Genomic DNA, 57,671 nt, shown 5'->3' with positions numbered 1-57,671 from the left:
ATTAAAGTCATTCACATAAATAATGGAGGAGTTTCAAACGCAAGAAATAATGGAATTACACTTGCACAAGGTGATTTTCTGATGTTTTGTGATAGTGATGACTATGTTGAATTAAATTGGTGTAGCCACCTTTATGATGCCGTTAAACAAGGTAGAAAGGTTTTGCCAGTAAGTGGAATTAGGTTCGTTTATAATTTCAAGGAACAAAAGGAAGAAATCATAAAGTCTTTCTCGAAAAAATTGTCATTTGATAAAAGTAGGTATTTTGAAACATATAAAAAAGGTCTTTCAGCTAGTTTATGTTGCAAAATATATGACAGAAAAATTATAATCGAGAACTCTTTATATTTCGACATTAACGTAAATAGGGGAGAAGATTTACTCTTTAACCTCTCCTATATGAGTTATATGGATTCAATTGTTACAATTCCCACAATTAGCTATAATTACGTCCACTCAAATGTGAACAGTTTAGTAAACGGATATCGTAAAGATTTATCTGATATTAATGTTATGGTCTACTATGCCTGGAGAGAATATTTTAAACAACTTAATGTTGATCAAGAACAAATTGAAGAATTTGCAACTAATTTTTATTTGAACTTTCTATATATGTTTAAAAATACCTTTGATGAACGGAATAGAGATAATTTAATAAAAAAATTAAAATATAACAATCATATTCTAAATTCAAAAGAATTTATAGAGTGTATAGAAATGGCTGATACGTCAAAAGAGGATAATAGATATATTAAGTTATTAAAAACAAATAATTATTATTTAGTTTGGCTTGTAGAACAAGTAATAAAAGTAAAAAAATATATAGTGGGAAACAAGGATTTTTTAAGCAATAGTTACTTTAAGAAGAATTAAATTAGAGTATCAACTACTAGTCGAATTTTTACTGATTTAAAATGTATTATTGTGCAATGTTGAATTCTTAGATAATTGCAGAGAGATTTATTAAATTACGCTGAAATTTTGGTAACAGAGATACAGCCATCTATTAAAGAAACTATGACCAAGAAGTGTAAGGGATTTATTAGTAAAACTTGATAAGGAGTAAAGAAGTATGAAGAAATTTTTATTAAGATTATATTATATATTCCTAGAATTAAAAAAACGTTTTACGATATTACAGAATAACTTTGTTTCCATAATTATGGAACCGCCAATTGTTAAAACAACAGATGAAACATTAGACAAAATAATAAAAGAGAAGTGCTCGGTAAGTCGCTATGGGGATGGGGAATTTAAAATAATGTTTAAGGAACAGCAATTTTTCCAAGAATTTAATAATGATTTGAGGCTGCGTTTAATAGAAATCATAAACTCGCAAAGTAACAACCATATTGTATGTTTACCTAATGTTTTTAATAATGTAGATAGGTTAACAGATAAAGCAAAAAATTACTGGAATAAATTTTTAACTTTATATAGAAGCAGAATTTATCGGAAGTTAGATAAGAAAAAAGTCTATTATGATGCATTGGTGACTCGTTTATATATGGACTATAAAGATAAAAGTAAAGCAGATGAGCGCTTTTTAAAGTTTAAAAGGATCTGGGATGATAGAGAAATTATTCTAGTTGAAGGTGAACAAAGTAGATTAGGCGCAGGTAATAATTTATTTAGTAATGCTAAGTCTTTAAAAAGAATTTTATGTCCAGCAGAAAATGCATTTGCAAAATATGATGGAATTTTAACTGCAGTTAGAAAACACAACACGTCAAAATTAATACTTCTTGCACTTGGACCAACAGCAACAGTATTAGCATATGATCTTTCTAGAATGGGTTATCAAGCAGTTGATATTGGAAATGTAGATATAGAGTATGAATGGTTTTTGAAAAGGGCACAAGTAAAAATTCCTGTGAAAAATAAGTATACTGGTGAAGTTGCCAATGGAACACAAGTTGGAAAATTACAAAATCAAGATTATGAAAATGAAATACAGGTTCAAATACTATAATAAAGGTTTTCTAGTGTGCAGCGATATCGTAAATGAAATAGCCCATACATTAGATTAAAATCTAGATTTAAATAAAGAATTAAGTAGCATAGGCTCTAGCTAATGAAACATTTTATTTTTAAAGCTATCGATTAAACTACTATAGAAAATTAGAAATACAAAATGATGTACTCGGCACAATTAATAAACTATCAGTCATTTAAGCAAGACTTAAGGGAGGGCCAAAGAGTGAGAAACAAGTTAGTTAATACAATAAGGAAGGTTAAGTTCCGATGTTCCCAGTATAGAGATGACAAGTATTATGGGAGCATTATTTATAAAATGGAAAAGAACATTGAGATATTTAAGTTGAAATCAAACAAAAACACACCTTATTTAAATAAACCTGGCATTACGTTTTCCTTTGATGATAGTTTTAGGGTCAACCAATGGCACAAATATGGAAAAGAATTATTTGGGTATTATGATGTCAAAGCAACTTTTAATATTAATGCATTCCATCATTTTGAAGGCCAAAGAGAGCATTCTCAAGACGAAATTGACATGCTGCTAGATTTGCAAGCAAATGGCCATGAGATAGCCCATCATGGATATAAGCATCAGAGCGCTGTTAATTATTCTAATGAAAATGGATTATCTAGATGGATCGAAGATGAGATAATACCTTTGTTCAGTTGGATGGAAAACCAATCGCATTCAAAAACGAAAGAAAAATTTAAAAAACCGGTAACTTACGCATTTCCTTACACTCATTATAATGAATGGAATATTAAAGAATTAGTGCCAAACTATTTTAAAGTCGTTAGAGGAGATTTAGCCGAAAATAACTTAATTTCATTTAATCATACTGGATTTGCACCCTCAATAAGTATAGATAGTAAGTTACTTACTGATGTGAAGTATATAAAAAAAATAATGAGACTGGCAAAGAAAACAGGTAATAATTTAATCTTTATGTGTCACTCGCTAATTCCTGAAGAAATTAACTGGAATGATTTTCGATGGGGTGAAGATTCGAGAAAAGCCGGAGAATGGAGAATATCACCAAATACCATTCAGGAAATTATTCTTGAAGCAAAAAAGTTGAATTTAGAATTTTATACTACTGCTGAAATTGCTGGTGTTGCTACCTTTATTGACAAAAACCTTGAAAGAAGCATTAGACAATATATTTCTAACCCAGAAGATTCTAGGATTTCAATTTTAGAATTAATAAATATAAAGGAATTAGATTTAAGTGGTGAAAATATTTCCAATTTAGATGGGATACAATATTTTATAAATTTAGAGAAGATAAATTTAAAAAATAATAATATTTCAGATTTTCGGCTTTTAAAGAAGCTTCACAAATTGAAGGATTTGGATATTAGTAATAATAATCCATTAAATAATAGTAAAGGTAATCTGATTAATGCATTTTAATAAGGAAACATAGGGAAAATTATTAAAGTAGGGGAAATGGCGGAGTGTTCAAATTTTTAAAAAAACAGGTGAAAAACATCTATAATTATACAAATTTATTAGTTTTTTATAATATTAATCTTTTTTCAAAAATTAATATTCCAATTAACAAAAATAATTACAAAATATACAAATTGAAAAATAAGTATAAGGGCAAGCGCTGCTTTATAATTGGTAATGGGCCAAGTTTGAACAAAGAGGACTTAGAAAAATTGAAAGATGAATTTACATTTGCTTCTAATAAGATATATAAAATTTTTAATCAAACTAGTTGGAGACCAACTTTTTATATGGTGGTAGATTCAATAGTGCTAGAGGAAAATGTAAAAGAAATCAATGAAGTTGAAGCAAACACAACATTTACATTAAAGTGCTATAAACACTTATTTAATGCAGATTTATATTTCAATAATAACCTAAATAAAAACAAACTTGGTACATTTTCAACTAATGTTATGGAATCTTTATACTCATCAGGGACTGTCTCATATCATTTACTTCAAATTGCTCATTATATGGGGTTTTCAGAAGTTTATTTACTTGGGCATGATTACAATTTCAAAGGTGCAGTATCGAAAACAAAAGACCTATCATTCCTTAAAAAAGATGAGAATTCCAAAATTTATTTTAGTGAAAATTACATTAGAGCAGATGAAAGAAAAGCAGGTCAGGCACCTGAAGAAATGTATTGTGGAATGGAAAAAGCAAAATTTGTTTATGAAAAGTCAGGAAGGAAAATTTATAACGCAACACGGGTTTCTTATCTGGACGTGTTTAAATTTAGAAATTTTGATGATTTATTTAGAGAAAGTAATAAAGAAAATGATCAAAAGATAACAGAAAATGAACATATTATTCAGGAAATATAAAACACCTACGTAATTTACACTGTAACCTTACAAAGGTGTTTTTGTATATTAAAAAACGTATCAATCCACTACTACAAATTTATTAAGGGTAAAATGATAAAAGGTAGGATAGTAGCTATGGAATATAAAATTAGCATAATAGTTCCCATTTATAATGTAGAAAAATATTTAGTTAAATGTATAGAATCAATTTTGAATCAATCCTTTAAAGCATTTGAATTAATTTTAGTTAACGACGGTTCTCCTGATAGATGTGGAGAAATATGTGAAGAATATTCAAAAATAGATAAAAGAATTAAAGTAATTCATAAGGAAAATGGAGGACTTTCGTCTGCGAGGAATGCTGGAATCAGCAAAGCTACGGGTGAGTTTATTGCTTTTGTAGATAGTGATGATTATCTTCATACTAAAATGTATGAATTGTTATATGAAAAAGTAATAGATACTTCAGCTGATATAGTTATATGTGATTATTTTATCGTCAATGAAAATGAAAAATTTGAGACAGTAAGTGTTAATGTTGATGTTGAAACCCAGGAATTCACAAATATTGATGCACTAAAGGAATTATATAGTAAAAATAGTGAAAAATTCGTTGTGGCGTGGAATAAACTTTACAGAAGATGTTTGTTCGATGAACTGCGATATGACCATGGGAGAATACATGAAGATGAGTTTATAGCTCATAAATTATTATATAAAAGTTCAAAGGTAACATATTTGCCAATAAAGCTTTATTTTTATCTTCAAACAAGTAAAAGTATTACGAGATCGCCATTTAATATAAAAAGATTAGATGCTGTCTACGCTTTAAAAGATAGAGCAAACTTTTTTAAAGATATTAATCAAAAAAATCTCCAGTATAAAGCAGAGGTTCAATACATTCAAACTCTTTTTTGGGGTTATAAAAAAGTAAAATTAAATAATATTATTGCAGATAATGAGATTACGAAATTAAGAAAAGATTTTTTTAAGAGTTTAAGATCGCTGATTTATAATCCTTATTATAATAAAAAAGAAAAGGTAATATGGATTTTGTTTATTATTAACCCGATATTTTATGAATGGTATTTTAAGTTAAAAGACCTTTTATTACAAATCCAGATTTAATGTTTAAATAGGGGTACTCTTGTAATACTGAATTTAAGACAGGTAAATAATTTATTAAATTGGTAGGAAAAAATTATTATTTTAGGAGACTAGAATAAAAATGCAAATGAATGAGTTAAAAGAAGATCTACTTAAAATTAATAGTGTAATTCCGAAAGGGTCCAAGGTATATTATTTTGATTATCCTATTCATAATAATGTTGGTGATATGCTTATTTGGAAGGGAACAGAAAAATTTTTAAGAGAAAGTAATATTCGCGTAATAAAAAGATTTAGTTATCATTTAGTAGAATACTTACTAGGAAAAGGTGAACTTCAAATACCTATTGACGTAATAATATTGTGTCACGGGGGAGGTAATTTTGGAGACTTGTATAGAGTTCATCAAAAATTAAGGAAATTATTAGTTGAAAATTTCCCGAATCACAAGATTGTTATTCTACCCCAATCGATATTTTATAATAATAACCATGAAATGCTAAATGATTTTAGAGTATTTAGTAGACATAAAAATTTACATCTCTATACCCGGGATGAGAAAAGCTATCTATTAGCTACTAAATATCTAAAAAATGTTTACTTAAGTCAAGATATGGCTCATGCATTGTATCCTATTTTAATTAAATGCGAGAAAGAATCAGATATTTTATATTTTCTTAGAAAAGATAAAGAGAAGACTGAAATAGATACAGGTAAATATCAATTAGAAGACTCAAGTGAATTTGATTGGGACATGTTATATTCTCGACTTGATCTAAAATTGATGAGGCTATTTTATAGGGCTCATAATTCTTATAAAGTCTATAAGTATATTACTACAAAGGTATTGTCTAAACTATATTACTTATACTCTAGTTATATAATTCGTAAAGCAATAAAATTATTTAGTAAATATGAAATTATTATGACTTCGCGTTTACATGGACATATTTTAGCATGCTTAATGGAAAAGAAAAATATAGTATTAGATAATTCCTATGGTAAAAACTCCAGTTATTATAACTGCTGGACATTTAAAGTGAAATATTCAGAATTACTAAAGGAGCAATAAAATAATAATATTTTTATGTGTTTACTAACAGAATCAATTATAATTAATTCTCTAAGAATATTGTCAAATCTTTCGAAAAAGAGTATTGACTTCATTTCCTTGAGATAATATTATAATTTTATAACCACGTTCTTTATAAAGAACTTTTAAGTAAATTTTTACTTTAGATTAATACTTTTTTATCGATAAAAGAGAGGTATTGAAATATGTATTTATCTCTCAATTTATTTTGGATTAAACGTTCTTTTTAGTGAACGATTAAACATGCGATTTTTCGATTGGTAGAGTGGAGAAAAGATGAGGTGTTCGAAGAGATATAACTGAAGCTACATCTTTGGTTTCAGGTTAGGGAGAGATTGGGATGAAAATTCTTGTGTTAGCTAACTTCGGAATGGGATTGTATAACTTTAGAAAAGAATTGTTAGAAGAGTTAATCCAAGAAAATAACGAAGTATATATTTCATTACCAAATGATGAATATGTACCAAAACTAAAAAATCTAGGATGTAAGTACGTAAAGACACAACTGGATAGACGTGGAACCAATCCAATTAAAGATTTAAATCTTTTGTTTAATTACATAAAAATAATCAAACAAATTAAACCAGAAGTTGTTTTGACTTATACCATTAAGCCGAATGTTTATGGCGGACTTGCATGTAGGATCACAAAAATTCCATACATTACAAACATAACTGGGCTAGGTACATCCGTTGAAAATAAAGGTGTCATTCAAAAAATTACATTAATGCTTAATAAAGTAGGATTGAAAAAAGCATCATGCTTATTTTTCCAAAATGAAACGAATCTAAGGTTCTTTCTGGATCAAAACATTGTAATGAGCAAAACTAGATTAATTCCCGGTTCTGGTGTGAATTTAAACCACCAAACTTTTGAAGAATACCCTGAAGATGATGGAAAAAACAAATTCCTCTTTATCGGTAGAATGATGAAATCAAAGGGGATAGAAGAGCTTCTGCAAGCGGTCAAAATTGTCAAAGAACAATATCCAAATACACAATTTGATTTAATTGGTCATTGTGAAGAAGATTACCAACAACAATTAACTGAACTAGATCAATTAGGAATGATTAATTATCACGGCCAACAGAATGATGTTCATTCGTTTATTGAGAAATCTCACGCAACTATTCTTCCCTCCTACCATGAAGGAACAGCTAATGTACTGCTTGAATCTGCCTCTTCCGGACGGCCGGTTTTAGCTTCTAGAGTACCCGGTTGTAAAGAAACTTTTGATGAAGATGTAAGTGGTTTTGGTTTTGAGGTTAAGAGTGTTGAGAGTTTAGTAGAATCGATCATTAAATTCATAAAGCTACCGTATGAACAAAAGAAAGCAATGGGAATGGCTGGGCGTAAAAAAATGGAGAAAGAATATGATAGAAGAATTGTGATAAATGCATATATGGATGAGATTAAAAATTTATAAGGAGAAATGGTATGAACTTATATGAAAAGATTGTTAAAAGAGAAGAAAAAGTATCATTAATCGGACTTGGTTATGTGGGTATGCCTATTGCTGTTTCTTTTGCAAAGAAAGTGGATGTCATTGGTTTTGATGTGAATATGGAAAAGATTGAGCTTTATAAAAATGGAATCGACCCTACGAAAGAAGTAGGGAATGAAATAATTAAAAGCACAACTGTTGATTTCACGTCTGATGAAAAAAGACTAAGAGAAGCGAAATTCCATATTGTTGCCGTACCTACCCCTGTTAAAGAAGACCGAACTCCAGACTTAACTCCTATTGAATCAGCCACCCGTACTCTTGGTAGAAACTTAACCAAAGGCTCCATTGTCGTCTTTGAATCCACTGTCTACCCTGGTGTAACAGAGGAGTTCTGTGTTCCCATTTTAGAAAAAGAATCTGGTTTAAAGTGTGGAGCAGACTTTAAAGTTGGATATTCTCCTGAAAGAATAAATCCTGGTGATCAAGAACATAGACTAGAAACAATCATTAAAGTGGTTTCTGGAATGGATAAAGAAACATTAGAGATTATCGCAAAAGTGTATGAACTGGTTGTTGATGTAGGGGTTTATAAAGCCGAAAGCATTAAAGTGGCAGAAGCTGCTAAGGTAATTGAAAATTCTCAACGAGACATTAATATCGCTTTTATGAATGAACTTTCTATCATATTTAATAAACTGGGCATTGATACAAAATCAGTATTAGAGGCGGCAGGAACGAAGTGGAACTTTCTTAAGTTCTCTCCTGGCTTGGTAGGTGGCCATTGTATCGGTGTTGATCCCTACTATCTTACATACAAGGCGGAACAAATGGGCTACTTTTCTCAAATTATTCTTTCAGGAAGAAAAATCAATGATGATATGGGTAAGTATGTAGCTGAATGTACTGTAAAGAAAATGATCAAAGCAAAAAAACAAATAAATGGCTCAAGAGTAGCAATCTTTGGTGTGACCTTCAAAGAAAACTGCCCGGATGTTCGGAACACAAAAGTTGTCGATGTAATCAAAGAATTAGAGGAGTACGGAGTAGAAGTAAAAGTTGTTGATCCTCTAGCGGATAAAGATGACCTTTGGAATGAATATAGAATTAATCCGTGTTCTGTTGAAGAAATAAAAGAAATGGATGCTGTTATCTTTGCCGTAGCCCATGATGAGTTTAAAACTATTTGTTTAGAAGATGTGAAAAAGATGTATAGATTATCAAGTCAAATGTATATCCATTCTGAAGCTATGAATGAAGTAGCTGCTGCATCTGAGTTTGATACAGAAGCTGAAAGGAATAACCATGTATTAATAGATATTAAGGGAGTATTTAATCGAACAGAAGCTGAGAATTCAGGCTTCTTGTATTGGAGGCTTTAACATGGGATATGAAACTATCAGATTTCCAGAGGGTTCTACCTTTTTAGTGACGGGATCAGCAGGATTTATTGGATCAAATTTGGTTGAAGCCATCTTGAAGTTAGGTTATCAAGTTAGAGGTCTTGATAATTTTTCGACAGGAAAAAAAGAAAATGTAGAACCATTTTTAGAAAATCCTAACTATGAATTTATTGAAGGAGATATTCGTGACTTGGATACTTGTATGAAAGCTTGTGAAGGTGTGGATTATGTCCTTCATCAAGCCGCATGGGGAAGTGTTCCAAGAAGTATAGAGATGCCATTATTATATGAAGAAATTAACATAAAAGGCACGTTACATATGATGGAGGCAGCTAGACAGAATGGTGTGAAGAAATTTGTTTACGCCTCAAGTTCATCCGTCTATGGTGATGAGCCTACTCTGCCAAAAAAAGAAGGCGGAGAGGGCAATGTGTTATCCCCTTACGCACTTACCAAAATGGTAGACGAGGAATATGGGAAGCTCTATACAAAGCTATACGGACTAGATACCTATGGTTTACGGTATTTCAATGTATTTGGCCGAAGACAGGACCCTAATGGAGTCTATGCAGCAGTTATTCCAAAATTTATTCAACTATTATTGAATAATGAAAGGCCAACGATTAATGGTGATGGAAAGCAGAGTAGAGATTTTACCTATATTGAAAATGTAATTGAGGCCAATTTGAAAGCCTGTAATGCAAGTAGTGAAGCTGCAGGTCAAGCCTATAATATTGCTTACGGTGGAAGAGAGTTCTTGATAGATATCTATAATCACTTGTTGAATGCATTAGGAAAAGATATTCAACCAGTTTTTGGGCTGGAGCGAAAAGGAGATATTAAGCATAGCAATGCCGATATTTCGAAAGCACAACAAATGCTGGGATTTGATCCAGAATGGAGTTTTGAGCGAGGTATCGATGCGGCAATAGAATGGTATAAAGAGAATTTGGGATACTTAGAACCGGTGTAAGTTCCAGGAGGGTAGGAAATGAGTAAACCTATTAGAGTTTTACACGTTGTCGTAAATATGAACAGAGGCGGTGCTGAGACACTCCTAATGAACCTATATCGAAATGTGGACCGTTCCAAGGTTCAATTCGATTTTTTGACGTGTAAAGAAGGGGTTTTTGATCAAGAAATTAAAGAACTTGGAGGAACCATCCATCGAATTCCATATATTAATGAAGTAGGGCATTTTGGTTACATTAAAGCCCTAAATAATTTCTTCTCTACCCATAATGACTATACAATTGTTCATTCTCATTTAAATAGGATGAGTGGATTAGTAGTTAGAGCTGCGAAGAAATTTGGAATACGATATTGTATTTCTCACAGTCATAATACTGGTGGGGAAGGGGGAGTTTTAACCAAGGCATATAAATGGTATTCAGGGTTATTTATACCCTCCCATTCTGATTATACTTTTGCCTGTTCCGAAGCTGCTGCTAAGTGGTTGTTTGGCAGTAAATCAAATCAAGCAAAATTACTTAATAATGGAATCGAACCAGAAATGTTTACTTATTCTCCAGATATTAGAATGAGGAAAAGGAAGGAATTAGGGATTGATGATCAAATAGTTTTCGGTCATGTTGGTAGATTTACAAAACAAAAGAATCATAAGTTCTTAGTTGAGATATTTGCTGAATTTGTTAAAAGAAAGCCCAATTCTATCTTATTATTATGTGGTGACGGTGTACTACGGAATGATATTGAAAAAAGAGTCGGCGAACTTAATATACAAGGTAAGGTAAAGTTTCTAGGTGTTAGAAGTGATATTAATCAACTACTACAAGCTTTTGACCTATTTTTATTTCCTTCCCTGCATGAAGGTTTACCAGTAACGCTCATAGAAGCACAAGCAGCTGGAGTCCCTTGTTTAATATCAGATGAGATCACAGATGAGGTTGACTTAGGTTTAGGTTTAATAAAATTTTTAAATCTCTCAAGTATAGATCTTTGGGCTGTTGAACTAGAAAAAATGACCGTGGAAAAAATACAACGTCATACCTCTAAATTAAACATGCTAAGAGACAGAGGGTATGATATTAAGAATACGGCAACATGGCTTCAAGACTTTTATCTATCGAATGCGAGGTGATATTTCTTGCCAATATTGACTGTTTTTACTCCGACCTACAATAGGGCTTATACCCTCCACAAATGTTATGAAAGTCTTAAAAGACAATCAAGTAAGGAATTTATTTGGTTAATTATTGATGATGGATCTTCTGATAATACAGAGGATTTAGTTAAAGGGTGGATGGAAGAAAATATTATTTCGATTCAATATTATCGACAGGAAAATCAAGGGATGCATGGAGCACACAATACAGCATATAACTTAATTGATACGGAATTAAATGTTTGTATCGATAGTGATGATTACATGCCTTATGATGCTGTTGAAAAAATTGTTTCTTTTTGGAAAGAAAATGGTAGCAATGAAATAGGTGGTATTATTGGGCTTGATTGTAATAATAAAGGGAAAGTTATTGGGACAGAACTTCCAAGTAATATTAAAACCTCCACATTGTTTAACCTATATAATAAATATGGTGTTAAGGGTGATAAGAAACTAGTCTATCGGACGGAATTGACAAGGAAATATCCGTACCCTGTTTATCAAAATGAAAAGTTAGTTCCTCTCTCCTATAAATATTACATGCTAGATCAGGAATATGAAATGCTTTTAATGAATGAAGCACTCTGTTGTGTGGAGTATCTACCGGATGGATCATCAATGAATATATTAAAACAATATAAACACAGTCCAAAAGGCTTCAGATTTTATCGAATGGAAATGATGAAATTACCAAACACACCTTTTCTATTTAGACTTAAGCAGGCAATACATTATGTATCTTGCAGTATCTTTGCAGGAAGTAAAGATGTTTTAAGACAGTCCCCCAAAAAGTTGCTGACACTTATTGCGTTACCATTTGGAATTGCACTAAATAAATATATTGTATCTAAGGCTGAAGAAAAATTATAAATTTTTTGTCGAATAAATGTTCTTTTTAAAGAACGTAATGTGATTTATAATTCTATGGTAGAGATGTAATTTTCAATTCTTAATTAAAAATTCAAGATACAATAAATTTTTTTACTCTGTCCGTTCATTATAATGAACTTTTAGTGAGCAAAGGAGGTGAGCAAATGATTGCTGAAAGGGTTTATACAAAGCCAACTATTTTAAGCCATCAACAAATCCAGTTTGAAACAAGACATAGCTGGAATCCTGGAAAAGGAAAAAATCCAGATTCAGATGGAAATGGTGGAATACACTTTCCGAATGACCCAAATCCTAATCCAACCCCATGTGGAGCAGGTACCCCAGGACAAGGCAATGGTAATGGAAATGGAAACAGTGGTGGAATTGGCCAGTGTAATCCAAATGTGAATCCTTAGTTTCAATGGAATGGGAAGGTCAATAGGATAATACATACATTCTAGTACTTCCCTTCCAGCTATTATGTTTTCTCCCATAGGAGGCCAATATGAATAAATTACTAACAAAAATTGGTGAACATTATGTTCAAATTTTCTGCGAATCAGATACCCTGTATAAATCTATTGAAAAAAATCTTTATCGCAATTTGGGGTTGAAAAATACTAAGCCTAATCTTACCATAAAAATAGATCATGGCTATGGGGTCCCCTTTTTGAACTATGAGGTAGCGATCACGAATTTAGGTGATAAAATTACCTATCGCAGAGACGATTACCAAATAGAAGTTGATTCAGAATACAAGTCTGCAACTATATCAGTTTATGATGAGTTGGCCTTAAAACATGCATTAACAAACTTATATAGCTCTTTCATTGTTCATCATAATTGGGGATTGCTGCTTCATTCCTCTTGCGCGATAGAAAATGGAAAGGCACATATTTTTGCTGGGCAGTCTGGCGCAGGTAAATCTACCGCTGCTAAGCTTTCATTTCCTCGTTGTCTTCTATCAGATGAGGCAACACTTTTAAAAATCACCTCTAATGGTGTTACCGTATATAATTCACCATTCCGAAGCGAACTGGAAGCAGATCCGTTTGAAGGTTCGGTAGAGCTAGCAAGTATTCAACTTCTACACCAAGCACTCCAGAATAATAGACTTAAATCTACTAAATCCGATGCACTCCTTCATTTAATGGACAAAGTATTTTTCTGGCCAAGGAACCGGGAAGAAACCAAATCAATCTTAAAACTTATGACCATGCTAGTCATGCAGGTACCAGTCTATGACCTCTATTTTCAAAAAAATAATACCTTTTGGGAGTTAATATCATGAATCAGTATATTCAAAAAGAAAATTGTGAGGCAACAGAGCTTGATGGAGAATGGATTATTCTAAATGCCAATCAATGTACAATCACGAAATTGAATGATGTTGGCGGGCACTGCTGGTCATTGTTAACGGAAGCACAGAATGCGGAAACTCTGACAAAATCTTTGTTGGAAAGGTTCTCTGCAATTGAGGATACACACCAGGTAAGGAAGGATATTGATGAGTTTTTAAACAATCTGGTTCAATATGGATTGATCGACCATGTTGATTGACGAACCTATCTTTAAATTACTTAAAATAGCCATCAACAAGGACGGTTGGCTGGAACTCCCTGCGTTTGGGAATAGTATGTATCCTTATATCCAATCGGACGATGTGTGCAGATTTTCACCTTGTGACCCTTCACTATTAAAAAAAGGTGATGTTGTTTTAGTCCAATTACAAACTGGTCAATTGATTGCTCACCGTCTAGTAAAGAAACAAATAGTTAATTACCAACACGTTTTTATTTTAAAAGGGGACACAAACCTTGGGTTCGACAAGCCCATTGAAGAAGGACAGATTCTTGGGAAATTGGTAGGTGTAAAAAAACAACACATACATCTATCCCCAGAACACTTAATTGTGCGCCTTTGGGGAGGGATGATTCTCACCTTTCCAGTCTTATCCGGCATTTTGCGAAAGTATTTGAATAGAAAGTTAAAATTACAATTTAAATAAACTAATGGAGTGTCCATACCATGAAAGAACAGCTTAACTCGCTAATTAAACAATATTTTACGATGACAGATATTAAACGGGCTTATTCTTTTGTGTTGCCTTTTATCTTCAAGAGATGGAAGGCTTATTTGATGATTCTTCTTTTATTAGGAGTAGATATTTACTTAACTATTGCTTTCGCGAAATATTATGGTGATATCACGGATGCAGCTATACATGGAGGGTATGAGGAGATTTTATCCTTTATTCCATATGGGGCATTTCTTATTATTGTGAGTATTGCCTCGAATGTTTCTTATACATTTTTTAATTTAATTGCAACAAATGCAGTGAAGATGGATCTTAAAAACTATCTATTTGATCATATTCTAAGGCTGCCAACGGGAGTGACAGCAAATTACCGTTCCGGTGAATTAATGTCCCATTTTTCCAATGATATTCATGGTGTGGATGGAATGATTGGGAGCAGTCTTCTAAGTCTTATCAGACTACCAATCATCTATATTGTCGTCTTTATCTATTTAATGAATATTAATTTAACACTATGCTTGGTAAGTTTAATCATTGCTCCGATTGCTGCGCTATCGGGTATTGTATTTGGTTTATTCCTGAGGAAAAATGGCAGATTAATTCACAGATTAATAGGCAATATTAATAGTATATTAAATGAGACCTTTCACGGTTTCCAAGTCATTCGTTCATTTACACTTGAAAAATTTCAGTACAACAAATTTAGTAGGCAAAATCAAGAACTTTATCAATTAGAAATGGAAAATGCCAAGCTTCAAAATTGGTATCGTACGGGTGAACAAATTATTGGGTATATCACCTTTATTATGAATCTATCTATTGGTGCTTTATTTGTTTCAAAAGGCAGTTTAACAGTGGGTGCTTTGTTAACTTTTCTTAATCTTGTTACACATTTATTCTATCCAATTACGGGAATGGCCAATGTTTGGGCGGGCTTTCAACGCTCGATTGCCGCCCTTGAAAGGGTACTAAATGTTCTTGAAAAACCAGCAGACAGTACAGAACTTCCTTCCTTCTCTCCAAACACCGGAGTAAATGGTGCCATCGAATTCCAAGATGTTACCTTCAGCTATGTGAAAAATAAACCTGTATTTGAACAATTTCATCTCGAAATCCCTGAGGGGAAGGTAGTAGCTTTAGTCGGTCCAAGCGGTGCAGGAAAAAGTACGTTGTTTAATCTTCTTCAAGGATTTTATAGACCTCAGTCTGGTGACATCCGAATAGCAGGAAAATCAATTCAAGAGTTTTCAGCTTCGGAATTAAGAAGCTCGATTGCATTGGTTCCTCAAGAGACGTTTCTTTTTTCGGGAACGGTGAAAGAAAATTTACTAATTGCCCGTCCTAACATCACCGAAAAAGAAATGGTTGAAGCCACCATTCGAGCGGAAATCCATGATTTCATCCTATCACTGCCAAAGGGTTACGATACGGAAATTGGTGAAAACGGAGTTAAGTTATCCGGGGGGCAAAAGCAACGTGTGGCGATTGCTAGAGCTATATTAAAAGATGCGCCAATTCTGTTATTGGATGAAGCCACGTCTGCCTTGGATGGAGAAACCGAGTATTACGTAAAAGAGGCATTGGAGGAATTAATGAAAGGCCGGACTACGATTATCATTGCCCATCGTTTGTCCACCATCCAACATGCAGATGTAATTTATGTTATGGACAAAGGGAAAATTGTTCAGCAGGGAACGCATAAGGAACTAATAAAGCAAATTGGTTTATATCGAAATCTGAATGAAACATCCTTTGGCGTAAAAAATGATAGGGAATTACCTTTGACTGCAAAATCGTAAACAGGGGTGAGGGTCATGAGTATAGAAATGGTCAAGTTAATCTATGATCAAAACACTGTATTGCCACAGGATGACAAATTCTATCAACGTGCCCTCCAGGATATAAAAGAGGATGGAATTTCCTCTCAAGTTTTCTTTTTATTAAAACAGCAAGGAAGGCTTAATCAAACTCCTTCTTTTTTTCAGGACCGCTTAAAAGATAGCTACGATAAAGGGCTTTTTCAAAACCTTTTGATAAAAAATCAAACGGATACAATTCTAAAAAGTTTTGAAGCCACGGGAATAGATGTGATCGCACTTAAAGGAGTTTATTTTGCTGAAAGATATTTTGGGCATATTGGAGCAAGGGCCACATCTGATATCGACTTATTAATTCAATTTCAGGAACTGGATAAAGCAATTGAGATCATAAAGTCACTAGGATTTATGGTTGAAGAAGAGATGATACCTGGGCATTTTCATTGCAGTTTTAGTAAGAATTTACCTGGGTCCACCATGCCATTAGTGGTGGAATTACATTGGAATATTGTGAAGGAAAATACTTCACAGTTTAATATTAATGACCTATGGGGGCAGGCTGAACGATTTTGCAACTATCAGCATATTAAGGAGCTTTCACCTACCCACTTGTTTTATATGATTTGCCTACATGGTTGGCGTCATAATCTAGAATCTATGAAATACTTTTTGGACATTATTCAATTGATTCATACTTTAGGTAATGAAATAGATTATGATGATCTTTTAAAACTTGCTGCCTCGCATAAAACATTACGTCGACTTAAAAGAACCTTGTCGATTGTTTATAATCAATTTCCTCATTTATGTAAAGTTAAAAGGTTGCCTTTTGAAGTGAAAACTACAAGATGGGAATATCAACGGGGAAACGATCTAAAACAATATGCAGACTTTATCGATTATCAGTTTTTCAGTTATGATACAGTCAAGCATAGTATAATCGAGCTCTATTATTGGATCTGGCCTTCGAAATATGACCTGTCAGCTCAAATTGGTGAGGAAAAATACGGGGGTTCTATCTTTAAAATGTATATGTCTTTATATAAAAAGAGAATCACTAGTATGATAAAGGTATTTTTACCTCATTAAACAAAAAATCCTGAAGCACTTAGGCTTTCAGGATTTTTATTATGAACAATACCGAAAAAATACCTAATGAATCAATAGCAAGATCGTAAAATCGGCCATCCCTGCCGAAAAATAATTGGACAAATTCAGTTATAAAAGCAAAAACAAATGAGATTCCAATAGCATATTTGTGACTTTTAATTAAATTAAATAAAAGGAAATCTAACACCGCAAAACCAACGAAATGTCCTAACTTCACTTTAATAAATTCAGGATGAAACGCCGTAAAATCATTAAAGTAAAAAAAAGATAAAAAGTCTGGATTTGATACCCATTTAAATCCGAATGTATGTAAATACATCAATTTCTCTATGCTTTCCGTCCACGTATTTAATAATAAAAATAGTCCCCAAAAAATGATAGATAAAACAAGTATTACGGTTTTTCTTTTAACCCTAGTCTCTATTTGTCGTTGAACCATGAACCTTACTCCTATCTTACATCATTCTTAATTCGATTATAAAAGACAAAACTTGAAAATTTTGTCAATCGAAGTTGTCGAATAAAAGAAAGGAACTAGTTCAACAGTTATTCCTAATAAAACTACCTCACATGCAAAAACTTCACACAAACCGGATAAGGCACCACAATATCAGACTGAATTAACGTTAGTTTTCCAGTTCCCTCATCCCGTGAATAAAGCACAAGATTCCCCGACTCCTGATTAGAAGCCACAATAAACTTCTCACTAGGATCTAATGCAAAATCCCTCGGCCAATCCCCTTCAGAGGAGACATGTTCAACAAAGCTTAACTCTCCAGATTCTGGATTCACACGGAAAACAGCGATACTGTTATGTCCGCGATTCCCCGCATAAACAAAACGTCCATCAGATGAAATATGAATTGCACTGCCCTGATTATTTTCAGTAAAGTCTTCAGGAAGCGTCGAGATATACTGCTTTTCTGTAAAGTGGCCATTTTCCTCATGATAAGTTAACACAATGACTTCAGAACTAAACTCTGTCATCACATAGGCAATTTTTCCATTCGGATGAAACACTAAATGCCTTGGACCGCTTCCAGCCTTTACTGGCAACAGTTTCACTTTCGTCAGCGTTCCGTCACTGTTAACCGCATAGGTGATTAAGGCATCGATTCCTAATTCCACTACTGCAAGATACTTTTCATCAGGTGTAAGTCCTGCATAATGGGTATGCGGCTTTTCCTGTCTTGGATCAGGGCCAGAACCTTCATGAAGCATAATAGAAGCAGCTGGTAAAATCGAACCATCCTCTTTGGTTAGTAAATGAGATTCTACCAAACCTTTATGGTAGTTAGCACCAAACACATATCGATTTTGGCTGTCTACACTAACATGACAAGGAGATGCCCCAACAGCAAGCTCTCTATTAATGGCAGTTAAGTTGCCATCTTCATCAATAGAAAAAGCAGCAAGACCGCCGTTTTCTCCTTCTTTGACAACCGAATATAGGTACCGGTTATCTTTGCTAATGTTTACATATGTAGGATTTTCTAACTCTGCCGCAATCTTAACATTCTCTATCTTTGCATCTCCCGTATTTAAGGTAAAGGAATAGATTCCTTTACTATCTCCTTTTGTATAGGTTCCGATATATCCCATATAATGATTCGTATTTGTCATTTTCTTTGCTCCTTAAGTAAAAAAATTAGTATCCTCTATTATAATATCCTATAATTATTTATAAACTATTTTCTCATATATTTCATAAAAGGAGATTGAATATGGCTTCTAAAAAGAAGAGTACGAAAAACGAAACTAAATCATCCTCTAAGTTTGTCTTTTGGGTGGTAGGAATTATTGCGGCCTTTGTTCTAGGATTTATTTTTTTGGGGAATCACTCCAAACAAGAAGAGTCAAAAACAAAGGAAGCGATTGATTATAGCAATCAGCCGTTTCTTGGAGACAAGTCTGCCCCTGTGTCTATTATTGAATTTGGCGATTACAAATGCCCAAATTGTAAGAACTTTACCGAGCAGGTTGTTCCGATTATTCAAAAGGAGCTTGTTGATAACGGAAAAGCTAAATTCTATTTCATGAATGATTCTTTCATTAATGTTGATTCCAAACGTTCGGCTAAATTTGCTGAATCAGTTTATCAAGAGCTTGGTAACGATAAGTTTTGGGAATTTCATGATCTTCTTTATAAAAAGCAGCCGGCTGAGCCTGAAAAAGAAAAAATGGATATTTTCACTGAAACCTTTTTAACTGATACTTTAAAAGAAGTGGCTGACAGCAATGAAGTAGATAAAGTGGTTAAAAACTTCCGTGACAAGAAATCAAAAGAGGCATGGGACAAGGATATGAGTTACGCAGAAAAACTAGGCGTAACGGGAACTCCGACTATTTTCGTTAATGGGAAGCTGTTTGAAGGTCAAACCATCGATGATTTAATTAAAATGGTAGAGGACGCCGCTAAGGAGAAATAAAATGAATAAATCATTATTACTTTCTTGGATTGCTGCTCTCATCGCTACACTTGGCAGCTTATATTTTAGTGAAGTGATGCACTACATTCCATGTACCCTTTGCTGGTATCAAAGAATTTTCATGTACCCATTAGCCATTATTTTAGGTATGGCAGTTTATCGTAACGATTTAAGAATTCATAAATATGTTTTGCCATTGTCGATCATTGGCATGTTGATTTCGGGCTATCATACACTGTTACAAAAGATTCCTTATTTACAGCAGTTTGAAATGTGTACTTCGGGTGTGCCTTGCGCGAGAGATTACATTAATTGGCTTGGTTTTATTACGATTCCTTTATTAGCCTTTATTGCGTTTACTATTATTACTGTAAGTTTAGTGGTCCTTGCGCGCCGCCATAAAGAGTAGTGTAATCAATTAAAGAAAAGAGCGGTAAAACCGCTTGGTTTTACCGCTCTTTCTGTTTATTAGGTGCAGTTGAAATCATTAGTATAGATAAGATGCACCAACAATAATTAATAAGATGAACAATACAACAATTAAAGCAAAGCTGTTGTTATTGTGTCTGCCGTCTGACATAGAAAATCACCTCCCATACTAAACTAATACAATGTATGCAGGTGTTGTTCATAGTGAAAGGGACAAACGTTGATGAAAAAAGTAAAAAGGCTGAGAACAAAGTGTTTTCTACACTTGGACCAGCCTTTTAATGTTATTGCATTGCATCATAAACCATCTTCGTATGTTTGTTCACACCATACCAGCCCCAGGTTGTCGTATGTCCTTCGCCAGTTTGTGAATTATCGACAACAAACTCATAGACGTGGATAATGTAATCACCGTTATCAGCATCGTGATCATAGACTACCTTAACATTTTGATCAGAAGAAAGGTTAAGATGCTGTTTCACTAAATCCTCTGCTTGTGCATGTGTAAGTGGTTGGTTAGCTTCTTCCTGTTCTTGCTTTGCTTTTGCTTCTTTATCTTCTTTTTCTTTCTGTTTTGCTTCCTCTAGTTTCTGCTTTTCTTCGTCCGCTGCCTTTTTCTTGTTAGCAGCCTCAATCATAAGTTCCGAAGCATCTTTGGTGATTTTTTCAATAGAAGGGATATCGGTAAATTGAATGGTTTCTGATACTTCTTTAAAGACGTCTAATGCCTGGTCATACTGATTTTGCTCGATTAAGGCTTTACCTTTAATGATTCGTTCCTTCATTGAATCCGAAAGTTCTTTTGCCTCTGCGATTTCTTTAATGAGTGCATTGGCTTGTTTGCTAATTAACTTTTTCGTTTCTTTCTTACTTAATAGTTTTTTTAACGTGTAAGTGGCAGTATCAAAATCACCTTTATGATAGAGAGTGACACTTTCCTGCATGATTTCAGCGGCATGAAGATAATTCTTTGCCTCATTTGTTTCTTTTTCTTCTAATGCATTTTCGAATTTGTCTTTCGCTTCAGTATAGTTCTCTTTCTCCAGTGCAGCCTTTCCAGCATCCAAACTTTCGGTATAGGCTTTTGGCGTGCAGGCAGAAAGAATAAATACGGCTAGTAATAAAAAAATCCATTTTTTCATGGTTATTCCCCCAATTGCCATTCTAATATCTTGTATTAAATTGTACAGTTTCCGACAGAATCTGACAACAAGGGAAGGCAATATGAGAAAAAGGACACCTGATAGGCGTCCTTTTTATTAGCTATATTGTGGTCGTAGTTTTGTTCGTTTATTAACGTGCTGCTCTGCACTAAGTGCGGCAATGGCGCCATCTGCCGCGGAAATAACGGCTTGTTTAATTGGCGTTCTACGAGCGTCTCCGCCGGCAAACACGCCATCAATATTAGTCCGAAGATTTTCATCTACTACTACATAACCTTCTTCGTCCCGCATTACGGCTCCGTTTAAGAAGTCTGTTCCGGGCTTCATTCCACCTAAGTATAAGAAAATACCGTCAACAGCCCAAACTTGTTCTTCTTTTTTATCAGTAAGAATAACAATTTTCTCCACACTATCTGTGCCTAGAATTTCACGGACTCGATGACGTCTAAAGATTTCAACCTTAGGATTGGCTTCTAATGAAGAAAGATCTGCGTCACCTTTTAACTGTTCGGTCGGAATTAGTAATTTCACTTCTTTGCAATACTTAGCTAGTGTTTCAGCCTCATGAATGGCTTCATCATTATCCCCGACAACAGCAACTACTTGGTCCTGATAGAAGGCCGCGTCACAGGTTGAGCAGTAACTTACACCACGTCCAGTAAATTCTTCTTCCCCTTTAATTTTACTGGATGGGGCTTTTGCACCGACAGCAATAAAGACACTTTTCGCCTGAATGGTTCCTTCGGCAATTTCAATCTTCTTGATTTCATCGGAAAAATCAACAGAAAGTACGGTGGAGCGAACAAATTCTGCCCCGAAATCCTTTGCTTGGGCCTGCATTCTCGTAAGGAGCTCAAGACCTGTTACTTCTTCACGAACACCAGGATAGTTAGCAATTTTATGTGTAATAGCTAGTGTACCTGCTTTTGGGGCCTTATCGATAACAAGCGTTTTTAATTTCCCACGGGCTGCGTAAACAGCTGCTGAGGCACCTGCAGGTCCACCGCCTATTGTAACGAAATCATACACTTCATCAAGCACTCTTTGATTAACTGGTTGAAAAATGTTGTCTGTCGTCTCTTCTGGTGCTTCCGCTAGAGTAGGGGGTGTCACACTCGCAGGTGTAGTTTCTGAAAGACCGAGAAGCTTATTGAATTTTTTCTCTTGAAAACCTAAGACTAGCTTTCCATTAATAAGGGTTGCTGGGGTTCCAAAGATTTTACGTTCCTTTAATTGATCAAAATATTCTTTATGTATAGAGGCATTTCGCTCTTCAAAGTCAATTCCGTGTTCCTTAAGGAAAGCTTTAACCTTTTCACAATATGGGCAGCCTGTACTACTGTAGACAATTACTTCTAGTTTCTCCATGTTTCTACCTCCCAGTAGGATTTATCTAATTATTATAATAATATTAATACTAAATAAAAGTCAAACCTTTTTAATAATTATTATAATTTAAAGAAGAAGGATGACTCCAATGGTTAATGAGTCATCCTCTTTTGATCTATTTATTAAACTTTCTTACCAAGATAGGCATTTAACATCCAAATGTGTTTTTCTAAACCAGAATGAATCGCTAGTAGCATATCTCCTGTTGTTTCATCATCTAATTCCTCTGCAGTACTCATACCTTCTTTTAATTCACCTGTGATGATGGAGAAATCATTTATTATAGACTGAACCATATCAGATGCAGATTCTTTACCAGATGCTTCTTCAATAGAAGATAGTTCTAAACATTCCTTCATCGTTGCAACGGGATTGCCTCCAACTGCAAGTAATCGTTCAGCTAACTCATCCACATGTAATCCAGCCTCATTATAGAACTCTTCGAATTTAGCATGTAAGGTGAAGAAATTTTCGCCCTTCACATACCAATGGTAGTTGTGTAACTTGATATACAAGACAGACCAATTGGCAATTTGTTTGTTGAGTACGTCAACTAATTGATTTTTCATTTTCAAAGCCTCCCGATTATTTTGTCTCTTTTATCTTACCCATGTTTTGGATGACAACTTACATGAAAATAAGGATTTTTGTTGTCAATATCGTGAAAACTAGGTCTTTTTGGCTCCCTTTCTATGTTACATAGCTGATACAAATTGTAATAAGGCAACCAAAACTATCTAATAAAACCATTTTTAGGATAAAAAGTAGAAGTGGTTTAAAATTCCATTTAGTAGAGAAATAGCATGAGGATGGGCGCGGTTTTAGTAGTTTACTAGTTACCATTTTTTGGACGATGAATTAGTATGTTACAACTGATAGCCTTATGAGTAGAGAAACGACAGACAAAACACGGGAGGTACTAACACATGAAAAAACTTAAAAAACTTGTTATTGCAACGGGATTAATTTTATCCATGTCAGCCTTTACGTTAACTGAAAAGTCAGAAGCGGCAACGACTACTCATAAAATTCAATCCGGTGAAACCTATTGGAACATAGCAAAAGGCTTTGGTGTGCCAATCAATACATTACTGGCGACAAATCATTCGAAACCACTTTATACTGGTCAAAACATGTTAATTCCTAACTCGCCAATTACACCAGCAGAGAAAGAATTGATGGCACGTTTAGTTCGGGCAGAGGCTGTAGGGGAACCATATGCAGGGAAGGTTGCAGTCGCAACTGTTATCTTAAATAGAGTGAAGAGCCCTGATTTCCCTTCAACTGTGAAAAGCGTCATCTATCAAATTTCAAATGGCCATTATGCATTCACACCTGTCGCAAACGGTCAAATTAATCAACCAGCGGATAATGCTTCAAAGAGAGCCGTAAATGAAGCGATCGCATTCATGGGAAAAGGGAATGGATCTTTATTCTTCTATAATCCTAAAACTTCTACCAGTTCTTGGATTACATCACGCCAAGTGACTGTGACAATCGGTAACCACCGCTTCGCGAGATAATAGTTGTCCTAAAAAGCTAGCCTAATTGGTTAGCTTTTTTTATTATGTGCAAAATTAAACCGTCTTATTTTTAACAAACCCTTTAAGTAATTAGGATTGCTGTGTTACGATAGCGTATAAAAGCATAATTAGAAGTGAGGGAAGGGAAATTGATTAAAACGATTTTGTTTGACGTGGATGGTGTCTTGTTAAGTGAAGAACACTATTTTGATGCTTCGGCATTGACGGTTTGGGAGATGTTAATTAGTAATAAATACTTAGGGCTGTCTCCGGACAAGTTTAAAACAGACTATACGGCAGAGGAAATGAAGGGAATAAGAGAGCATGTTTTTATAAACGACCAAGTCCTTAAGTTGATGAAATCACGCGGCCTAAACGCGAACTGGGACATGATCTATCTATCATTCAGCCATCAACTAATCCATCTGTTATCACAAATAAAAGAGTATGAATTTGAAAAAATTAACAAATGGTGTCAGGCACCCATTAATCGTGAAACGTTGCTTGAGATTGGAAGGGTTCTTGGGAATTATCCTGTAAAGATGGATTTTTCTTTGTTTGTGAAGGAGTTTGAGCAATCTGAGGCAACGAAGCAGGAATTACTTGGATATTTAAATGAGTTAGCCTATGAGAAGTTGGGAGTGGAAACGTCCATTTTTCTAAAAGGGGAGCTGTGGTCTGTCTGTGAACATGTTTCCCAGGAATGGTATGTAGGGGATGAGCATGTCTTAGCTTCTACTGGTAGACCATCTGTGCAAAAAGGTAAACATGGCTTCCTTGCCAATGAAACAACATTAGCTCCTCAGGAAGAAATTAGTGAACTGTTCGAATTCCTAACTAACTCTGGATATACGATTGGTATAGGAACAGGGAGACCGGAATTAGAAACGATTCAGCCTTTTCACCATTTACATTGGTTACGGCATTTTGATGAAAAACGGATAGTAACCGCTGATGACGTGTTAAAGGCAGAGCAAGAGCTTCCAAACAGTGAATCCTTGTCAAAACCCCATCCATATACGTATATCATGGGGCTTAAAGGGAAAGACACATCTGTGTCAGATTGTTTAAACACTGCATTGCCTATTGAAAAAGGAGGAGAGATCTTAGTTGTCGGAGATTCCTTGGCAGATTTGCTTGCTGCTAGACAATTGGGATGCCAATTTGCTGCGGTATTGACTGGTTTATCAGGTAAAGACGCAAGAAGTGAATTCGAAAAACATGAAGCGGACTATATTTTAGATTCTGTATTAGATATTAAGGGGATTTTATAATCAATAAGGCTATTTTCGTTAAAAATGCCGTTTTCCCATTGCTAAAAAAGCCAAACTATCTATAAAAATAAACTTATGAGCGGATTTACTTGGTTTATGAGCGAATTTTACTTATTTATGAGCGAATCTTACAATTTAATGAGCGAATCTTGCCTTTTATGAGCGAATCAAAGCAACCAACAAATAATTAGAAAAAAATCAATAAAAAGAGGGATTGCACCGATACGCAATCCCTCTTTCTATGCAAACCTAAATGCTCTCTACCTTCTCAGGCTCCAACCGCCCAGGCTCAAACGAATCTACCGTACTCAACTCCAGGACTTGAGCTTCATTTAATCCATCAATCATTTTTAGTACGCGGATCACATTTGGACTTAAAGTTTTATCAAGAGTTAACACCATGATTGCCTCTCCGCCTACTTCCGTCCGGCCAACCTGCATCGTACCAATATTGATGCTGTGATCGCCCAACAATGAACCCACTTTTCCAATCATACCTGGTACGTCGCGATGCTTAATATATAACAAGTACTTCTCTGGTTTCACATCGATCCGGTATTGGTTAATTTTCAAAATCCTCGCGCCATATCCATTTAAGACCGTTGCTCCAATCTTCGCGGTCTGATTACCCTGTGATACGCTTAGCTCCATATAATTTGCAAAGCCCTTATTGGTTGCGTTTTTTACCACATTATGAGATACACCTTGCTCCTTCAAAAGGTGAAGCGCATTTATCAAATTGACGGAATCACTTAAATGATAGGATAATACACCTTTTAATAAAGTACGAGTTAATAACTCTGTATCTTCGTTTACTAAATCACCATAATAATTGATTTCTATTTTGGTCGGAGCTTGCTTGTTTAATAATTGAATGACAAGCTGCCCCATTTGATCGCCAAGAAGTAAATAGGGCTGCAATTTTGCCTGTGTTTCCCCAGACATTTGCGGCATATTAACCGCATGTTGAATCGACTGTGTCTCAAAGATTTCGATAATTTCCGCGCTTACCTCTTGGGCTACCTTTTCCTGTGCCTCGACAGTTGAGGCACCGAGATGCGGCGTCACAATAATATTTGGATTTTCTAGTAATTCTGGGTCTGCAACTGGCTCTTTTTCAAACACATCAAGGGCTGCACCTGCAACATGTCCGGATTGCACGGCCCTTACCAGTGCTTTTTCATCAATAATGCCTCCGCGAGCACAGTTAACAAAGCGGACACCTTTTTTTGTTTTGCTTAAGTACTCATCGTTTATTAGTCCTCTTGTATCGTTAGTTAGAGGGGTATGGATGGTAATAAAATCTGATTCCTGTGCAATTAAATCAAGGCTTGCCTTCGTCATTCCTAGTTTTTGGGCCCGTTCCTCTGTCAAATAAGGGTCAAACCCTAAAATGTTCATTCCAAAGCTTTTGGCTCGTTTTGCAACCTCGGTACCAATCTTGCCCATTCCAATGACACCAAGTGTTTTCTTATAAAGCTCCACCCCTTTAAAGGAGTTTCGGTCCCATTCGCCATTTGATGTTTTTTTGTGGGCTTGGGGAATTTGTCGCGCTAAGGAAAGCATCATTGCTAAGGTATGTTCTGTTGCTGCAATTGTATTGGCGCCAGGGGCATTAATGACAATAATTCCTTTACGAGTAGCTGCATTCACATCAATATTATCAACGCCAACTCCTGCTCTTGCGATGACTCGTAATCGGCCGGCCACTTCTAGAAGCTCCCCAGTTACTTTTGTTTGGCTTCTCACAATGAGTGCGTCGTAATTCCCAATAATGGTCTTTAACTCTTCAACAGGAAGAGTGGGTTGCCGGTCGACAACGAAATTAGGATGGTCCAATAAGCTTTTTAATCCTGTATTGCTAATTCCATCGGTTACAAGTACTTTGTACATTTTCCTCCAAGCCTCCTCAATTTTTGCTTTCTAATAGTCTCTGTTAAACGGCCTGTTGATTTCCGCTCCAGGCGCTTCGCTTTCCGTGGGTGTTTCGGCGAGCCTCCTCGGCGCTTGCGCCTGCGGGGTCTCCCCTGAACAATACTCCCACAGGAGTCTTCGCGCCTTCCGCTACAATCAACAGGGTGTAAAAATCAACAATGTTCTTTAAAACAGCTTTCTAATAAAAAACGTCCCTCATAACAGACAGATTTGTCTTGTTATGAGGGACGTAAGGTCACGTGGTGCCACCCTCTTTTGCTGCACAACAGAAGTGCAGCCTCAAGAAATTAACGGTTTCTACCGGGCGAGCCTACTAAAAGTCTTCAGCAGCCAGTTCAGAAGGGCTAGGCATGTTAAGAAACAGCACCGGTTCGCAGCAACCACCGGCTCTCTGAAGCTTTTTCTTAATGCCGTCTTCATCAATACTTTTATTAACTATAAAAAAACTAATTTGCTCGAAAGTTCAAAATTCAATTGAATATAGGGACTATTCTACAACCATACCTTCAGGATTGTAAAGGGATAAAGCGGAAAAAATTTTAACTTTTTAGATGAGGAAATTCACCATAAAAAAGTTATTCAATAACGGCGCGGTAGTAAGCGATTACATATATTTTTACCTAAATAAATATATTGTAAAAAAATTCAGACAGTCATATAATGTCTACAACAGAAAAACATTTGTGCGTGATATACGGACACATGTATGGGAGGCGAACACATGAAAGCAATCTCTATTGGATTATTAGGATTAGGAACAGTTGGTTCAGGTGTAGTCAAAATCATTAAAAATCATCAGGATAAATTAATCCACCAAGTGGGGTGTCCGGTAGTCATCAAAAAAATTCTTGTACAAGACCTACATAAAAGTAGACCTGTAGAGGTAGAAGCTCAAATGTTAACGTCAAGCGCTGATGATATTCTTTTCGACAATGACATTGATGTTGTCATTGAAGTGATGGGTGGAGTACAAGATACAAAGGACTATTTGATCACGGCTCTTCGCCAAGGAAAACATGTGGTTACAGCGAATAAAGATTTAATGGCCTTGCATGGTTCAGAGCTGTTAACCGTTGCCTCGGAACATGGCTGTGATTTGTTTTATGAAGCAAGTGTGGCGGGAGGCATTCCTATTTTAAGAGGCTTGGTCGACGGTCTGGCATCTGATCGGATTACACAAATGATGGGTATCGTGAATGGTACCACTAACTATATTTTAACAAAAATGAGCAATGAAGGCCGCTCCTATGACGAAGTTCTTAAAGAAGCCCAGGAGCTGGGATTTGCAGAGACCGACCCAACCTCAGATGTAGAAGGGTTAGATGCCGCACGAAAAATGACCATCTTAGCGACACTAGGATTCTCTATGCATATCGATTTGGATGATGTAAAAGTAAGTGGCATTTCTAATGTAACAGAAGAGGACTTACGATACGGAAAACAATTAGGCTATACAATGAAACTAATTGGCTTCGCTCACCGTGAAGGAGAAAAAGTAGAAGTAAGTGTGGCACCGACTTTCTTATCAGATAATCATCCACTTGCTTCTGTTCAAAATGAATACAACGCGGTTTATGTCTATGGTGAAGCAGTGGGTGAAACGATGTTTTATGGACCAGGGGCAGGGAGTTTACCAACCGCAACTGCCGTTGTTTCTGATCTTGTAGGTGTGATTAAAAATTTAAGACTGGGTGTAAATGGCCGAAGTGCGGTTACACCGCAGTACCCTAAGCGATTAAAAGAAGATGAAGAGAAATTCTCTAAGTATTTCCTGAGAATACATGTCCAGGATGAGGTAGGGGTGTTTGCTGATATTACCTCCATTTTTGCAAAATACGGGGTTAGCTTTGAAAAAATCCTTCAATTGCCGATTAAGAAGAATGAAACATCAGAAATTGTTTTAGTAACACATCGAGCATCTGTAACAGATTACGATAAAATTCTACTAGAATTATATGATTTAACAGCAGTTAAAGAAATAAAAAGTGCATATAGGGTTGTGAGGAAATCATTATGAGATGGCCAGGACTATTAGAAGCATATAAAGAATTTTTACCAATCAATAACGAGACTCCTAAACTAACATTAAATGAAGGAAATACGCCTTTAATCAAGCTTGAACGGCTTTCAAAGGAGTGGGATGTGGACCTTTATGTAAAGATGGAGGGTGCAAACCCTACTGGTTCATTTAAAGACAGAGGAATGGTGATGGCTGTGGCCAAAGCCGTAGAGGAAGGAAGTAAGACAGTTATCTGCGCTTCTACAGGTAACACCTCTGCTGCTGCAGCAGCATACGCAGCTCGAGCGGGATTAAAGTGTATTATTGTTATTCCAGAAGGGAAGATTGCCTTAGGCAAGCTTGCTCAGGCGATGATGTATGGAGCTGAGATCATTTCTATTGAGGGGAATTTTGATCAGGCATTGCAAATGGTTCGAAATATTAGCGAAGAAGAGCCAATTACACTTGTGAATTCCGTTAATCCCTTCAGATTGGAAGGGCAAAAAACAGCTGCATTTGAGGTTTGTGAGCAGTTAGGAGAAGCGCCAGACATTTTGGCCATCCCAGTCGGAAACGCAGGAAACATTAGTGCCTATTGGAAAGGATTTAAAGAATTTGCTGATAAGAGGAGAACCGGGTTGCCGAGAATGTTTGGCTATGAAGCAGCAGGAGCAGCTGCTCTTGTGCATAACCGAGTATTTGAAAATCCAGAAACAATTGCAACGGCCATTCGAATTGGGAATCCCGCTAGCTGGGATTTAGCTGTTTCTGCTGTTCAGGAGTCAGATGGTCAGTTTGATGAAGTAACAGACGAAGAGATTATTGCTGCCTATAAAAAACTAGCCTCATCGGAAGGGGTCTTTGCTGAACCTGCATCGTGTGCCTCCATTGCTGGCATCTACAAAAGTATCCAACAGGGAAAAGTAGAAAAAGGGGCAAAAATTGTGGCTGTCCTCACTGGAAATGGGCTAAAAGATCCAGATACAGCTATTGGCAGCAGTCTGGTTAAACCAGTTCAGTTGCCAAATGATGAAGAGGCGGTAAAAGGTCATATCAAAGGTGTTGTCCAACGTGACTCTAAATGATCGGCTAATCATTAAAGTACCAGCAAGTTCAGCTAATCTCGGACCAGGATTTGATTCAATTGGTCTAGCTCTTAATTTGTATTTGACCTTAGAAGTTGAGAAGCATGACAAATGGGAATGCCGATCTCAATGTGAGGAATTGAAGGATTTACCAACAGATGAAAGTCATTTCATTTGCCAAGTTGCGATCCAGACAGCAGCTCACTATGGCATAAAACTATCCCCACGTAAAATTAGTGTGGATAGTGAGATTCCTTTAGCACGTGGACTTGGGTCTAGTGCCGCAGCCATTGTGGCCGGTATTGAGCTTGCTGATTCAGTAGGAAACCTGGGCTTGTCTAAGCAAGAGAAGCTTCTCCTTGCTACTAAATGGGAGGGTCATCCTGATAATGTGGGCGCATCTCTTTTTGGAGGACTTGTCATTGGTTGTTATGGCCAAGATGAAGTAGATATGCTCTCCTTTACAGAGCTTCCTTTTGAAATGGTAGCCCTGATTCCACAAGACATATTACTGACTAAAGAATCTCGAGAAGTTCTGCCGACAACCTATTCTCAAGGAGAGGCAATCCAAGCCTCTTCTACAGCCAATCTATTAGTTGCAGCTTTATTAAGCCAAAATTGGTCATTAGCGGGAAAAATGATGGAGAAGGACTTGTTTCATCAGCCTTACCGTAAACCGCTTATTCATGCCTATCATGAAATGGAACAACTGGCCAAATCTAGTGGAGCCTTTGGGGTAGCACTAAGCGGTGCTGGACCAACGGTTATTTGTTTTATCGAAAAAGGAAAAGGGAAGCAGCTTATGCATACAATGCAAGCTGAATTTCCTGAAATGAACGCAAAGCTGTTGTCTATCAGCAATACAGGAAGTAGTATATGTACCGCAGAAGAATTTGTTCAGTAGAAAGAAAGGAGGCAGCCACGGCTGCCTCATTTTTTATCATTCATGTATTTCTCAAAATCCTCTTTACTCAATGGCTTACTAAATAAATATCCTTGCATTTGCACGCAGTTTTTCGAAAGTAAAAACTCCTTTTGAAAGTCTTTTTCTACTCCTTCAGCGATGACATTCAGATGAAGGCTGCGAGCAAAATTAATGATGGCCTCAGGAATCTCAGTATTTCTATATTCTTCATCGATATTCTGAATAAACGATTTATCAATCTTCAAGGAATCGATTGGTAAGTCTTTCAAATAACTTAAGGAAGAGTAACCAGTACCAAAATCATCAATTGAAATAGAAATTCCCATATTTTGAAGAGTTTGCAGTGAATGAACAATTTCAGTTGATTTATTCAGGAGTATGCTTTCTGTTATCTCTATTTCAAAATTCCTTGGATCTAATTTGTTTTCAGAAAGAATCTCTTGAACCCTTTTCACCATGTTGTCTGGCTCTTGGAATTGACGTGCAGAAAAGTTTACAGAAATCGATAGAGGATGTGGAAAGTTCTTGTTCCAGCTGCTGACCTGTTGACAAGCTGTCTTCATGACGAACTCCCACAAAGGTTGGATCAAACCCGTATCCTCCGCAATCGGAATAAATTCATCAGGTGACACGAATCCAAATTCTTCATCGTTCCATCTGACCAATGCCTCAGCACCAAAGATTGTACCAAAGTCAGCATTGATTTTAGGCTGGTAATACACTTCAATTTCTTCATTCTCAATAGCTTTACGTAAACGGGCTTCTAACCTTGGCCTTTTTACATTGGATTTATTTATTTTTTCCGAGTAAACCACTACTTTATTGCCGCCCATCTTTTTAGCTGCATACATAGCCAAATCCGCAAAAATAACAAGTGCGTCTATTTCTTTTGATTGGTCAGGATATAAGCTAACTCCACAACTGGCACCAAGGTAAATTTCACTGCCATCAAGAGAATATGATTTTTTAAGGTTGCTGACAATTTTTTCAGCAACATTCTTCGTTTTGGAGAGATCAAAGTCCACTAGAAAAATAATAAATTCATCTCCGCCTTGTCTTGTAATGATAATGGTGTCATCTTCTGGGAGACAATTCTTAATACGATTAGCAACGGTTTTCAATATTTCATCTCCTTTGCTATGCCCAAAGGAGTCATTGACTTGTTTAAACCGATCCAAGTCGATGAATAAAACAGATATTTTTTCACCCGTTTTATTAGCACGGTTAATAAAAGGGGTTAATTTTTCAAGGACATATCTTCTGTTTAATAAGCCTGTTAAAGGATCATGGTAGGCCTGGTATTCAATGAGTTCTTTACTTTGATGTAAGTCTTTAACATAGCTCTGCAAATGTTTAGAAAGAGAATTCACATTTTCAGTAAGTAATCCTAACTCATCTTTTCGATTTAAGTGGATGTTTTTTTCGTAATTTCCTTGGGCGATATCATTGACCTGGTCAACGATATATCCAATTGGCTGTGTAATGGAACGAGAAAAGATAAAGCTAATAATTAATACAATAATCATAAAGGCAATAGACAGAAGGACATGGACCATTAACTCATGACGAAGCTCCTGCTCGATCAAGCCATAATTATAAACAAGACCAATCACATAGGCTTGGTCATTTTTAGGAAAAACAGGCACAAAGGTCTTCATGATACTTTTTCCATTCAAACAAACCTTATATGATTGTAATTCTTTCGTTTTTATCGCTTTTTTTACAAATTTTGTATCATCTTTCACATTGCGGTATTTGTAGGAGCCATACCAGATGGGTCTAGCGGAAATTCGTATATAACTATTTCCGTTTAGATGAACCACTTCACTTTTTTTACCAAAGTTTTTAGGATTGATGACGGATAGCTCTAAAACTCCCCGTTCTTTAATGAAACCTTTGATTACCTTCCCGGGTCCGAATCGTTCCTCGTATTCTAACACTTCATTGTCTCTAAAATAAGGGTTAATGATGTAATTGGTAGACCCATCAAAATAGTAGCCCCATTTATCGATATGTTCGGGATCGGAGGACGCAATTTCTATTGGACCAGACCAATAATCCGGTAAGGTTAACCCTTTACCAACGGAAACAGGAGTTATAGCGAACAATTGTTGATAGGCATCATACCAATAGCCCCAGTCCTTAGTAGACATGTTAATTTCTTCAGGGTCGGAGGATTTTATACCGATTATGTCATCTGGCGTTTTGGCTAATAAAGTAATATGTGAAACTCCTACCTCTTTTGCTAATGATGTTAACTGTTCATTGCTTATGTCTTGGTAGTTTGGGGGGAGCTTTTGTTTGATTGCTAGTGAAGCTATTCTAAGGTCTCTACCTAAAATATCCTCTACATAAAGCGAACCTTCCTTTGTTTTTTCTACTTGGAAGGAGACCTCTTTAATGATCATTTCGATTTCTTTCTCGTTATAATTGAGTAACTGACTCTTAGAACGTACATAATGAAAGGTATTATTGCTTAGTAAAATCAAGAAAACTAAAAGGCAAAAAAGTAGCGGAATCTTTTTCTTAATGGACAATATTAAACACTCCAATTAACTGAGGGGATAACCCTCTATTATCTCTTTAGTTTTTTCAAGCAAGCCCTATATTATTACTTGAAATTTCCGTATATCATATGGGAATAAGCTTAATTTTTGGCTTTGTTAAACATGTCTGTTGATTTGCGCTCCAGACGCTTCGCTTTCCGTGGGTGTTTCGGCGAGCCTCCTCGGCGCTTGCGCCTGCGGGGTCTCCCCTGAACCATACTCCCACAGGAGTCTTCGCGTCTTCCGCTCCAATCAAAAGGGTATAAAAATCAACAATGTTCATTAACACAGCCAAGTTTATAAAAGAAGGGATGGTAGACAAATGGATTTTATAAATAAGGTAGTTGTAATCACAGGTGCGGCAAATGGAATTGGACGTGGCGTGGCATCCGCCTTTGCTGAAAAAGGGGCAAACGTAGTTATAGCGGATGTAGACTCTGAGTCGGGGAACATGGCCGCTCTCGAACTAAGAAACAGTGGGGCAGAAGTTCAATTTGTTAAAACAGATGTAAAATCGGTAAAGGACATTATTCACCTATTTGAAACGACCAAAAATACATATGGAACCATTGATATATTAATTAATAATGCCGGGAAGAGTGTGTTTAAATCCCCCTATGAGTTATCTATAGAAGAGTGGGACGATATCATCAATACCAATCTGCGAAGTGTTTTCCTTTGCTCGAGGGAGGCGGCTAAGTATATGAGAGAGAACGAAGGAGGGGGAGCCATTGTTAACATTGCTTCCACCAGAGCGCTTATGTCAGAACCAAATTCAGAAGCATACGCGGCAACAAAAGGTGGGATTACTGCAATAACCCATGCAATGGCTGCTTCATTTAGTAACGATAGAATTACAGTTAATGCCATTTCTCCAGGCTGGATTCATACAGGAGACGAGTCAGAACTATCGGAACTCGATCATGAGCAGCATCTTTCTAAACGAGTAGGCAAACCTAGCGATATCGCACGTGCCTGTCTCTATTTAACAGATTGTGAAAATGATTTTATTACGGGTATTAATTTAGTCGTAGATGGCGGAATGACTCGGAAAATGATTTACACTGAATAAATTCACTTGGATTTCAGCTCCTTATTTGTTTCTCCATACTCGTACACTTATGAGTCACAATATGGTAAAATAGTGTAAAAATTGTGAAAAAGAGAGGAGGTCTCATAAATTGAAGCTGCCAATCATTGAAACAAAACTACGAATCCCTGCAGTGAAGGATGAGTTTATTAGAAGAGCAAAACTAACACAGAAAATGAAGAAGATTCCTGACTACCCTTTGACCATCATTCATTCGGGTGCAGGTTTTGGAAAAAGTACGGCGCTTGCTTTATTTATGAGGGGCGAAGCCATACAAGGGTGTTGGTACTCCATCTCGCCAATGGATGACGACATCCTGCCATTCCTTTCCTATGTCATCCATTCCATTCGCCGCGTTGTCCCTGAATTCGGAATGGAGCTATCGAATTATATTGATACGATGGACCGTTATATTCGGGCAGAAGAACTCAGTGTATTGTGTTCACTTTTTATAAATGAAGTCCTTTCCATTCCAACTGAATTAACATTAATCTTAGATGACTTTCATCAAATAGAACATTCCTATACGATTAATAGCTGGATAGAGAAACTGCTTGAACACATACCTTCCAATTTACATATTGTTATTTCCAGCCGAAGTAGACCAGGATGGAAGCATTTGACGAAAATGAAGGTATGTGGGCAATTACTAGAAATCACGAAGGAAGATCTAGTCCTTACCCTTGACGAAATGGAACTGCTATTAACCGACCTTTATAGATTAGATATTGAGGCAAGCCATTTACAAACGATTTATCAGATGACAGAGGGATGGGTGATTGCTTTATGCATGATTGCACAGCAAATTCCTCTTACACAAGATATTTCGGATCTTTTTGAACACTCCTCACATTCACTTCCAGATTTATTCCAATACTTAGTGATGGAAGTCTTCTCAAAACAGCCTCCAATCATCCAACAGTTTTTAGAGCAGACCTCGATCTTTGATGAAATAGAGGAAGAAATTTGTGATGAGGTGATTGGGCTTCAAGCCGCCTCTGGAATGCTAGAGCAATTAAAAGAAAGAAATTTATTTATACAAAAGGTAGGGTTGAGCCATTACCGGTATCATGCGCTTTTTAAAGAATTCTTAGAAGAGTCCTTCCAAAGAAACAATCCAACTAATTATGCTATTCTTCACGAAAGAGCCGCTCGTTTTTATGAAAAACGAGAATTATGGGAGGAAGCCCTTCACCACTATAAAAAAATTAACCACTATAAAGCGATTGCTTCTATTCTCCAGGAGAATGGTTTAAGAATGCTTGAAAGTGGCAAACTAGATAGCTTATTTGATCAGCTAACAATGGTTCCAGAAGTGGAAATGCAAGCCTATTATCTCCTTTGGTTTCTAAAAGCAGAGGTGTATCGTTACCGATCCCAGTACCAAGAGGCTGAGGAGTGCTACACCAAAACCTTCTCCGGTGCTGAGAAAAAGCAGGATTATTTGGGCATGAGCAGGGCGTTAGAAGGAAAAGCCAAAATCTATTTAGATACGATACAACCGCAGCTCGCAGAAAAAATTTTATATGAATCAATTACTTATCGAGAGAAATCTAGGAGTTCAGCGGAGGAAAAAGGGAAACTCTATCACTTACTTTCTGAAAATCTATTAAACTCAGGTAAATCGTCTGAAGCAGAAAAATGGATAAAAAAGACGAAGGAATCGATGCTGGACAGCTTGGATGGAAATTTAGAAGCTAGATTATATCTACGAACCGGTCGTTTTGACCAAGCGAAGAAAGCGCTTTATTTTAAAAAAGGAGAGCTGAAAGGGACAAATGGTGCCTCCTTGCCGCAAGCCCACCGTGAAACCGATTTATTACTTTCCCTCATAGAAGCCTTTACAGGAGAAGGGATAAAGGCGAAGGAGCTAGCCCAAGCGGGAATTCAGCAAGGTATAAATCTAAATGCGCCATTTGTTGAAGCCTGTGGCTGGATTCGTATGGGGCATGCCGTGCAAGTGTTAAATAAATATGATTTAAATCTAGCAGAAACCTGTTACCAAACGGCATTAGATATTATGAAGCAGCTTAATGTGGATCGCGGTAAAGCGGAGCCACTTATGGGTCTCTGTATTTTGTATGGAACAAGAGGTGAGCTGGAACGGGCTTTGGAGGCAGGGGAAAAAGCCCTTCAGGAAACGGAAAAGGTTCATGATGTATGGCTGTCAGCACTTATTACTTTGTGTATGGGTATTACCTGTATTTATAATGATTGTTTGCCGAAGGCGCATCACTATCTAGAAAAAACCCAGTCATTATTTTTACTGTGTGAGGATTATTTTGGACTGATGCTAAGTCATTTCTGGATGTCTCATGTTTATTATGTACAAAAAAGTACGGAAGGTTTTAGGAAGAGCATGACTGATTTTCTAAATATTGTGCAGAGTAACGATTATGAATTTTTCCTTCATAAAAGATCGGTCTTTAGCCCGAGGGATCTACAAGTATTTGTTCCCTTATTATTAGAGGCGATAAAAGAAGAAATTCATCAATCATATGTTTCGAAAATTCTTCAGAATATGGGTGTAGCCATAATCGACTCACATCCTGGGTATTCACTTAGAGTTCAGACACTGGGTCAATTTAAGATTTGGCTTGGTGAGAAGGAGGTAGCTGACAAGGATTGGCCCAGAGAAAAAGCGAAAGAATTGTTTCAGTTACTTATTACAGTAAGTGAACCCATGGCGAAGGATGAAATAATCCAGGTGCTTTGGCCTTACCATGATAAAAAAAGTGCGGACCGCGATTTTAAAGTGGCGTTGAACAGTCTTCACCATGTATTAGAACCATCAAGAAAAGCAAGGGCTGCTCCTTTTTTTATCATAAGAGAAGGGATGTTTTATGGGTTAAACCCGCAGGCGGTCATCGAATTGGATACGACTGATTTCCAGTCCTGGATTCAGGATGGATTAAATGAGACTAATTTTGATAAGGTTGTTTATTTTTTAGATAAGGGCTTAACCCATTATCAAGGAGAATATTTACCTGATCGACGCTATGAAGATTGGTGTATTAGTAAAAGAGAAAGTATGCTCGTTTATTTTTTACGAGGGGCTGAAAAAATGGCCCAGTTAATGGTCCGAAGAGAAAACTATGATACGGCCATTTACTGGTGTGAAAAAATTTTAGAGCGTGACCGAACCTGGGAAGAAGCATATCGTTTACTGATGTATTGTTATTATCGAAAAAACAATCGTCCACAAGCGATGAAGTGGTATAAAAAATGCACAGAAGTGTTGGAGGAGGAGCTGGGGGTTTCACCATTAGAACCAACCAAGCACATGTACGAAATGATAATTGAATCACAAACCATCATCAATCCAATTGAGCAGCCCTAATATATAGGGCTGTTCTTTTTTTGTCTAGCTGCAGCGCCTAGCCCCTCGGGTCAAATAACCTTCGGCAATAAAAGTCAAAGTGCGGACTTTTCTTGCCGAAGAACATTTGCCTGTCGGGGCTGACCAAGGCGCTTCCGCTTTTCGATTTTGTAACTTCCATGTAACTCCTTTTTTCTATCATAAAATCAAAGCTTTGCCAGGTTGTGAATAACTATTTTAAGGGGGAAAAAGAGTGAAGGGGTACAAAGGAAACTGGGCCTTATTAGGATTACTTATTTTTATGGTGGTATTTGCCAGTGCGTGCAGCTCTGACAAGTCATCATCTGAGCCAAATGACAAGGGTGGAGAAAAGACGGAAAGTAAAGAACCAATTAAGATTGGGGTTCTTGCCTCTAAGACAGGTGCGTTAGAAGCATACGGAAAACAAACACTGCGTGGTTTTGAGCTAGGGCTTGATTATGCAACGGAAGGAAAAATGGAGGTTGCTGGTCGAAAAATCGAATTCATTGTTGAGGACACAGAAACGAAACCTGAAGTTGCAGTTCAAAAAGCAACAAAACTATTAGAGGAAGATAAGGTAGATTTCCTTGTCGGATCCTCAAGTTCAGCAGATACGTTAGCTGTGCTCCCGTTAGCAGAGGAATATCAAAAAGTAATGGTTGTTGAACCAGCTGCGGCTGATAGTATTACAGGTTCAGAGTTTAATAAGTATATATTCCATTCCGCACGTAACTCCTCTCAAGATGCTGTTGCCGGTGCAGCAGCTATTGCAAAGAAGGGTGTAAAAATTGCTACACTTGCTCCTGATTATGCGTTTGGTCGTGATGGAGTGGCTGCCTTTAAAGAAGCAGCGAAAAAGCTTGGTGCAGAGATTGTGAAGGAAGAGTATGCAGATCCTGCTGCTACAGACTTCACTTCTAACATACAAAAAATTGTTGACGCAAAACCAGATTACCTATTTGTTGTATGGGCTGGCGCCAACTCACCGTGGAAGCAAATTGCCGATATGAAGGTTCAAGAAAAAGGAATCAAGATTTCTACTGGCGCACCTGATATTGCTGCCTTATCAACAATGGAACCACTCATTGGTATGGAAGGTTTCACTGTTTATTACCATGATCTTCCGAAAAATAAAATCAATGATTGGCTCGTTTCTGAACATAAGAAGAGATTTAACGGAGATGTTCCGGACCTATTTACACCTGGTGGGATGAGTGCTGCCATCTCCATCGTGGAGGCATTGAAGAAAACAAATGGGGAAGCAGATTCTGATAAGTTGATTCAAACGATGGAAGGTATGAGCTTTGACACTCCGAAAGGCAAAATGACTTACCGTAAAGAGGATCACCAGGCGCTGCAAACCTTGTACGCCATTAAATTAGAAAAGAAAGATGGCGTTTCATATCCTGTGCCAGTATTAATCAGGGAATTATCTCCTGAGGAAACAGCACCGCCAATTCGTAACAAGTAATTAACGAACAAGAGGAAGCGAATCTGCTCCATTAATAAAAACACGAGGGTCTGACCGAATTTATCGCCGGTCACCCTCTTCCTTATTTTTAGCAAATAGAGGTGGTGAAACAGGATGGCAACTCTTTTAGAAACAAGTGATTTATCCATACGCTTTGGCGGTCATACAGCTGTCGATTCCGTTAGTATTAGCATCCCAGAAAAGCACTTTAAATCCATCATTGGTCCCAATGGGGCAGGAAAAACAACATTTTTTAATCTACTTAGCGGCCAGTTAACTTCCACAAAGGGAAAAATCCTCTTCCGCGGAAAAGACATTACACGTTACTCCCCGACAAATCGGACGAGAGCTGGGATTGGTCGTTCCTTCCAAATTACCAATGTATTTCCGAGCCTAACTGTCTTAGAGAATGTCCGATTAGCCGTTCAATCCCAGGCGGGAATTCGGTATCAAATGGTGTTTCATTATAAAAAGTATCGAGCCTTCGAAGAACGGGCATTAGAGTGGCTAAAGCTCGTGCTTTTGGAAGATAAAAAGGATTCATTAGCTAGTAATCTTGCACATGGTGAAAAACGGAAACTAGAAATTGCCATGTTGCTGGCTCTTGAAACGGAGGTCCTCTTATTAGATGAACCTACAGCAGGGATGTCTCTCGAAGAAGTTCCAGCCATATTAGAAGTGATCAAACGAATTAAGGAACAAGGGAACCGAACCATCATCTTGATTGAGCACAAAATGGATATGATTCTCGATTTATCTGATTCGGTCATGGTCCTATTTAATGGCAGACTCCTTGCTGACGGAACCCCTGAAGAAATCATGAAAAACGATACAGTGCAGTCTGCATATTTAGGAGGTCAATTTGATGAACGACCTATTGAAGCTTAATGGAGTGGAAACGTTTATCGGACAATACCACATTCTCCAAGGAGTTTCCTTAGAGGTAAAAAAAGGCGAAGTGACAGTGCTTCTAGGGAGAAATGGTGCGGGGAAAACAACTACATTACGAACAATCATGGGCCTCAATCCAGCATCAAAGGGGAGCATTGTTTTTAATGGTGAACCCATTCAGACCCTGCCAACCTATACGATAGCCCAAAAGGGAATCGGCTATGTGCCTGAGGACCAGGGAATATTTGCTGGTTTAACCGTTGAAGAAAACATGAAGGTAGCCATTCAGAAAGAGAACGAGGAAACATCAAAACGGATGGACTATATTTTAAACCTGTTTCCTGACTTAAAGAAATTCTGGAAAAAACCAGGTGGGTTACTTAGTGGAGGGCAAAAGCAAATGTTGTCTATTGCTAGAGCGTATGTGAATGAAAACGAGCTCTTATTAATTGATGAACCGAGCAAGGGCTTAGCGCCAATCGTAGTAGAAAAAGTGATGGAGTCCATTTTACAAATGAAGGAACAAACCACCATTGTATTAGTAGAACAAAATTTTATGATGGCTAGTACCATTGGTGATTGTTTTTACATTATTGATGATGGTAGGTCTGTTAGCCATGGCAATATGAAGCAATTAAAGGAAGATGAAGAGATGAAACGGAAGTACTTAGGAATTGCCTAAGGAAGGAGGAAGTTCTTCGTGGACTTATTCATGAATTTAGCCCTGAATGGTTTGGCCACAGGGATGCTGATTTTTTTATTAGCAGCAGGTTTAACCTTAATCTTTGGTTTAATGGATGTTCTAAATTTTGCACATGGCGGATTATTTGCCTGGGGCGCATATAGTGGTCTTTGGATTTATTCCCAAACAGGCAGCTTTCTCATTGGAATCCTGGGTGCAATTGTTACTGGATTTTTGCTAGGAATAATAATAGAAAAGTGGATTATCAAGCCAGTTTACGGAAATCATGTGCAGCAAATCTTGATTACGTTAGGTCTCATGCTTGTATTGTCTGAGATGTTGAAGGTCATTTGGGGGCCGAATCAACTAACAGCTTCACCTCCTGATTATTTGAAGGGTAGCTGGGAGCTTGGCGGCGTCATTATTATCAAATATCGAGTATTTATTATTTTAGTAGGCTTTCTTATTTTTGCCGGAGTGCAATATTTGCTCAAGAAAACCAAAATCGGTCTGGTTGTCAGGGCAGGTGTCATGAATAAAGAAATGGTTCAAGCACTTGGGATTAACATTCAAAGGGTGTTTATGTTTGTTTTCATGATTGGAGCTGGGATGGCGGCACTTGGAGGTGTCTTGCTTGGACCTTACTCTGGGGTCATTCATGCAGGTATGGGGATGGAGTTTGCTATTTTAGCCTTCATCGTTGTCGTGATTGGAGGAATGGGCAATTTTAAAGGCTCCGTTTTAGCCGCAATTTTAGTTGGGCTCTCTGGATCTTTTATGGCTTATTATGTTCCGGATCTTTCCCTCGCTGTTAATATGCTCCTCATGGCGATTGTGTTAATTATTCGGCCTCAGGGTCTATTCGGGGCAAAGGGGTGAATACATTGAGGTTTATGCAGGGAAATAGGATGACAGCCATCGTGTTAATCGTTGCGGCTTTTCTTCTCCTCTTACCGTTTGTTTATGAATCTAGAAACTTATTTATCTTATTAACACAGGTGTTTGTTTTTTCTATTTTTGCGATGAGTTATGACCTATTACTAGGTTTTACGGGAATTGTCTCTTTTGGTCATGCCATGTTTTTTGGAATTGGCGCCTATTCAATGGGGATTTTTATGAAGAGGTTTGAGCCAACCATGTCCTACTTCTTTATGGCAGTTTTGACGACGATTGCCCTTACAGCTGTTGTTAGTTTCGTTGTTGGATTACTCACGCTTCGATTGAAAAGTCATTTTTATGCCATGCTAACTCTTTCATTATCTGGACTTTTTCTCGTGTTAGCAGAAAAATGGCGGACCATGACGTATGGGAATGATGGTTTTACTTTTCGAGTACCAGAACCGTTTATTGACCGGACTCATTTTTACCTTCTTTGTCTTTTTGTCATGGTGGCCGTGTTTTTGATCCTTAAACGCTTTACCAACTCTCCGCTTGGTCGGGTGCTTCAGGCCATTCGCGAAAATGAACAACGGACAGAATCGCTTGGCTTCAATGTCTTGCATTATAAAATTGCAGCGAGTATCGTTTCTGGGGTTTTAGCAGGAATAGCGGGTATTTTATATGCGATTTCACTTCGATTTGTGAATACAAGCGTATTTTCAATGGATATAACTCTAGATGCTTTATTAATGACGATTATTGGTGGAGTTGGAACATTAGTCGGAGCAATCATCGGAGCTGGATTAATAGAATTTGCTCATGATTGGCTGACCGAACTTGCAAAAGAGCATTGGATATTTGAACGGTGGATTATCTTTTTCGGGATTATTTATATTTTAGTCGTTATGTTCTTCCCGCGAGGAATTGTGGGTACGTTAAGTACAATTTCATGGAAACGTAAAAAACACCCTTCCGTAAAAAAAGAACAAAAAATGGTGGGGTAGAAGGAGGACCTAGTGGAAATCAATCAAATAGCTTCCTTCGTCGTTCGTTTTCAACTGGCCACTGTCGAGAAGGACACTGGAAGGAAACATTGGAGAATTAAAGTGACGCATGTTCAGGAGGATAGGGAAACGTTGTTTGAGTCAATTGAAGAAGCCATGGAATTTATGCAGGAAATGGCGGAAGAAGCTTAGATGAGTAGGTGATGGGGTTGCAGATAGGAATACTAAGTACAGGGATATATTTACCAGAGAAATTTATGACGGGAAAAGAGATTGCCGAATTGGCAGGTATCCCTGAAGGTATTGTCGAAGAGAAAATGGGAATTAAGAAAAAGCATATTCCAGGTCCATCTGATCATACGTGTGAGATGGGGATTATTGCTGCTAAACAAGCAATTGCAAAGGCAGGCATCGATCCATTAGAGATTGATCTAGTTATCTATATTGGCGAGGAACATAAGGAATACCCTCTCTGGACAGCAGGAATTAAACTCCAGGAAGAAGTCGGTGCTTTTCATGCTTGGGCCTTTGATGTGGCCTTAAGATGCGGGACGACTGTGATGGCGTTGAAAGTAGCTAAAAGTATGATGCTCGCTGACCCGGACATTCGAACCGTTTTGCTGGCAGGAGGGTATCGGAACGTTGATTTCATTGATTACGAGAATCCAAGAACCCGTTTCATGTATAATCTCGGGGCAGGAGGAGGAGCTATTCTTCTTAAGAAAGACCACAACGAAAACCTGGTATTAGACACCCAAATGATTACTGACGGTTCTTTTTCGGAGGATGTCGTGGTTGTTGCTGGTGGAACGAAGAACCCCATTTCAAAAGCGGCAATTGACCAACGTCTGAATATGCTTGATGTTCTTGACCCAGAAGGGATGAAGCAGCGTTTAGAACAGAAGTCGATGGATAATTTTTTAAAGGTCATCCGTGAATCGGTCCGGAAAAGCGGCTTTAGTGAGAAGGATATTGATTATTTAGCTATTCTCCACATGAAGAAATCCGCCCATGAATATGTATTAAGAGAATTAGGTTTGTCCAACGAACAGTCTATTTATCTAGAAAACTATGGGCATATTGGTCAAATTGATCAAATTCTATCACTGGAATTAGCCTTAGAGTCCAAAAAGGTAAAGGATGGCGATGTAGTCGTCTTCGTTAGTGCTGGAATTGGGTACGCCTGGGGAGCAACAACAATTAAATGGGGAAAGGGTGATTAGTATGGTAAATGTAACAATGAAAGAAGTACTACTGCCAAATGGAGAAACACTTGCGTACAGAGAAAGAGAAGGCGGGGAGAAAAAGCTTTTATTAATCCACGGAAACATGACTTCCTCCAAGCATTGGGATCTTGTATATGAAAATATCAATCCAAAGTATACAGTCTATGCAGTTGATTTACGCGGGTTCGGAAACTCGACGTATAACCATTTAGTCATGTCTATTAAAGATTTTTCAGATGATGTGAAGCTGTTTGTTGATGCACTTGGCTTAAGGGACTTTGCTATTGCTGGATGGTCAACCGGTGGTGCTGTAGGGATGCAGTTTGCTGCTGATTATCCAGGCTATTGTAACAAACTGATTTTACTTGCTTCTGCATCCACAAGAGGCTATCCGTACGATGGAAAAATAAAGGATGAAGATGAGTTGCGGAGATTGACCATGCATGAAGAAATGAAGCGCGATCTCGTTCGCACCATTCCTATTCAAACAGCATATGACACCAATAACAATGAACTGCTAAAGTTGATATGGAATTCAGTTATTTATACCCATAATCAACCGGAGCCTGAACGTTATGATGAATATGTTCAAGATATGCGAACGCAGCGAAATCTCCCTGAGGTGTATTATGCCTTAAATAACTTTAATATGAGCCATCATTTTAATGGCCTGGTTGAGGGCAATGGGAAAGTAGATGACATCGATGTACCTGTATTGGTTCTTTACGGAGAGCGGGATATGGTGGTTGTACAAGAAATGACAAACGAGCTTATCGAGGACTTGGGAGATAAAGCAACCGTCATAGAATTAAAGAATTGCGGTCACTCGGCATTAGTAGATGATCTGCCGCAATTGTTGCATGCAATGGAACAATTTTTAGATAGTGAGGTTAAGGTATGAGATTACAGGATAAAGTGGCCATTATCACAGGGGCTGCTGCTGGAATTGGATTAACGGCAACAGAAGTTTTTGCGCGTGAAGGTGCCAAAGTGGCCATGGCAGATTATAATGTGGAACAAGGAGTAGAGCAGGCAAGTCTGTTAAGGGAAAAAGGCTATGAGGTGACATTTTTTCAAGTCAATGTAGCGGACCGTGTCAGTGTAGATTCAATGGTTGAAAAGGTACGTGAGGTATATGGAAACATCGATATCCTGATTAATAATGCGGGGATCACAAGAGATGCCATGCTGTCAAAGTTGAAAGTGGAAGATTTTCAACAGGTAATCGATGTCAACTTGACAGGTGTATTTCATTGTACACAAGCCGTCTTACCATCCATGGTTGAAAAGGGAAGAGGTAGAATTATCAACACTTCATCTGTATCAGGAATTTACGGAAATGTCGGTCAGACGAATTATGCGGCCACGAAAGCCGGCGTGGTTGGAATGACGAAATCGTGGGCAAAGGAGCTTGGAAGAAAAGGAATCAATGTCAATGCGGTTGCCCCAGGCTTTATAGAAACAGGCATGACGGCAAAGGTTCCAGAAAAAGTATTAAATCAAATGAAGCAAATGGTGCCGCTGGCCAGACTAGGCAAGCCGGAGGATATTGCAAATGCTTATCTTTTCTTGGCTTCAGATGAATCCAATTATGTAAATGGAACCGTTCTTCACGTAGACGGCGGAATAATGATGTGAGTGGAAAAAGCGACCTTGAGGGGTCGTTTTTTTTATAAATGGAACATGTAACTCACCAGTAACTAATTAAAAGTAAAATGGTTCCATCTAGTAGTGAAGGAGCGATTGTTTGGTGAGGTGGGAACTGGATTGGCTGGATAATAGAGCTAGATTATCGCCAAAAAAAATAGCGGTTATCGATGAAAATACAAATAAGACGTGGACATATAAAGAATTAAATAACCGTGCTGCATCTGTGGCTAGCTGGCTTAAGGGACGCGGCGTTAAACAAGGAGACCGCATTGCATTGCTCTCTCCCAATCATATTAGTTGCTTTGATTTATTATTTGCCTGCAGTAAAATCGGTGCTATATTCGTCCCACTTAACTGGCGTTTATCGATACATGAGATACGAGAAATCGTAAAAGATTGCAGCCCAGTTTTAATAGGAATTCATCTGCAATTTGAAACTCTCAGTGACCAATTTACGGACATAGGTTCAAGCTGCTTTAGTGTTGGAGAGGCGAGTTATGAGACGATCGCCTCCTTTCCAAAGTGTGAAAATTTTACCCAAGATATATTTGAAACTAATCCGTTAGCGATGATTTATACAGGGGGGACAACCGGAAAGCCAAAAGGTGTGGTACTTAGCCATCAATCCATCCTGTGGAATGCGATGAACACAATTATCAGCTGGAGCCTAACAGGGGAAGATGTAACAATAAACTATTTACCTATGTTTCATACCGGCGGATTAAATGCTTTAAGCATTCCAATCCTTATGATTGGAGGAACAGTGGTAATAGGAGATCAGTTTTATGCCCCAAAAACTATTGAGTCCATCAATCATTATCGCTGCACCATAATACTCTTGGTGCCAACAATGTATCATATGCTTATCCAAACTGACGAATTTCAGACTACTGATTTTCCGACAATGAAGATCTTTTTATCTGGTGCTGCACCATGTCCCTTACAAATATACGACGCCTTTCAAAAAAAGAAGCTGGCTTTTAAAGAGGGATACGGCTTAACGGAAGCAGGGCCGAATAATTTTTATATTAGTCCGCAAGATGCCCAAGTCAAACGTGGTTCAGTGGGTAAGCCGATGGTGTTTAACTCGATCAAACTAATGAAAGTAGATGGTCAAGAAGCAGGTGCTAACGAAGTTGGTGAGCTTTGTATTAAGGGGAAGCATGCTTTTTCGTATTATTGGAATCACGAACAGGCCACCGAGGAAACATTAAGAAATGGATGGGTTCATACTGGGGACTTGGCAAAAAAAGATGAGGAGGGTTTCTTTTATATCGTTGGGCGGAAAAAGGATATGATTATTACCGGTGGCGAGAATGTGTACCCTCTTGAAATTGAGCACTGGCTCGCTGAGCATCCTGGGATTGATGAAGTAGCAGTAATAGGTTTGCCGGATGAAAAGTGGGGAGAAATGGTAGCTGCATTTATTATACTTAAAGATTCTTTCGAATTAAATGTGGAAGAGTTGAGAGAATATTGTGAAGTTAAACTAGGTCGGTATAAACTTCCTAAGAAATTCATTCTTTTACATGAGCTCCCTAAAACACATGTTGGAAAGATTGATAAAAAGAAATTAAAAGAAATAAGTCAGATTAGGTAAAGGAGAACAAATTGTTCTCCTTTTTTAATGCTGGGCAAGATTTATCGCTGCTTCTGCTGCAGTTAAATCGACCTTGAGTTGTTCACTTAATTCATGTGGATGGTAATATCCATTAGCAACCATATAATTGCTAATTGTTTCATGTGTAGCAATCGCTGCTCGTAATTGTACTCTTAAAGCAGTTCTTAGTTCTGGAGTAGCTGCTTCTGTAATCGCAGCAGCATAATTCCTTACTCCCGATTTAGCCGAAATCAAGAAATCAGTTGCAATCACCTGATCTGTCATTCCGCCCATTCCAGTCATGTTTTGTAAAAACTGATTCATCATTGTTCACCCCGATTCGTTAAAAACTGCTGTAATTGTTGAATGTGCCCAGTTCCACTTGTTACATCCGCTGAGAGTATAGCTCTAAGTTCTTCATCTTGTGCTAATGCACTCATTGTAGTTGCTTTTGTTAAGCAAAGGTTTTTAAAAGTTAATAATTCATGAACTTCAAGTGTTTCGTGCAGCCCTAAATACTTAGTCATTCATCTCACCCCATTATTATGCATTTTTTGCTTTCTTATATTTTCAATGAACAGAACTTATTATTCATTTATCTTGAGGAAAAATATTAATAGGTAAATCGATAAGCTTGCATAAATGGAAAAAGTAATGGGGGAAAATACCTCTGTTATTAATTGGAGGTGAAGGTATGGAAAAGGAAACCTTAGCTTTACATGAGACGTTAGAAACCCATGAAATCATCAACTTTAAAACCGTATGTTTGCTTAGATCGAAATTAATGCAAGGAATATGTTTCAACAATGAGTTAAAGCAGCTGATGGAAAAAGATGTACAACAATCCATTCAAGATATTAACGAACTTCTGCCCTTTTATAAACAGAGTCAAATACTACATTAATTGGAGGTGGAATCATGGAAGATTATTTAGACCCGAGGAATGCTGAGGGAATGCCAAATCTAGCAGATTCAGCTTTTGCACTTGATTTTTTATTATCTGTAAAAAATGGAATCCGAAATTATGGTTTTGCGATTACAGAAACAGCAAATCCACAGCTGAGAAGTATTTTGGTTAAACAAATGGAAGCCGCAATCGATTTACATGGTGAAATATCCGATCTGATGATGAAAAATAAATGGCTTCATCCATATGATTTTAAAGAACAGTTTCCAATCGATATAAAAGGTGCTGAAACAGCTGTCCAAATTGCTCAATTAAATCTTTATCCGATTGATACGGATCGAGGCGGAATGTTTGCAACGCCAAATAAATAAAAGGAGGGATATTGTTAAATGAAAGCCGTTACGTACCAAGGAATTAAAAATGTAGAAGTCACAGAGGTAGAAGATCCCTCTATTAAAAAACCAGATGATATCATTATCAAAGTTACAACCTCCGCCATTTGTGGGTCTGACCTGCATCTATTACATGGAATGATTCCAAATATGCCAACAGACTTTGTTATTGGGCATGAACCAATGGGAGTGGTGGAAGAGGTAGGACCAGAAGTAACAAAAGTAAAAAAAGGGGATCGCGTGATTATTCCGTTTAATGTCGCATGCGGTCATTGCTGGTTTTGTGAGCATGATTTGACAAGTCAGTGTGATAACTCAAATGAAAATGGGGAAATGGGCGCGTATTTTGGATACTCGGATACAACGGGTGGAATCCCTGGCGGTCAAGCAGAATATCTACGTGTTCCATACGGTAATTTTACTCCTTTTAAAATCCCGGAAAACTGTGAAGTGGATGACGAAAAATTGGTGACTTTAGCGGATGCCTGTTCTACTGCATACTGGAGTGTTGACCATGCAGGGGTTAAACCTGGGGATACTGTCATTGTACTGGGATGTGGCCCTGTTGGTTTACTAGCACAGAAGTTTGCCTGGTATAAAGGAGCTAAAAGGGTTATCGCAGTGGATTACATCGATTATCGTTTAGAGCATGCAAAGAGAACTAATAAGGTTGAAACGGTGAATTTTGAACAACATGATAATACTGGTGAATACTTACGTGAAATTACAAATGGCGGTGCAGATATCGTTATCGATTGCTCAGGCATGAGCGGAAAAATGTCTCCGATGGAATTTCTTGCATCAGGCTTAAAGCTTCATGGCGGAGCAATGGGCGGTATCGTTATCGCTTCCCAAGCCGTACGTAAAGGTGGTACCGTTCAAGTAACAGGTGTTTATGGCGGCCGTTATAATGGGTTTCCACTTGGTGATTTTATGAACCGTAATATTGATATTAAAATGGGACAAGCTCCTGTTATTCCCTATATGCCGTTTTTATATGATTTAATTGCCAAAGGTGAAGTAGACCCAGGAGATGTAGTTACGCATGTTTTACCGCTAGCTCAAGCAAAACATGGTTACGAAGTATTCGATACGAGAACAGATGGCTGTATCAAAGTGGTGTTAAAACCACATTAAGCATGAAAAAAATGATTTCACAAAGAGGGATGGATACCATCCTTTTTTTCGTGAAATCATTCGCTGTTATAGATAGTATTATTGTTTAACAAGGGATACATTTTTGCCTCTAAACCAAATCCATTACGCCTTCAATAAATAAATTTGATAGAAGCGATTGTGTTTTATTTACGTTGTAGACAAGATAAAAATACCTTTCATCATCGAAACCAAATAATTCATGCATCTTCAGCATGTTTTTACCGGAATATTCCCGTGCGACTATTTCTGACGTCACCGAAATACCTACATTTTGGATGACAAATTGTAAAAGGCTCTGCCCGTCTTCTATATAGGCAACAACATTTATCTGGTCCTTTGCTATTTTATTTTTTTTCAAGAATCTTTCGAGGATGGCATTCGTTCCTGAATATGAATTACGCATCACAAAAGGGTAATGTAAAATATCCTGAATGTTAACTGGACCATTTATATCCATTTCATTCGAGGTAACTAGGACTAACTTCTCCTTTAATAACGGAATATAGCGAAGCTTATCATCCTCATATTTCTCCCCTAAAACACCGAAATCAACTGATCCGTTCAGTACCTTTTCAGCCACGTTTTTTGAAGATGATTGATGGATATGAAAGTAGACCTCTGGATAGTTCTGCCTAAATTGCTTCACCATTTTTGGAATCACAAATTGCCCGGGTACAGAACTAACAGCCATTCGAATCATCCCTCGAAGATCAGTCATCCCCTGTTTCAAATCAAGTAGAGCTTGGTCTTTTAATAATAACAATTTACGTGCCCATTGATACAACCGTTCCCCATTTGGAGTTAGGATACTTTCCCTGCCAACGCGATCAAAAAGCTTGATACCAATCGTCCTTTCTAACGATTGGATATGAGAGCTCACTGTTGATTGACTTAAGAAAATATCTTCAGCTGCTTTTGAGAAGCTTTTATGTTCAACTACCTTTGTAAATACGTATAACTGGTGTAAATCCAAGAATTATCACCCCAGACTTTTCGATTAATAGTAATAGATAAAGTAGATAATTTGAATAGTTTATTTTATCATAAAATAGATGATTGAATTTAAAAAGTTCAAAAAACGTCCATTGTTAAATTTGAATTCAAATTAGTATCATAGAATTATAAGAAATGTTTGATATTTTAAATATCTAGGAGGGGCAACAGATGGCAAAAGCGATTCAGGAATATTCCTTGGCAGATCTGATGACGAGGATAGAAGAAATATTCAATGAAAATCCAGGACCTATTAAAGGCTTTAACGCCGTGGTTCAGTATGACGTCTACGACCAGGAACCCGCAACCTACCAGCATTTTTTTCATGATGGAAAATTAACGATTAAGCAAGGTGCAGAAGCAGTTCCTACTGTAACGATGGCGCTGTCATATGATAATTTCAAGAAATTCCTCCTAGGTAAACAAAGTGGTACCATGGCATTACTCACTGGTAAGGTAAAAGCAAAAGGTGACTTAAGCACCGGATTTAAAATTGAGAGCATCCTCCGTAAATATAACATTAAAGAACCGTTATAATGCAGAAGACTGCTGAGTAAACCTCAGCAGTCTTTTATTAAACAAGTATGGTTGCATTTTCAGCGGCCAAACATTGGTCCAAGATCCAGGACCACTTCCCATGACCTGACTTTGCATTAATATGGCCCATGTTTGGGAATGTAATAGAAGGCACCCCCATATTCAAATACCTTTCCCTATGCTGCTGATGGCAGTACGGGTCATTTGATGAATGAACAAAAAGGGTTTCTTCACCATTTCTTGATAGATTCCTCTTCTCTAAGGGTACTGGATAAAAAGATGTCGCTTCCTTAAGGACAATTTCTGGAGAAGGAGGAGCAACTAGAATGACTCGTTTAGCTATTCGCTTATTATTTAGTGCAGAGTAATGCATCCAAAGTAAACAACCTAAGCTGTGTGTAACAACGATCAATTGCTGATTTTTAGGAATTGTCTGGATTGCTGCAGTCAATTCTTTCAGCCACACTTCTTTGTTGGGTGAGTCAAACTCAGTAAATGTTGGATAACAAACGTGATAATTTTTTTGTCTCAACTCCTGTGCAAGCCAGGTTTGCCAGTGATCTGGTCCGCTTCCCCCTAATCCATGAACAATTAAAAAACTGTATTGGCTCAAATAATCCCTCTTCTCTTTGTTTACTATTCCGATGAAATAAGTTGGTATTAACAGAATTATAATCTTTTCGGTAGAAAAAGGCAACGGAAGTCAAAGCAAATAATTATTGGCAGTTTCAAACAAAAAAAGTATATTTGCAATTCAAACGATAAACAATCAATATTAATAGGTAGTTATGAAGAAAGTAGGGGTATTTTTGACAGATTTTTTATCATTGGGTATTTCCCCATCGTTAGTAGAACAACTTCGCGGCATAGGTATTGCAAAACCCACACCCATTCAAGAACAAGCGATTCCTTTTGTAATGAAGGGCAGTGATATTATCGCTCAAGCACAAACAGGGACTGGAAAGACGTTTGCGTTTATCCTGCCAATACTTGAAAAGATTAATATTGATGCAACACATATTCAAGCGCTGATCGTGACTCCTACAAGGGAGTTGGCCTTGCAAATCACAGAAGAAGTGGAAAAATTGATTGCTGATAAGACGGATGTAAATGTATTAGCCGTCTATGGTGGCCAGGACGTAGCAAAACAGTTAAAAAAATTAAAGAGAAACCCACAAATTGTGGTTGGAACACCTGGCCGGCTATTGGATCATATTAGAAGAGAAACGATTAGATTATCAGAAATCTCCTATCTTATTTTAGATGAAGCAGATCAAATGCTGCATATCGGATTCTTAGGAGAAGTAGAGGATATTATCAGGGAAACGCCTCAGACAAGGCAGACTATGTTGTTTTCGGCCACCATTCCTCCGGAAATCCGCAAGTTAGCCAAAAAACATATGCGAGAACCTGAATACATCCAAGTGGAAAAAACACAGGGACCTGCTGAAAGTGTGAAACAGATCGCTATTCATACAACCGATCGGGCAAAACAAGGCACACTTATTCAATTAGTTGAAACCTATCGGCCTTTTTTAGCGGTAATTTTTTGCCGAACGAAACGAAGAGTCAGTAAGCTTTATGATGTCTTAAAAGCTCACGGTTTTTCATGTGATGAGCTGCATGGGGACTTATCACAAGCAAAAAGGGAACAAGTAATGAAGAGATTTAGAGAGGCTGAGATTCAGCTATTAATTGCAACGGATGTCGCATCAAGAGGATTGGATGTAGAAGGAGTTACTCATGTATTCAATTATGATATTCCTCAGGATACTGAAAGCTACATTCATCGGATAGGACGAACAGGCAGAGCAGGAATGACGGGTTTGGCCATTACCTTTTACACCTCAGACGACCGTCCTGCTCTCGAATTAATTGAAGATGAGCTAAACATTACGATTCCAAAACAAAACATAGGAAACACAAATAGTACAGAAGAGAGTCAGAAGGATACTAGAAAACCCCGCCCGGCTGGCCAAAAAGAAAGACGTGGAGGAAGAAAAGAAAACTCTCCAGAGCGCGGGAGACAGGATAGACCGATCAAGGGAAAAAGAACCAGTACACCTTCCAAAGGATTTAAGTCCGAAAGAAATGGAACAAAAAGTGGTTCGCCAAGAAATAAGGGTACAAAAACGGGATCAACAAGAAATAAACAGCGATAAATGATAGCTTTAAAAAGCAAAAGGGACTGAAATAAAATTTCAGCCCCTTTCTTTTTTATATGCCTGCTTTCATACCTGTATTTGATTTAACTAATACTTCTTCATATTTCTTCACATCTGCCTTTTGGTTCGAGAAGATCGTTCCAAGATAACCTGCAAGGAAGCCAAGCGGAATCGAAAGGATTCCCGGTGTAGTATAAGGGAAGAGAGGGTTACCAACAAAAATAGCTTTTCCTACTTCAGGACTGAACACATTCGGACTAATAATCACCAGCCCAATTGCTGAAATCAGTCCAACCACCATTGCCCAAATTGCACCAGATGTATTAAATCGCTTCCAGTAAATAGTGTAGATAATGACTGGAAGGTTTGCACTGGCTGCAACGGCAAAGGCGAGTGAAACTAAGAAAGCCACATTAAGAGTTTGGGCCCCTAAAGCAAGAATAATAGAAATGACGGAAACACCAATAGCAGCCCAACGTGCCATGCTAACTTGCTGTTTCTCTGTTGCTTTACCCTTTTTCAGAATTTCATTGTAAAAATCATGGGCAAATGCAGAGGCTGCTGTTAGAACGAGCCCAGCCACAACTGCTAGGATGGTAGCAAATGCTACGGCAGAGATAAACGCAAACAACATATTGCCACCTAAGGCCTGGGCCAAAAGAGGAGCAGCCATATTACCTGCAGGATTCGCGGCCACAATTTTACTTGTACCAACAAAGGCGGCTGCACCAAAACCAAGGAAAATTGTCATAACATAAAAGATACCAATAATCCAAGTAGCGTAAACGACAGAACTGCGGGCAGTCTTTGCATCCTTAACTGTGAAAAAGCGGACTAATATATGAGGGAGACCGGCAGTACCGAGAACAAGTCCCATGTTTAAGGAAATTGTATCAAGCCCAATTTTATACTTTACGCCAGGATTTAGGAAGGTTTCCTTTAAGGGTGTGGCGGTTTTCATCTGAGCAAACATATCTGTAATACTGTAGTTAAACTTAGCAAAAACAATAATAGAAATGACGAAGGTCCCACCCATTAATAGAACTGCTTTAATGATTTGCACCCAGCTTGTTGCGTGCATGCCTCCAAAAATAACATACACTGTCATTAACACACCAACAATTAATACAGAAGTTGTGTATTCTAAGCCTAATAATAATTTAATGAGTGCACCCGCTCCGACTAGCTGAGCGATCATATAAAAAATGGAAATTGTAACGGTGTTCATGGCAGCAAATCCACGTACTTTCTTCGCATCAAAGCGGGAGGCAATCATATCTGCAAAGGTATATTTTCCAAGGTTTCGCATGGGTTCGGCTACGATATACAGAACCACTAGGTAAGCAACAAGGAAACCAATACTATAAAAGAATCCATCAAAACCTGTTAAGGCTACTGCACCAGCTATCCCAAGAAAGGATGCGGCAGACATATAATCACCAGCAATGGCGAGTCCATTTTGCCAACCTGTCAACCCTCCACCAGCAGTATAAAATTCACTAGCATTCTTCGTCCGTTTCGAAGCGTAATAGGTAATGATTAAAGTGACAAAAACAATACAAAGAAACATCGTAAAAGCAGCTGTATTCATTAGCTTTTTCCTCCTTCATCAACCACTTGAGCAGCTAACTCATCAAATCTTGCTGCCTTTTTCGAGTAGAGCATGCACAAAACCCATGTCATTACGAATTGTAAGAAAGCAAAAACCCATGCCCAAGTGATACTTCCAATAAACTTGTGGTTTAATACCGTGGTATAAGAAGTTAATATGGGCAATGCAAAATAAAAACAGAAAAAGAATATGGTAATGGGAATGATAAATTTTTTCTTTTCGGAGAGTAATGTCTGGAAAGATGCTGATTGAACAATGGCACTATAATCGCTTTCAGAATTAGCCTTTATTTGTTTTGCCTCCAATGGAAGCTCCCCCTCTCATAAAAAACCTTTGTGCTGAATCTGAGGTTAAAAGAAAAGACAATGCTGGTGGGTCAAATGGTGAAGAAACTCAAGCTGGAAAGAAGAACATGAGGAAATATCATATATTAGTTTTGAGTAGTTAATCCCCCTTCGATTACAGATTTTTCTAAATTTTAAGAATTATTATACGCTTTTATTATAGTGAAAATACAATTAACAACGCAAGATGAATTTGTAAAAATAGGAAATTTTTATCATTTTTGAGAGGGATGAAAAAGTAGGTTACAAAATAAAAAAACCTTTGCTTCGCAAAGGTTTTTTGAATATGGAGACTATCGGGATCGAACCGACGACCTCTTGCATGCCATGCAAGCGCTCTCCCAGCTGAGCTAAGCCCCCTAATAATTTGGTACAAGGAAAATTATATCCGCATTACAAATAACTTGCAAGAGGAAATTTTGTAATTTTTTTCAATAGTAACAGGGCTATTAACTTATACTTTCTATTTCTACTTTTTGTACTCCTTCTATATTAGAGACTGATGCATACACTTCTGTAGTCTTATTACGATAATCTACTGCTAGTAATATCTGCACCAGATGATCTCCGTTATCTAAATCTTTAATTCTAAGTCGACGAATGATATATTTTTTTTCGAGGAGAAAGGTAATTGCTTTGTCGATTTGTGATTGGTCTCTTATAAAGAGTTGAAGCGTAATTTCTTTTTCACGTAATTGTTTCGGTCCAAATAGTTTCATTAAAAAAGGAATTAATTCAACACTTATAATAAGAAGAGCTACCCCCACAAATGCTTCTAAATAAAATCCAGCACCAACTGCAATGCCAATACCCGCTGCTCCCCAAATCATGGCAGCAGTCGTTAAACCTGAAATACTGTCATTCCCTCTTCTTAAAATTACGCCTGCCCCTAGAAAACCGATTCCAGAAACAATTTGCGCCGCCAAGCGAAGTGGGTCCATGGTGATCTTCACATCATCAGAATTAGGAAACATATATGCAGATTGAATAGATACAATGGTGAGCAAACAGCTTACTACAGATATAACAAGACTGGTTTTCAGTCCTACAGGTTTTCTTTTTAATTCACGTTCCATACCAATAATCAGGCCAAAAACTGCGGAAATACCCAGTTTAATTAGAACATCTATCTCCATACTGTTCATACTCATTCACGTCCTATTTATTAGTTAGTAGAATGTAAGCAGTTAATAAAGAATGCGGTTACCTAAGAGGAACATACTTTGATTTTACACATAATGGAGTATGTAAGGGAAGAACGAAAGCATTCCTAAGGGGATACACGCGTCAAATGATTTGAAAGTATTTGAAGGTGTTCCTATTATTTTATCCTTCCCTCATACTGGTTATGACTTAATTTATTTACCCACAAATTAATATAAATAAGAAAGAAATTAACCAATAGTTTTTTTAAAGAGAAGATATAGGAAATGTTCAATAGTAATAATAAATAATTTTAATCCGAAAAACTTTTAAAATTATATTGCAATCATTTTTATAACATGTTATATTAAATCTCGTCCTCAGCGAGAGAGTCAAACAACAAAAGAAAGAGAAAAAAGTTGTTGACATTAAGCTAGGCGGTATGATAAATTAAGGAAGTCGCTTTTGTAGGGTACATGCTCTTATTAAGAGAGAAATACTTTCGAATGCGCAAATATTGTTCTTTGAAAACTAAACAAACAAAAACGTCAACAAACAAAAATTATTAGCTTCTTATGAAGCTAAGCCAACGTAACAAA

At 37.2% G+C, this 57,671-nt stretch carries 56 protein-coding genes, 1 tRNA gene and 1 other annotated feature (1 of these 58 running past the window's edge); of the genes, 41 read left to right on the top strand and 16 right to left on the bottom strand.

Translation table 11 applies throughout. From position 1 onward, the window contains the following. The 17 genes from AC3A54_RS14370 to AC3A54_RS14290 all read left to right on the top strand — a co-directional run. Nucleotides 1-873: the 3' portion of a glycosyltransferase family 2 protein gene (locus AC3A54_RS14370; protein WP_487654951.1), read on the top strand. It extends 186 nt beyond the left edge of the window; 873 of the gene's 1,059 nt are visible here — the last part of the coding sequence; its start codon lies off the left edge, out of view; it ends in the stop codon at nt 871-873. Between the two features lie 199 nt (nt 874-1,072). Further along, on the top strand, nt 1,073-1,972 hold the full coding sequence (locus AC3A54_RS14365) for an SP_1767 family glycosyltransferase (RefSeq protein WP_487654950.1): 900 nt from the start codon (nt 1,073-1,075) through the stop codon (nt 1,970-1,972). A gap of 321 nt (nt 1,973-2,293) precedes the next feature. Continuing rightward, nucleotides 2,294-3,394, top strand: coding sequence for a polysaccharide deacetylase family protein (locus tag AC3A54_RS14360; RefSeq protein ID WP_487654949.1), 1,101 nt, complete (start codon nt 2,294-2,296; stop codon nt 3,392-3,394). 44 nt (nt 3,395-3,438) lie between these two features. Then, the gene (locus AC3A54_RS14355) at nt 3,439-4,302 is read left to right on the top strand and encodes a 6-hydroxymethylpterin diphosphokinase MptE-like protein (RefSeq protein WP_487654948.1); all 864 of its coding nucleotides are present in this window, start codon (nt 3,439-3,441) and stop codon (nt 4,300-4,302) included. Nucleotides 4,303-4,419: 117 nt separating this feature from the next. Beyond that, complete coding sequence (locus tag AC3A54_RS14350) at nt 4,420-5,412, top strand: glycosyltransferase family 2 protein (RefSeq protein WP_487654947.1); 993 nt, start codon at nt 4,420-4,422, stop codon at nt 5,410-5,412. A gap of 100 nt (nt 5,413-5,512) precedes the next feature. Beyond that, complete coding sequence (locus tag AC3A54_RS14345) at nt 5,513-6,463, top strand: polysaccharide pyruvyl transferase family protein (protein ID WP_487654946.1); 951 nt, start codon at nt 5,513-5,515, stop codon at nt 6,461-6,463. A gap of 361 nt (nt 6,464-6,824) precedes the next feature. Continuing rightward, on the top strand, nt 6,825-7,910 hold the full coding sequence (locus tag AC3A54_RS14340; protein ID WP_487654945.1) for a glycosyltransferase family 4 protein: 1,086 nt from the start codon (nt 6,825-6,827) through the stop codon (nt 7,908-7,910). Between the two features lie 11 nt (nt 7,911-7,921). Then, nucleotides 7,922-9,310, top strand: coding sequence for a nucleotide sugar dehydrogenase (locus tag AC3A54_RS14335; RefSeq protein WP_487654944.1), 1,389 nt, complete (start codon nt 7,922-7,924; stop codon nt 9,308-9,310). A 1-nt stretch (nt 9,311) separates the two neighbouring features. Beyond that, the gene (locus AC3A54_RS14330; RefSeq protein WP_487654943.1) at nt 9,312-10,304 is read left to right on the top strand and encodes an SDR family oxidoreductase; all 993 of its coding nucleotides are present in this window, start codon (nt 9,312-9,314) and stop codon (nt 10,302-10,304) included. Nucleotides 10,305-10,322: 18 nt separating this feature from the next. Beyond that, complete coding sequence (locus AC3A54_RS14325; protein ID WP_487654942.1) at nt 10,323-11,432, top strand: glycosyltransferase family 1 protein; 1,110 nt, start codon at nt 10,323-10,325, stop codon at nt 11,430-11,432. Between the two features lie 6 nt (nt 11,433-11,438). After that, entirely contained in the window at nt 11,439-12,326 is an 888-nt protein-coding gene (locus AC3A54_RS14320; RefSeq protein ID WP_487654941.1) for a glycosyltransferase family 2 protein, read from the top strand. Between the two features lie 164 nt (nt 12,327-12,490). Further along, nucleotides 12,491-12,742 carry a hypothetical protein gene (locus AC3A54_RS14315; RefSeq protein WP_487654940.1) on the top strand — a complete coding sequence of 84 codons (252 nt, stop codon included), beginning with the start codon at nt 12,491-12,493 and terminating at the stop codon, nt 12,740-12,742. 89 nt (nt 12,743-12,831) lie between these two features. Beyond that, nucleotides 12,832-13,617: a hypothetical protein gene (locus AC3A54_RS14310; protein WP_487654939.1), complete on the top strand. Its 786-nt coding sequence runs from the start codon at nt 12,832-12,834 to the stop codon at nt 13,615-13,617. Next, on the top strand, nt 13,614-13,886 hold the full coding sequence (locus AC3A54_RS14305; protein WP_487654938.1) for a PqqD family protein: 273 nt from the start codon (nt 13,614-13,616) through the stop codon (nt 13,884-13,886). The genes AC3A54_RS14310 and AC3A54_RS14305 overlap by 4 nt, the downstream gene beginning before the upstream one ends. Further along, entirely contained in the window at nt 13,876-14,334 is a 459-nt protein-coding gene (locus tag AC3A54_RS14300) for a S24/S26 family peptidase (RefSeq protein WP_487654937.1), read from the top strand. Before AC3A54_RS14305 ends, AC3A54_RS14300 begins: the two co-directional genes overlap by 11 nt. A 20-nt stretch (nt 14,335-14,354) precedes the next feature. Next, complete coding sequence (locus AC3A54_RS14295) at nt 14,355-16,163, top strand: ABC transporter ATP-binding protein (RefSeq protein WP_487654936.1); 1,809 nt, start codon at nt 14,355-14,357, stop codon at nt 16,161-16,163. Between the two features lie 15 nt (nt 16,164-16,178). Beyond that, complete coding sequence (locus AC3A54_RS14290) at nt 16,179-17,270, top strand: nucleotidyltransferase domain-containing protein (RefSeq protein WP_487654935.1); 1,092 nt, start codon at nt 16,179-16,181, stop codon at nt 17,268-17,270. Nucleotides 17,271-17,289: 19 nt separating this feature from the next. On the opposite strand, the gene AC3A54_RS14285 is transcribed toward AC3A54_RS14290, so the two are convergent. Together AC3A54_RS14285 and AC3A54_RS14280 are read right to left on the bottom strand one after the other, a co-directional pair. Continuing rightward, nucleotides 17,290-17,730, bottom strand: coding sequence for a VanZ family protein (locus AC3A54_RS14285; RefSeq protein ID WP_487654934.1), 441 nt, complete (start codon nt 17,728-17,730; stop codon nt 17,290-17,292). Between the two features lie 122 nt (nt 17,731-17,852). Continuing rightward, complete coding sequence (locus AC3A54_RS14280) at nt 17,853-18,914, bottom strand: lactonase family protein (protein ID WP_487654933.1); 1,062 nt, start codon at nt 18,912-18,914, stop codon at nt 17,853-17,855. Nucleotides 18,915-19,015: 101 nt separating this feature from the next. Here AC3A54_RS14280 and AC3A54_RS14275 point away from each other — a divergent pair, with 101 nt between their 5' ends. Together AC3A54_RS14275 and AC3A54_RS14270 are read left to right on the top strand one after the other, a co-directional pair. Continuing rightward, nucleotides 19,016-19,720 carry a DsbA family protein gene (locus AC3A54_RS14275; protein ID WP_487654932.1) on the top strand — a complete coding sequence of 235 codons (705 nt, stop codon included), beginning with the start codon at nt 19,016-19,018 and terminating at the stop codon, nt 19,718-19,720. Between the two features lies 1 nt (nt 19,721). Continuing rightward, nucleotides 19,722-20,129 (top strand): disulfide oxidoreductase, encoded by a 408-nt coding sequence (locus AC3A54_RS14270; RefSeq protein WP_487654931.1) that lies wholly within the window; start codon nt 19,722-19,724, stop codon nt 20,127-20,129. A 78-nt stretch (nt 20,130-20,207) separates the two neighbouring features. Here the strand turns inward: AC3A54_RS14270 and AC3A54_RS14265 are convergent, their stop codons facing one another. From AC3A54_RS14265 to AC3A54_RS14250, 4 genes are all read right to left on the bottom strand, one after another. After that, nucleotides 20,208-20,300 carry a YjcZ family sporulation protein gene (locus AC3A54_RS14265; RefSeq protein ID WP_487654930.1) on the bottom strand — a complete coding sequence of 31 codons (93 nt, stop codon included), beginning with the start codon at nt 20,298-20,300 and terminating at the stop codon, nt 20,208-20,210. A gap of 133 nt (nt 20,301-20,433) precedes the next feature. Continuing rightward, nucleotides 20,434-21,291 (bottom strand): membrane lipoprotein lipid attachment site-containing protein, encoded by an 858-nt coding sequence (locus tag AC3A54_RS14260; protein ID WP_487654929.1) that lies wholly within the window; start codon nt 21,289-21,291, stop codon nt 20,434-20,436. A 117-nt stretch (nt 21,292-21,408) separates the two neighbouring features. Beyond that, nucleotides 21,409-22,680, bottom strand: coding sequence for an FAD-dependent oxidoreductase (locus AC3A54_RS14255; RefSeq protein WP_487654928.1), 1,272 nt, complete (start codon nt 22,678-22,680; stop codon nt 21,409-21,411). A 143-nt stretch (nt 22,681-22,823) separates the two neighbouring features. Further along, on the bottom strand, nt 22,824-23,270 hold the full coding sequence (locus AC3A54_RS14250; RefSeq protein ID WP_308082751.1) for a Dps family protein: 447 nt from the start codon (nt 23,268-23,270) through the stop codon (nt 22,824-22,826). 357 nt (nt 23,271-23,627) lie between these two features. Between AC3A54_RS14250 and AC3A54_RS14245 the strand changes: the two genes are divergently transcribed. Together AC3A54_RS14245 and AC3A54_RS14240 are read left to right on the top strand one after the other, a co-directional pair. Beyond that, on the top strand, nt 23,628-24,224 hold the full coding sequence (locus AC3A54_RS14245) for a cell wall hydrolase (protein ID WP_487654927.1): 597 nt from the start codon (nt 23,628-23,630) through the stop codon (nt 24,222-24,224). 149 nt (nt 24,225-24,373) lie between these two features. Then, complete coding sequence (locus AC3A54_RS14240; RefSeq protein ID WP_487654926.1) at nt 24,374-25,498, top strand: HAD family hydrolase; 1,125 nt, start codon at nt 24,374-24,376, stop codon at nt 25,496-25,498. Nucleotides 25,499-25,747: 249 nt separating this feature from the next. Here the strand turns inward: AC3A54_RS14240 and serA are convergent, their stop codons facing one another. Beyond that, on the bottom strand, nt 25,748-27,391 hold the full coding sequence (gene serA, locus AC3A54_RS14235) for a phosphoglycerate dehydrogenase (protein WP_487654925.1): 1,644 nt from the start codon (nt 27,389-27,391) through the stop codon (nt 25,748-25,750). A 262-nt stretch (nt 27,392-27,653) separates the two neighbouring features. Beyond that, nucleotides 27,654-27,865, bottom strand: a binding site (T-box leader). Nucleotides 27,866-28,154: 289 nt separating this feature from the next. On the opposite strand from serA, the gene AC3A54_RS14230 reads away from it, so the two are divergent. From AC3A54_RS14230 to thrB, 3 genes are read left to right on the top strand one after another with little or no spacing between them, the layout of a single operon-like run. Further along, nucleotides 28,155-29,450, top strand: coding sequence for a homoserine dehydrogenase (locus AC3A54_RS14230; RefSeq protein ID WP_487654924.1), 1,296 nt, complete (start codon nt 28,155-28,157; stop codon nt 29,448-29,450). Then, nucleotides 29,447-30,517, top strand: a complete 1,071-nt coding sequence (gene thrC / locus AC3A54_RS14225; RefSeq protein ID WP_487654923.1) for a threonine synthase — start codon at nt 29,447-29,449, stop codon at nt 30,515-30,517. The genes AC3A54_RS14230 and thrC overlap by 4 nt, the downstream gene beginning before the upstream one ends. Continuing rightward, complete coding sequence (gene thrB / locus AC3A54_RS14220; protein ID WP_487654922.1) at nt 30,504-31,421, top strand: homoserine kinase; 918 nt, start codon at nt 30,504-30,506, stop codon at nt 31,419-31,421. Before thrC ends, thrB begins: the two co-directional genes overlap by 14 nt. A gap of 26 nt (nt 31,422-31,447) precedes the next feature. Here the strand turns inward: thrB and AC3A54_RS14215 are convergent, their stop codons facing one another. Further along, the gene (locus AC3A54_RS14215) at nt 31,448-33,979 is read right to left on the bottom strand and encodes a putative bifunctional diguanylate cyclase/phosphodiesterase (protein ID WP_487654921.1); all 2,532 of its coding nucleotides are present in this window, start codon (nt 33,977-33,979) and stop codon (nt 31,448-31,450) included. A gap of 331 nt (nt 33,980-34,310) precedes the next feature. Here AC3A54_RS14215 and AC3A54_RS14210 point away from each other — a divergent pair, with 331 nt between their 5' ends. From AC3A54_RS14210 to AC3A54_RS14155, 12 genes are all read left to right on the top strand, one after another. Next, the gene (locus AC3A54_RS14210; protein ID WP_487654920.1) at nt 34,311-35,060 is read left to right on the top strand and encodes a glucose 1-dehydrogenase; all 750 of its coding nucleotides are present in this window, start codon (nt 34,311-34,313) and stop codon (nt 35,058-35,060) included. A gap of 109 nt (nt 35,061-35,169) precedes the next feature. Beyond that, nucleotides 35,170-38,418, top strand: a complete 3,249-nt coding sequence (locus AC3A54_RS14205; protein ID WP_487654919.1) for a winged helix-turn-helix domain-containing protein — start codon at nt 35,170-35,172, stop codon at nt 38,416-38,418. A gap of 280 nt (nt 38,419-38,698) precedes the next feature. Further along, nucleotides 38,699-39,889 (top strand): substrate-binding domain-containing protein, encoded by a 1,191-nt coding sequence (locus tag AC3A54_RS14200; protein ID WP_487655051.1) that lies wholly within the window; start codon nt 38,699-38,701, stop codon nt 39,887-39,889. 114 nt (nt 39,890-40,003) lie between these two features. Further along, complete coding sequence (locus tag AC3A54_RS14195; RefSeq protein WP_487654918.1) at nt 40,004-40,777, top strand: ABC transporter ATP-binding protein; 774 nt, start codon at nt 40,004-40,006, stop codon at nt 40,775-40,777. Further along, a complete protein-coding gene (locus tag AC3A54_RS14190) occupies nt 40,755-41,462 on the top strand; it encodes an ABC transporter ATP-binding protein (protein ID WP_308082775.1) in 708 nt (235 codons plus the stop codon). Before AC3A54_RS14195 ends, AC3A54_RS14190 begins: the two co-directional genes overlap by 23 nt. 18 nt (nt 41,463-41,480) lie before the next feature. Beyond that, nucleotides 41,481-42,341 carry a branched-chain amino acid ABC transporter permease gene (locus AC3A54_RS14185; RefSeq protein WP_308082776.1) on the top strand — a complete coding sequence of 287 codons (861 nt, stop codon included), beginning with the start codon at nt 41,481-41,483 and terminating at the stop codon, nt 42,339-42,341. A 14-nt stretch (nt 42,342-42,355) separates the two neighbouring features. Beyond that, nucleotides 42,356-43,345, top strand: coding sequence for a branched-chain amino acid ABC transporter permease (locus AC3A54_RS14180; RefSeq protein WP_487655050.1), 990 nt, complete (start codon nt 42,356-42,358; stop codon nt 43,343-43,345). Between the two features lie 12 nt (nt 43,346-43,357). Next, entirely contained in the window at nt 43,358-43,537 is a 180-nt protein-coding gene (locus AC3A54_RS14175) for a hypothetical protein (protein WP_308082777.1), read from the top strand. Between the two features lie 11 nt (nt 43,538-43,548). Continuing rightward, nucleotides 43,549-44,568 (top strand): 3-oxoacyl-ACP synthase, encoded by a 1,020-nt coding sequence (locus tag AC3A54_RS14170; RefSeq protein WP_487654917.1) that lies wholly within the window; start codon nt 43,549-43,551, stop codon nt 44,566-44,568. A 1-nt stretch (nt 44,569) separates the two neighbouring features. Then, nucleotides 44,570-45,472 (top strand): intracellular short-chain-length polyhydroxyalkanoate depolymerase, encoded by a 903-nt coding sequence (gene phaZ / locus AC3A54_RS14165; RefSeq protein ID WP_487654916.1) that lies wholly within the window; start codon nt 44,570-44,572, stop codon nt 45,470-45,472. After that, entirely contained in the window at nt 45,469-46,209 is a 741-nt protein-coding gene (gene fabG, locus AC3A54_RS14160) for a 3-oxoacyl-ACP reductase FabG (protein ID WP_487654915.1), read from the top strand. The genes phaZ and fabG overlap by 4 nt, the downstream gene beginning before the upstream one ends. Nucleotides 46,210-46,321: 112 nt before the next feature. Continuing rightward, a complete protein-coding gene (locus AC3A54_RS14155; RefSeq protein WP_487654914.1) occupies nt 46,322-47,821 on the top strand; it encodes an acyl-CoA synthetase in 1,500 nt (499 codons plus the stop codon). 24 nt (nt 47,822-47,845) lie between these two features. On the opposite strand, the gene AC3A54_RS14150 is transcribed toward AC3A54_RS14155, so the two are convergent. After that, entirely contained in the window at nt 47,846-48,145 is a 300-nt protein-coding gene (locus AC3A54_RS14150) for a spore coat protein (RefSeq protein WP_487654913.1), read from the bottom strand. Beyond that, on the bottom strand, nt 48,145-48,348 hold the full coding sequence (locus tag AC3A54_RS14145; RefSeq protein ID WP_308082782.1) for a hypothetical protein: 204 nt from the start codon (nt 48,346-48,348) through the stop codon (nt 48,145-48,147). Before AC3A54_RS14145 ends, AC3A54_RS14150 begins: the two co-directional genes overlap by 1 nt. A gap of 167 nt (nt 48,349-48,515) precedes the next feature. Between AC3A54_RS14145 and AC3A54_RS14140 the strand changes: the two genes are divergently transcribed. Genes AC3A54_RS14140 through AC3A54_RS14130 form a run of 3 tightly spaced genes read left to right on the top strand, consistent with a single transcriptional unit; the run spans nt 48,516 to nt 50,257 of the window. Then, nucleotides 48,516-48,725, top strand: coding sequence for a spore coat protein (locus AC3A54_RS14140; protein ID WP_308082783.1), 210 nt, complete (start codon nt 48,516-48,518; stop codon nt 48,723-48,725). Between the two features lie 14 nt (nt 48,726-48,739). After that, the gene (locus tag AC3A54_RS14135) at nt 48,740-49,099 is read left to right on the top strand and encodes a spore coat protein (RefSeq protein ID WP_308082784.1); all 360 of its coding nucleotides are present in this window, start codon (nt 48,740-48,742) and stop codon (nt 49,097-49,099) included. Nucleotides 49,100-49,117: 18 nt separating this feature from the next. Beyond that, on the top strand, nt 49,118-50,257 hold the full coding sequence (locus AC3A54_RS14130; protein ID WP_308082785.1) for a zinc-dependent alcohol dehydrogenase: 1,140 nt from the start codon (nt 49,118-49,120) through the stop codon (nt 50,255-50,257). Nucleotides 50,258-50,366: 109 nt separating this feature from the next. Here the strand turns inward: AC3A54_RS14130 and AC3A54_RS14125 are convergent, their stop codons facing one another. Beyond that, nucleotides 50,367-51,251 (bottom strand): selenium metabolism-associated LysR family transcriptional regulator, encoded by an 885-nt coding sequence (locus AC3A54_RS14125; protein ID WP_487654912.1) that lies wholly within the window; start codon nt 51,249-51,251, stop codon nt 50,367-50,369. A 191-nt stretch (nt 51,252-51,442) separates the two neighbouring features. Here AC3A54_RS14125 and AC3A54_RS14120 point away from each other — a divergent pair, with 191 nt between their 5' ends. Beyond that, nucleotides 51,443-51,808, top strand: coding sequence for an SCP2 sterol-binding domain-containing protein (locus AC3A54_RS14120; protein WP_487654911.1), 366 nt, complete (start codon nt 51,443-51,445; stop codon nt 51,806-51,808). Nucleotides 51,809-51,845: 37 nt separating this feature from the next. On the opposite strand, the gene AC3A54_RS14115 is transcribed toward AC3A54_RS14120, so the two are convergent. Next, nucleotides 51,846-52,421, bottom strand: coding sequence for an RBBP9/YdeN family alpha/beta hydrolase (locus tag AC3A54_RS14115; protein WP_487654910.1), 576 nt, complete (start codon nt 52,419-52,421; stop codon nt 51,846-51,848). A gap of 196 nt (nt 52,422-52,617) precedes the next feature. On the opposite strand from AC3A54_RS14115, the gene AC3A54_RS14110 reads away from it, so the two are divergent. Further along, on the top strand, nt 52,618-53,970 hold the full coding sequence (locus tag AC3A54_RS14110) for a DEAD/DEAH box helicase (protein WP_487654909.1): 1,353 nt from the start codon (nt 52,618-52,620) through the stop codon (nt 53,968-53,970). A 55-nt stretch (nt 53,971-54,025) separates the two neighbouring features. Here AC3A54_RS14110 and AC3A54_RS14105 read toward each other — a convergent pair whose 3' ends face one another. From AC3A54_RS14105 to AC3A54_RS14090, 4 genes are all read right to left on the bottom strand, one after another. Beyond that, complete coding sequence (locus tag AC3A54_RS14105) at nt 54,026-55,564, bottom strand: solute symporter family protein (RefSeq protein WP_487654908.1); 1,539 nt, start codon at nt 55,562-55,564, stop codon at nt 54,026-54,028. Then, a complete protein-coding gene (locus AC3A54_RS14100) occupies nt 55,564-55,890 on the bottom strand; it encodes a DUF485 domain-containing protein (RefSeq protein WP_487654907.1) in 327 nt (108 codons plus the stop codon). Before AC3A54_RS14100 ends, AC3A54_RS14105 begins: the two co-directional genes overlap by 1 nt. 326 nt (nt 55,891-56,216) lie before the next feature. After that, a tRNA-Ala gene (locus AC3A54_RS14095) sits at nt 56,217-56,289 on the bottom strand. An 89-nt stretch (nt 56,290-56,378) separates the two neighbouring features. Continuing rightward, a complete protein-coding gene (locus AC3A54_RS14090; RefSeq protein ID WP_374121063.1) occupies nt 56,379-57,065 on the bottom strand; it encodes an MgtC/SapB family protein in 687 nt (228 codons plus the stop codon). Nucleotides 57,066-57,671: the final 606 nt, after the last annotated feature.

The sequence above is a fragment of the Neobacillus sp. Soil_C_43 genome, from assembly GCF_057656715.1.
The sequence above is the reverse complement of the archived record's forward strand: the minus strand, read 5'-3'. Positions and strand labels throughout refer to the sequence as shown.

Coding starts and splice junctions, on each gene's coding strand:
- AC3A54_RS14365 (WP_487654950.1), top strand. CDS start 1,073: ATGAAGAAATTTTTATTAAGATTATATTATATATTCCTAGAATTAAAA.
- AC3A54_RS14360 (WP_487654949.1), top strand. CDS start 2,294: ATGGAAAAGAACATTGAGATATTTAAGTTGAAATCAAACAAAAACACA.
- AC3A54_RS14350 (WP_487654947.1), top strand. CDS start 4,420: ATGGAATATAAAATTAGCATAATAGTTCCCATTTATAATGTAGAAAAA.
- AC3A54_RS14345 (WP_487654946.1), top strand. CDS start 5,513: ATGCAAATGAATGAGTTAAAAGAAGATCTACTTAAAATTAATAGTGTA.
- AC3A54_RS14340 (WP_487654945.1), top strand. CDS start 6,825: ATGAAAATTCTTGTGTTAGCTAACTTCGGAATGGGATTGTATAACTTT.
- AC3A54_RS14335 (WP_487654944.1), top strand. CDS start 7,922: ATGAACTTATATGAAAAGATTGTTAAAAGAGAAGAAAAAGTATCATTA.
- AC3A54_RS14330 (WP_487654943.1), top strand. CDS start 9,312: ATGGGATATGAAACTATCAGATTTCCAGAGGGTTCTACCTTTTTAGTG.
- AC3A54_RS14325 (WP_487654942.1), top strand. CDS start 10,323: ATGAGTAAACCTATTAGAGTTTTACACGTTGTCGTAAATATGAACAGA.
- AC3A54_RS14315 (WP_487654940.1), top strand. CDS start 12,491: ATGATTGCTGAAAGGGTTTATACAAAGCCAACTATTTTAAGCCATCAA.
- AC3A54_RS14310 (WP_487654939.1), top strand. CDS start 12,832: ATGAATAAATTACTAACAAAAATTGGTGAACATTATGTTCAAATTTTC.
- AC3A54_RS14305 (WP_487654938.1), top strand. CDS start 13,614: ATGAATCAGTATATTCAAAAAGAAAATTGTGAGGCAACAGAGCTTGAT.
- AC3A54_RS14300 (WP_487654937.1), top strand. CDS start 13,876: ATGTTGATTGACGAACCTATCTTTAAATTACTTAAAATAGCCATCAAC.
- AC3A54_RS14295 (WP_487654936.1), top strand. CDS start 14,355: ATGAAAGAACAGCTTAACTCGCTAATTAAACAATATTTTACGATGACA.
- AC3A54_RS14290 (WP_487654935.1), top strand. CDS start 16,179: ATGAGTATAGAAATGGTCAAGTTAATCTATGATCAAAACACTGTATTG.
- AC3A54_RS14285 (WP_487654934.1), bottom strand. CDS start 17,730: ATGGTTCAACGACAAATAGAGACTAGGGTTAAAAGAAAAACCGTAATA.
- AC3A54_RS14280 (WP_487654933.1), bottom strand. CDS start 18,914: ATGACAAATACGAATCATTATATGGGATATATCGGAACCTATACAAAA.
- AC3A54_RS14275 (WP_487654932.1), top strand. CDS start 19,016: ATGGCTTCTAAAAAGAAGAGTACGAAAAACGAAACTAAATCATCCTCT.
- AC3A54_RS14270 (WP_487654931.1), top strand. CDS start 19,722: ATGAATAAATCATTATTACTTTCTTGGATTGCTGCTCTCATCGCTACA.
- AC3A54_RS14265 (WP_487654930.1), bottom strand. CDS start 20,300: ATGTCAGACGGCAGACACAATAACAACAGCTTTGCTTTAATTGTTGTA.
- AC3A54_RS14260 (WP_487654929.1), bottom strand. CDS start 21,291: ATGAAAAAATGGATTTTTTTATTACTAGCCGTATTTATTCTTTCTGCC.
- AC3A54_RS14255 (WP_487654928.1), bottom strand. CDS start 22,680: ATGGAGAAACTAGAAGTAATTGTCTACAGTAGTACAGGCTGCCCATAT.
- AC3A54_RS14250 (WP_308082751.1), bottom strand. CDS start 23,270: ATGAAAAATCAATTAGTTGACGTACTCAACAAACAAATTGCCAATTGG.
- AC3A54_RS14245 (WP_487654927.1), top strand. CDS start 23,628: ATGAAAAAACTTAAAAAACTTGTTATTGCAACGGGATTAATTTTATCC.
- serA (WP_487654925.1), bottom strand. CDS start 27,391: ATGTACAAAGTACTTGTAACCGATGGAATTAGCAATACAGGATTAAAA.
- AC3A54_RS14230 (WP_487654924.1), top strand. CDS start 28,155: ATGAAAGCAATCTCTATTGGATTATTAGGATTAGGAACAGTTGGTTCA.
- thrC (WP_487654923.1), top strand. CDS start 29,447: ATGAGATGGCCAGGACTATTAGAAGCATATAAAGAATTTTTACCAATC.
- AC3A54_RS14210 (WP_487654920.1), top strand. CDS start 34,311: ATGGATTTTATAAATAAGGTAGTTGTAATCACAGGTGCGGCAAATGGA.
- AC3A54_RS14200 (WP_487655051.1), top strand. CDS start 38,699: ATGGTGGTATTTGCCAGTGCGTGCAGCTCTGACAAGTCATCATCTGAG.
- AC3A54_RS14195 (WP_487654918.1), top strand. CDS start 40,004: ATGGCAACTCTTTTAGAAACAAGTGATTTATCCATACGCTTTGGCGGT.
- AC3A54_RS14190 (WP_308082775.1), top strand. CDS start 40,755: ATGAACGACCTATTGAAGCTTAATGGAGTGGAAACGTTTATCGGACAA.
- AC3A54_RS14180 (WP_487655050.1), top strand. CDS start 42,356: ATGCAGGGAAATAGGATGACAGCCATCGTGTTAATCGTTGCGGCTTTT.
- AC3A54_RS14170 (WP_487654917.1), top strand. CDS start 43,549: ATGGGGTTGCAGATAGGAATACTAAGTACAGGGATATATTTACCAGAG.
- phaZ (WP_487654916.1), top strand. CDS start 44,570: ATGGTAAATGTAACAATGAAAGAAGTACTACTGCCAAATGGAGAAACA.
- fabG (WP_487654915.1), top strand. CDS start 45,469: ATGAGATTACAGGATAAAGTGGCCATTATCACAGGGGCTGCTGCTGGA.
- AC3A54_RS14150 (WP_487654913.1), bottom strand. CDS start 48,145: ATGAATCAGTTTTTACAAAACATGACTGGAATGGGCGGAATGACAGAT.
- AC3A54_RS14145 (WP_308082782.1), bottom strand. CDS start 48,348: ATGACTAAGTATTTAGGGCTGCACGAAACACTTGAAGTTCATGAATTA.
- AC3A54_RS14140 (WP_308082783.1), top strand. CDS start 48,516: ATGGAAAAGGAAACCTTAGCTTTACATGAGACGTTAGAAACCCATGAA.
- AC3A54_RS14135 (WP_308082784.1), top strand. CDS start 48,740: ATGGAAGATTATTTAGACCCGAGGAATGCTGAGGGAATGCCAAATCTA.
- AC3A54_RS14130 (WP_308082785.1), top strand. CDS start 49,118: ATGAAAGCCGTTACGTACCAAGGAATTAAAAATGTAGAAGTCACAGAG.
- AC3A54_RS14120 (WP_487654911.1), top strand. CDS start 51,443: ATGGCAAAAGCGATTCAGGAATATTCCTTGGCAGATCTGATGACGAGG.
- AC3A54_RS14105 (WP_487654908.1), bottom strand. CDS start 55,564: ATGAATACAGCTGCTTTTACGATGTTTCTTTGTATTGTTTTTGTCACT.
- AC3A54_RS14090 (WP_374121063.1), bottom strand. CDS start 57,065: ATGGAGATAGATGTTCTAATTAAACTGGGTATTTCCGCAGTTTTTGGC.